This is a genomic window from Stenotrophomonas sp. TWI1151, assembly GCF_039673135.1.
Classification (GTDB): domain Bacteria; phylum Pseudomonadota; class Gammaproteobacteria; order Xanthomonadales; family Xanthomonadaceae; genus Stenotrophomonas.
Window position 1 is genome coordinate 1 of the sequence record NZ_JBDJLA010000006.1, and the last position, 57,671, is coordinate 57,671.

Below are 57,671 nucleotides of genomic sequence, written 5' to 3' on the forward strand. Positions count from 1 at the left end.
GACCGGCATCGCAGGCAGTACGGGGAGCCGGCCAGCGGCCGGCACTACCTGGGGCTCACGCCCATAAAAAAACGCCCCGGGAAACCGGGGCGTTTTTTTGTGTGAGATGTTCCGCTGCGATCAGATCTCGACCGGGCCGACGTCCATGCCGTCGTAGTCTTCCACGCCGTTCGCTTCGGCCAGGGCCTGCAGCTCATGGTTGCGGGCATCCAGCGAGGCTTCGGTGTGCACCTCGGCGCGCTCCACGTGCAGCACGTGGTACGGGTCTTCGCCTTCTTCAAGGTCCGGTTCGAACACTTCCACCAGGGTGTACCCCAGTTCGACCAGCTTCTCGCCCAGGCCGTGCAACGGCTCCGGGGTGGTGTTGACGAAGAAGTAGCCCCACAGCATCGGGCCGTTGAGGTCCCAATCGGTGTTTTCACGGATGTTGGCGAACATCTCGTTGATTGCGGTGATATCCATCTGGGTGTCCTGTATGCGTGTTGCGGTGAGCGCCGGCACGTGGCCGACGCTGCGATGGATGTGCTGGGCCGGGCGGCCACAGGCGTGATGCCGGCGAGCCTACCCGGTTATGGCTTACTTGTCGCAGCCCTGCAGCTTGATGCTCTGGCCCTGCCTGAGCGAATAGGCCGGCGCCTTGAGGCCATTGGCCCGTGCCAGGGTCGGCACATCGCACTGGAACTTGGCCGCGATCCTGCCCAGCGTCTCGCCCTTGCCCACCTTGTAGCTGCGGGCCGGCTTGGCCTTGGGCTTGGCGGCCGGGACGGCTACCGGCGCGGCCGGGGTCACCGCGGGCATGGCCTGCGCCTGGGCGACCGGGACCACGCTGCCCACCGCCACGTTGCCGGTGTAGCTGACCGCCGTAGGCCGCACGATCGCCGCATTGAGGTCGGCGGTGATGAGGGTGCGGGCCAGATCGGCGCGCGGGCCGCTGACGCAGAACCGGTTGTACAGGCCCGCGATGCGGGTGGTCGCGTTGATGATGGTGCCGGCCGGAATCCAGCCGTCGGCCTCATAGCGCGGGTTGAGGTTGCGCAGCGCGCGCATGTAGCCGTCACGGGTACCGGTGCTGCCCAGGCAGATGGTCAGCTCGTAGATCGTGGTCGACTTGGCCAGGCGGATGGTCGCCGGCTGCGCGCTGATCTTCGGGAATTCCACGCCGTACTGCTGCGGGTGCAGATAGATCCACGCCGCGGCGATCACCATCGGCACGTAGTCCTTTGTCTCGCCCGGGAACTGGTTGTAGACGCTGTCGGTCCAGAAGCCCTGCCCCGGGTACTGGCGGAACACGCGGATGGCACGGCCCTCACCGCCGTTGTAACCGGCCAGCGACAGCTCGACACTGTTGTTGAGCTCACGCATACGTTCGTTGAGGTAGGTCGCGCTGGCCTCGGCCGCGCTGCGGGCATCAAAGCGCGTATCAAAGCCGGTGCCGTCCGGGCCGAGACCAAAGCGACGCCCGGTGGCGGGCATGAACTGCATCAGCCCGGCGGCGCCGGCACGCGAAGAGGCGTGCACGCGGCCGTTGGATTCCTTGGCCATGATCCCGAACAGCAGCGCTTCGGGCAGGCCGCGCTTTTCCCACTCCGGCCACATCACCGCACGCAGGTTCTGGTAGTTCTCGTAACTGGTGAGCAGCGCCGGGCGCATGTCGGTCAACCAGCGGCGGATGCCGGCCTGCACGGCCGGGTTGTACTCGACCATGGTGTCGAAGGCGTGCCGCTTGTCGTTGAGCAGCGCTGCAGCGCGGGCGGCTTCCGGCACATCGGCGGCCAGCGGGCCGACATGGTCCGGGTCGGCCTCCAGCAAGGTGCCGTCGGCGATGGCCGTGCCGTCCTCGCTGTCCTGCTGGCTGTCGGCGTTGCTCTTGAGCAGGCGCTTGTAGGTCGGCAGCAGGTTGCTGACCTGGCAGCCCTTCTGGGCCACACAGGCGCTGATCACATCCTCCATGTCCTCCAGCGCGGCGTCGGCCTCGTTGGTGCCTTTCGGGTCGGCATTGTTCACCAGCACCAGCGCCGCGTTGTAGCGCTTTTCGGCGGCTGTCATGCGCTGGTCGAGCGCCTCCACCTTGGCCTTGTCGCGGGCGGAGACGCGCTGGGCATGGGCCTCGGGGACGATCGACAGCATCGCGGCAACGGCCAACAGCGGCCAACCACGGACAAGCAAGACAGGAACGGGCATTTTTGGCACTGTGTGCGAACGATGGGGCAGAGTAGCCGCGCCGCTTGCATCTGGGCAACCCGTCTGCCGGCCGGCCAACGCCGACGTTTAGAATCCCGCCTATTCACACTGCGAGTTGACCATGGATCCGATTCTGCTCGGCAAAGGCATCACCGACGATATCCCCGTGACCCTGTTGCCGCGGCTGGGCAACCGCCACGGCCTGGTGGCCGGCGCGACCGGCACCGGCAAGACCGTCACCCTGATGACGCTGGCCGAGGGCTTCTCGCGGATCGGCGTACCGGTGTTCCTGGCTGATGTGAAGGGTGACGTGTCGGGCTTGGCCGTGCCCGGTGCCGGGACCGAGGCGCTGCTGCAGCGCGCGACCGATCTCGGCGTGGCCGATTACGCGCCCGCCGCCAGCCCGACCATCTTCTGGGACCTGTACGGCAAGCTCGGCCACCCCGTGCGCACCACAGTGAGCGAGATGGGCCCGACCCTGCTCGCGCGCATCCTGGAACTCAACGACACCCAGGCCGGCGTGTTGGACATCGTGTTCAAGCTCGCCGACGACCGCGGCCTGCTGCTGCTCGACCTGGACGATCTGCGCGCCCTGCTCGGCCTGGTCGCCGAGGAGCGCAAGGACATCTCCACCGAATACGGCCTGGTCAGTGCGCAGACGGTGGCGGCGATCCAGCGCTCGCTGCTGCGCCTGTCACAGGACGGTGGCGAAGCGTTCTTCGGCGAGCCTGCACTGGAGCTGGCCGACCTGATGCGCGTCAACCACGATGGCCGCGGCGTGATCGGCATCCTCGCCGCCGACCAGCTTGTGCTCAAGCCGCGGCTGTATTCCACCTTCCTGCTGTGGCTGCTCTCGGAGCTGTTCGAAACGCTGCCGGAAGTGGGCGATCTGGAGAAGCCGAAGCTGGTCTTCATCTTCGATGAGGCGCACCTGCTGTTCGATGACGCACCGCCGGCGCTGGTGCAGCGCATCGAGCAGGTGGTCCGGCTGATCCGCTCCAAGGGCGTGGGCGTCTACTTCTGCTCACAGTTCCCGGATGACGTGCCGGCCAACATTCTCGGCCAGCTCGGCAACCGCGTGCAGCATGCGCTGCGTGCGTTCACGCCGCGCGACCAGAAAGCAGTGAAGGTCGCCGCCGAAACCTTCGTGCCCAACCCGAAGCTGGATGTGGCCGCCACGCTGGCCAAGCTGGGTACCGGTGAAGCGCTGGTGTCCACGCTGCAGGACAAGGGTATCCCCTCGCCTGTGCAGCAGACCCAGATCGCGCCACCGCGTTGCCGGATGGGCGCGATCACCGAGGCCGAACGTGCGCAGGTGCGCGCCGGCAGCCCGGTCGGCACCCGCTACGACACCGCGATCAATCGCGAATCGGCGGCGGAACGGCTGGCGCAGCGCGCGCAGAAGGCGGTCGAGCAGGCCGATGCGCCCAAAGCCCGCACCCGCCAGCAGGATGAAGCGCAGGAGGGCGGCTTTGGCCAGAGCATCAAGGACGCGATCTTCGGCACCAAGCGCCGCCAGGGCATGATCGAAACCATGGCCAAGCAGACCACCCGTACCGTCGGCACCAAGCTGGGCAACCAGATCGTGCGTGGCCTGCTGGGCGGTATTTTCGGCGGAAAGCGCTGATACTTCGTGTCGCGCCCTGTGGCGCGGCACCTTTTGACGAGCACAAGCAGACCTGATGTCGCGTTGGCGTCCCCCCGCGGAAAAAAGCACGGCCCTGATCACCGCACAGGGCCACCAGCGGTTGAAGACCGAACTGGATGAGCTGTGGCGGCACAAGCGCCCGGAAGTGGTGAAGGCACTGGCCGCCGCTGCTGCGGAAGGCGACCGGTCCGAGAATGCCGAGTACACCTACCGCAAGAAGCAGCTCGGTGAGATCGATCGGCGCGTACGCTACCTGACCAAGCGACTGGAGGCGCTGCGCATTGTCGATACCGCGCCGACCGATCCGAACGCGGTGTTCTTCGGCGCGACGATCGAGCTGGAGAACGTCGACTCGGGCGACATCCACGTGTATCGCATCGTCGGCCCGGACGAGACCGACGCCGGTGCGGGCTGGATCAGCATCGATTCGCCGTTGGCGCGCGCGCTGCTGAAAAAACGCGTGGACGATGAGTTCGAGGTGGAGCTGCCCAGCGGCCGCCATGGGTTCGCGATTCTGTCCGTGGCGTACCCCGGCTGACAGGGTGCATCCACGCATGGCGTGGATCTACACGTGACGCCGGCAACCCGCGGGGATGGCGCCACTGCCGGATCACCCCAGCGTTGCGGGATACACGCGCCCCGGGCGCAACGGTCGGAAGTAGTCGGCCCGCGCATAGAAGGCCGCCTCCTGCCGCGCGTGCCACCCGGGAATCCCCGCCAACGGCAATGGCCGCAACTCCAGGGGGTCATTGAGCAGCGCGCCGTCCGTGATGGCCTGCGCCACTGCCGCGACCGCAGTGGCATCATCATCACTCTGTACCACCACGCACTTGCCGACCAGCAGGCGCTCCGGCACCAAGGCCTGCTCCAGCAGCGCATGCCCGATCACCGCCGCGACGGCAATGTCGCCCCGTCGCCACCGCCCTGCCCCATCCCAGAGCAGCGCCTGCCAATCATGCTGGTCCCACGCGCGCAGCAGCGCCGGTTCGCGCACACGCACGATCACGCCGCTCTCGTCGAATTGGGTCAACGCGGCCTGCGCGCGGTTGCGCTGCCCTGGCGCCATCGCCGCGATGTGCCGGCATTGCTGCCGGTTGAGCGCGCGCTTGATGGTGGGGTAACGCGCCCAGACCAGGGCATTGAACAGGTCATGCCAGTTGTCCGCACGCGTGGCGATCTGGCCGCGCCCGGCGATGCGCGTTTCATAGTGCAGGCCGTCGGCCAGCAATGCCTCGTCCTGCTCGGCCAGATGCTTGTCTGGCAACGCGAGGCGTGCATCGAGCGCTGCGATGGTGGGCCAGCTCGGCGCCACCATCAGGTCCTGCATGTCGCTCAGCCCGGCGTAGATCGGCTGCGCGAAGCAGGCCGCATCCACCGCCTCACGCGGCGGCGCGATGAAACGGCGACGACCACCGATATCGGCAGCCGTCACCACTGCGATCACAGCACCTGCAGATCGAAGGGCTTGCGCGCTTCGGTGGCGAGGATCGCGTCACCGAACAGATCGTGGTCGTCGCTCTCGGTGATCTCCACATCGACGAACTGACCCACGCGCAGCTTGGCTTCTTCCGCGTTCTGGATATGCACCAGACCGTCGATCTCCGGCGCATCGGCCTTGGAACGGGCCACCGCGATGCCGTCTTCGATGGCATCGACCAGGCACTGCTGCACGGTGCCGATCTTGGCTTCCAGGCGCGCGGCGGAGATCTCCGCCTGGCGCTCCATGAAGCGTGCCAGACGTTCCTGCTTCACTTCTTCGGGCACCGCACCGGGCAGATCGTTGGCGGTCGCGCCGGTGACCGGCGAATAGGCGAACGCGCCCACGCGGTCCAGCTGCGCCTCGTCCAGGAAGCTCAGCAGCTCCTCGAACTCGGCATCGGTCTCGCCCGGGAAGCCGACGATGAAGGTCGAGCGCACGGTGATATCCGGGCACAGCTGACGCCAGCGCTGCACGCGCTCCAGGGTCTTGTCGACCGCCCCCGGGCGCTTCATCAGCTTCAGGATGCGCGGGCTGGCGTGCTGGAACGGAATATCCAGGTACGGCAGGATCCGGTTTTCGGCCATCAGCGGCACGATCTCGTCCACGTGCGGGTACGGGTACACGTAGTGCATGCGGGTCCACGCATCCAGCTCGGACAGGCCTTCGCACAGCGCCTTCAAGCGGGTCTGGTAGGCCTTGTCGCGCCACATGCGCTCGGCGTACTTCACATCCACGCCATAGGCCGAGGTGTCCTGGGAGACCACCAGCAGTTCCTTGACGCCCCCCCGCACCAGCCGCTCTGCTTCGCGCAGCACCTCATCGACCGGGCGCGAGACCAGCTTCCCGCGCATCGAGGGGATGATGCAGAAGCTGCACTTGTGGTTGCAGCCTTCGGAAATCTTCAGATACGCGTAATGGCGGGGGGTCAGCTTGATGCCGTAATCAGGCACCAGATCCACGAAGGGATCGTGCTTGGGCGGCAGCGCGGCGTGCACGGCCTCCATCACGCTCATGTAGTCCTGCGGGCCCGACACCGCCAGCACGTTCGGGTAGGCCTCGCGGATCTGCTCCGGGCGCTTGCCCAGACAGCCGGTGACGATCACCTTGCCGTTCGCGTTCATCGCCTCGCCGATCGCATCCAGCGACTCGGTCACGGCCGAATCGATGAAGCCGCAGGTGTTGACCACCACCACGTCGGCCGCGTCGTAGGAGGGAACGATGTCGTAGCCCTCGGACCGCAGCTGGGTGAGGATGCGCTCGGAATCGACAAGGGCCTTCGGGCAGCCAAGGCTGACGAAGCCGACTTTGGGGTTCAGCTGGGACATGGATCGCAAGGACTCTGGGGGCCTGGGCCCATGCCGGAATGGCGTGGGGGACCTGGGGCCGGAAACGGCGGCAAGTATACCGGCGTTCAGCCCACGCCCCTGAACCGGATCGGGTTGATCCCGCCAGATCCGGCATGCCCCCTGACATCGCGCTAACCGGCGCGGGGCCGATAATGAATGCCTGAACCAACGGGAGTCTCGCACCATGGGTGAGTGGATCACACTCGATACGCATTACGGACCGGTCCGCGCCTGGCAGGCGACGCCGGAAGGCAAGCCGCGCGGGGGCCTGGTAGTGATCCAGGAGATCTTCGGCGCCAACCCGCACATCCGCGCAGTGGCCGACGATTACGCCGCCAAGGGCTATGCCGTACTGGCCCCGTCGTTCTTCGATCTGGCCGAGTCGGCCCCGGACAGCACCGAACCGCCGGAGCTGCCTTACGACAGCGATGGCGTGGCCGCCGGCCTGGCCATGGTCGACGAGCTCGGGGTCGAAAAGGCGCTGGAGATCGTGCGGGCGGCCGCCTCGCGGCTGGCTCCGGCCGGCAAGGTCGGCACCGTCGGCTACTGCTGGGGCGGCAGCATCGCCCTGCTCTCCGCGCTGCGCCTGGGCCTGCCCTCGGTCAGCTATTACGGGGCCCGCAACGTGAAATACCTGGACGAGACGCCCAAGGCGCCGGTCATGTTCCACTTCGGCGCGCAGGACAAGAGCATCCCCCCGGAGGCGATCAAAGCCCACCGCGAGAAGCTGCCGCAGATGGCCACCTTCGTCTACCCGGCCGATCACGCCTTCAACCGCAGCGTCGGACATGCGTATGATCCAGACAGCGCCCACCTGGCGCTGGAACGCACCCTGGACTTCTTTGCGGAGCATCTTGGATGAGCGAGTTCGAACTGGATTCACGCCTGGCCACCGACAGCGTACTGGTAGCAGAAGGGCCGTTATCGCAAGTGCGATTGATGAACGATGAAAGGTATCCCTGGCTGATCCTGGTGCCACGCCTGAGTGGCGTGACCGAATGGATCGACCTGGATGGCGAGCAGCAGGACAAGCTGCGGACCGAGTTGAACCGGGCGTGCAAGGCGCTCAAAGGCACCGATGGGGTCGAGAAGATCAACATCGGCTCGCTGGGCAACATCGTGCGCCAGCTGCATTTCCATGTGATCGGGCGCCATGTCGGCGATCCGGCATGGCCGGGCCCGGTCTGGGGCCAGGGGCAGGCACACCATTTTGATCCACAGGTGCTGGCCGAGCGTGTCGCACTCTGGAAGGAACGGCTAGGATATTCGCCCCAGCCCTAGCGGACCCTGCCCCTGATGCGCTCCAACCTTGTCGCCGCCATTGTCCTGATCCTCGTCGGCCTGTTCCTGCTGGCCAGCAATCTCGGCTGGACCAACATGAACATGGGGAAGCTGATCCTCACCTGGTGGCCGGTCGTGCTGGTAGCGGTGGGCATCGGCCTGCTGTTCGGCCGCGGCAAGTAGAGCGGACCGTTGGTCCGCTGCTGTTCGGTCCGCTGCTTTTGGTCACCACGCCGCACGTCGGACCAAGCCACAAAAAAAGCGCGGAGTACTCCGCGCTTTTTCTGTGGTCGCCCCTTGATGGGTAACGGTAACCACAGAAGCAGCCGACCAACGGTCGGCTCTACCAGGCGCGGACGCGGCAGCACGCCCGGGGATCGATCAGGTGCGCCGCGCCACCCGCGTGATCATCAGGTACGCGGCAGGGTGACGCCGGTCTGGCCCTGGTACTTTCCGCCGCGATCCTTGTACGAGGTCTCGCAGATGTCGTCCTTGTCGGCCTGGAAGAACAGCATCTGCGCCACGCCTTCATTGGCGTAGATGCGCGCCGGCAGCGGCGTGGTATTGCTGAATTCCAGGGTCACGTGGCCTTCCCATTCCGGCTCCAGCGGGGTCACGTTGACGATGATGCCGCAGCGCGCGTAGGTGCTCTTGCCCAGGCAGACCACGAGCGTGTCGCGCGGGATGCGGAAGTACTCCACGGTGCGCGCCAGCGCGAAGCTGTTGGGCGGGATGATGCACTCATCACCCACGATGTCCACGAAGCTGCCCGGGTCGAAGTGCTTCGGGTCCACGATGGTGGAGTTGATGTTGGTGAACACCTTGAACTCGCGCGAGCAACGGACGTCGTAGCCGTAGCTGGAGGTGCCGTAGCTGACGATGCGCTGGCCGTTGGCCTGCTTGACCTGGCCAGCTTCGAACGGCTCGATCATGCCGTGCTGCTCGGCCATCTGACGGATCCAGCGGTCACTCTTGATGCTCATGGGGGGTCCTGGGTGCGGAAGGAACAACGGCACCGCCAATGGGCGCCCGGGTGTCGATTCTAAACAGCGGCCCCGGCCGCGACCAGCGTCGACGCCGTCGCGGCAACTGCCTGGCCATTGGGGCCTGGAAACGAACAGGCCCGGCGGGGCCGGGCCTGGAGGATACGGGGGAGGTTTTCGCGCTCAGATCAGCGACGACAGGATCGGAATGCTGGCCCGCGGCCGCTTGGCCACTTCCTCGATCAGCCGCTCGGCCGCGCGCAGATAGGCCTGGGCCGCAGAAGACGCCGGCGCGGCGGCGGTGATCGGCGTACCGGCATCGCCCTGCTCGCGGATGCCGATCTCCAGCGGCAGCGACCCCAGCAGCGGCACCCCGTACTGGGCGGCCATGCGCTCGCCGCCGCCCTCGCCGAACAGATGCTCGACCTGGCCGCAGTTGCTGCAGGTATGCACGGCCATGTTCTCGACGATACCCAGCACCGGCACTTCCACCTTCTCGAACATCTTCAGCGCCTTCTTCGCATCCAGCGTGGCGATGTCCTGCGGGGTGGTGACGATCACCGCCCCGGCCAGCGGGATCTTCTGGGTCAACGTCAGCTGGATGTCGCCCGTGCCCGGCGGCAGATCGATCAGCAGGTAGTCCAGGTCGTCCCACAACGTATCGTTGAAGAACTGCGTCATCGCCGAGGTCGCCATCGGGCCGCGCCAGATCATCGGCGTCTCGTCCTCGATCAGGTACCCGATCGACATGGTCTCAACCCCGAACGCGCGCATCGGTTCGATCGACTTGTTGTCCGGGCTCTCCGGGCGACCGCTCAGGCCGAGCATTGCCGGTACGCTGGGGCCGTAGATATCGGCATCCAGCAGGCCCACGCGCGCGCCGAGCGCGGCAAGTGCGACAGCCAGGTTGACCGCGGTGGTGGACTTGCCGACCCCGCCTTTGCCTGACCCCACCGCGATCACGTTGCGCACGCGCGGATGCGGTGACAACCCCTTCTGCACTTGGCTGGCGTGGGGACGACGCGTCTGGCTGGCACTCACTGCGGGCACTCCGGAAACACAACAAGGGGACGCAACACTATACAACCTTGACTGCACCTGACTGAGAATCCCAGTTGCTACGAAACCATGCAATTTTCGTTAAGTTCATGTTACGGTCGAAACGCACTACGTTGAGCGTTTTCCGCGCGTTTCGGGAGGGAATCATTGGCGTCAGTGCTTTTCTGTTTTGTTCTATGGACTATCAATGAATTACAGCACCACCGCACGTCGCAACACGCTCGCCGCTGCATTGTTCTCCGCCCTGATCGCCACTGCAGCCGCTCCGGCCATGGCACAGGATAAAGCCACGACGTTGGACAAAGTCACCGTCACCGGCTCGCTGATTCCGCAGACCGATATCGAAACCCAGACCCCGGTGATGTCCATCACCGCGCAGGACATCCAGACCCGCGGCTTCACCAGCGTGGCCGAAGTCCTGCAGCAGTCCTCGCTGACCACCGGCGGCCTCCAGGGCGGCCAGACCTCGGCGTCCTTCACCCAGGGCGCGGAAGCCTCGGGCATGTTCGGCCTGAATCCGGGCTACACCAAGTACCTGATCAACGGCCGTCCGATGATGTCGTACCCGGCGCTGTACAACGGCGGCGATACGTTCAACAACATCAGCGGCATTCCGATCGACATCGTCGAGCGCATTGAAGTCCTGCCGGGAGGCCAGTCGTCGCTGTACGGTTCGGACGCCATCGCCGGCGTGGTCAACATCATCCTCAAGGAACGCATGGACGGCGGCAGCATCTCCGTCCGTGGTGGCACCTACACCGAAGGCGGCGGCAACAGCGTGCGCTTCAGCGGCGCGCATGGTTTCAGCGCGTTCGATGACCGCTTCAACGCACTGGTCAACGTGCAGATCGAGTCGAGCAACCCGATCTGGGGCTACCAGCGCGACCTGACCCGCACCACCAATGCCAACGGCTACACCGCGCAGCTGCCGAGCAATGATTTCGCCGTCATCGACGCCGATACCAACCGCCTGTACATGATGGACCCGAACAACTGCGCCAACGTGGCCGGCCAGTTCGGTGGCACCACGGTGCTGGGCAATCGCCCGACCGGCCAGTCGTGCGGCACCTACTTCGGCGCCGGCTACAAGACGCTGAAGAACGGCAAGGACAGCGGCCAGTTCTATTCGGCGATGACCTTCGACGTCAACGACAACCTGCAGCTGTTCGCCGACGTGCTCTACAGCAAGGAAAAGACCGAGTACACCTCCGGCTCGAGCTACCTGTGGTGGGGCACCAAGAGCGGGATGGGCGGCTTCTACGACCAGTCCTCGGGCAAGGTGGTGAACCTGCAGCGCGCGTTCGCCCCGGAAGACATCGGTGGCCAGGGCTACAACGACGTTCTCAACAGTGACGAGAGCCGCTCCTACCAGGTGACCCTGGGCGCGAAGGGCATGGCCGGCAACTGGGACTACAGCGCCAGCTTCACGCGCGGTGAGTACAAGCTCACCGAGAACAAGTTCATGCGTTGGAAGGACCCGATCAACAACTACTTCGCCGAACACGTGCTGGGCCCGCAGCTGGGCACCACGGCCGACGGCTGGGGCATCTACAACCCGAACTACGACGCGTTCTACTCGCCGATCTCGCCGGAAGATTTCGCCAGCTTCACCGGCTACGCGACCAACCGCAGCCGTACCTGGCAGAACCTGGGCCGCGTGCAGATCACCAATGGCTCGCTGTTCTCGCTGCCGGGCGGTGACGCCGGCTTCGCGGTCGTGGTCGAAGGTGGCAGCGAAGGCTGGGATTACTCGCCCGACCAGCGCCTGCTGGACGGCCAGGTGTGGGGCTCCTCGGCCGTGGCCGGCAATGGCCACCGCAGCAATTATGCGGTGACCTCCGAACTGCGCATGCCGGTGCTGGAGCAGGTCACGGTGACCGCTTCGGGTCGCTATGACGCGTTCAAGATCGCCGACAACACCGTCGACAAGGCCACCTACAGCCTGGGTCTGGAATACCGCCCGATCGACAGCCTGCTGTTCCGCGGCAAGTACGGCACGGCGTTCCGCGCACCGACCCTGTCCGATGCCTTCCAGGGCAAGAGCGGGTACTACGCGGCCAACTCGACCGACTACTACCGTTGCGGCACCCTGGGCTATGCACCGGGCAACACCGCCGACTGCCGTTACCACGACAACGTCTCGGTGTACTCCGAGCGCGCGGGCAACCCGGACCTGGAGCCGATCACGGCCGACGTCTGGAATGCAGGCGTGGTCTGGGCACCGATGCCGAACCTCTCCATCTCGGCCGACTACTACAACTGGAAGATCGAGAACGAAGTCGATACGGCCAGCACCGACCAGCTGCTGCTGGCCGAGTACTACTGCCGCAACGGCCTGCCCAACGGCTCTTCGGCCAGCTGCCAGAACGTGGCCGACTGGGTCGTGCGCGACGCCGCCGGCAACCTGAGCAGCCTGTACACCCCGAAGATGAACGTGGCTCGCCAGAACCTGCAGGCCGTGACGGTCGGCTTCAAGTATCTGCAGGACATCGGCCGCTTCGGCTCGCTGCAGTTCTCGGCCAACTACACCAACATGCTCAAGCGTGAAGTGCAGTCGCAGCCGGGCGAGGAGTTCCAGGATCTGCTGGGCAACCCGATCGCGATGTGGAACTACGACAACTTCGCCAAGGTCCGCAGCGATGCGTCCGTGGGCTGGTCGGTCGACAAGTTCACCACCACGCTGTACGCGAACTACATCGGCAAGACCCCGAACTACCTGGCCGGCATCAATGGCTATGACTACGTCCACCCGGCATCGGGCAAGGCCGCAGGCAAGTGGGGCTCGTACACCACGTACAACCTGAGCGTGAACTATCGCGCACAGGACGACCTGACGCTTTCGCTGATGGTCAACAACGTGTTCAACAAGATGCCCGACGGCCAGGCCTACAGCTACCTGGGCACCTCGGGTGCGCCGTACAACACCGGCCTGTACAACGCGTACGGCCGTGCCGTGTACGTCCAGGCCAAGTACGACTTCGGCAAGTAATCGCCGCAGGCAGCACCGGCGACCGTGCAGGGCCCTGCCCTGCCGGTTCGCCAACCGGAACGCCCCGAAAGGGGCGTTTCGCGTTTGTGCACCTGCAACCGGCGTGATGCCCGTCCGCCGCCCTGAATGCAACGACACGCGTCGCCGCGAGAGAGGCATGCATGTCCGACGTTTTGATGGTGCGATGCGTCTATGGGACAGGCATACGCACACCGATCTCAGTTGTTAATTCCGCGCCATAGTCAGCATTCACTCATTGACGAAACATAAATAAAATTTCATTTACGCCCAGGCAATTGTTTTTCAACGCCTTTCAGTTTGCGTCAATGCACCGCCCTTATCGGCGATGACCATTCAGCGTATTTCACGTTAAGCGTGTGTTACGTTCGCCGCACGCCGGTTTCAACTGAACGCAGAATGAAACTACCAAGGATGGCCGCCCAGGCCTGATACCGGCTCGCTGTTGAACGCAGTCAAGAAGTCCCACGGAAGGGAAAGCCACGACATCACCACTACATGGGGTTGCACATGTCTCGCCAAGGTAATTCGATCTCGCGTCATCCGCTTGCCGCCGCCGTCCTCACCGGCCTGCTGCTCACCAGCGCCACCGTCTTCGCACAGGACAACGCCGCCACCAATCTCGATCGTGTCACTGTCACCGGGTCCTTGATCCCGCAGACCGAGATCGAGAACCACACGCCGGTCCTGACTGTCACCGCCGAAGACATCCAGACGCGCGGCTTCACCAGCATCTCCGAAGTCCTGCAGCAGTCTTCGCTGACCACCGGTGGCCTGCAGGGCGGCCAGACCGCCGCCTCGTTCACCCAGGGCGCCGAAGCGGCCGGCATGTTCGGCCTGGACCCGGGCTACACCAAATACCTGATCAACGGCCGACCGATGCTGCAGTACCCGGCGCTGTACAACGGCAGCGACGCGTTCAACAACCTCAGCGGCATTCCGATCGACATCGTCGAGCGCATCGAGATCCTGCCCGGCGGCCAGTCCTCGCTGTACGGCTCGGATGCGATCGCCGGCGTGGTCAACATCATCCTGAAAGAACGCATGGACGGCGGCGTGCTCAACGTCCGCGGGGGCGCCACCACCGAAGGCGGCGGCAACAACATCCGCGTCAGCGGCGCCAGGGGCTTCAACAGCGCCGATGACCGCTTCAACGCACTGGTCAATGTGCAGTACGAAAAGAGCAACCCGATCTGGGGCTACCAGCGCGACCTGACCCGCACCAACAACCGCGTCGGTTACAGCGCGCAGGTGCCGGCCAATGATTTCCTGGTCTACCTGCCGGCGGACAACAACGCGTTCGTGATGATGGATCCGACCCGCTGCGCCAGCGTCGCCGGCCAGTTCGGCGGCACCACCGTGCTGGGCACCCGCGCGGCCGGCGAGTCCTGCGGTTCGGCCTACGGCGCCGGCTACCGCACTCTGAAGAACGACAAGGAGAGCAGCCAGTTCTACAGCTCGATGACGTTCGATGTGAACGACAACTTCACCCTGTTCGCCGATGCGCTGTACAGCCTGGAAGAGGTCAAGTACACCCCGGGTTCGGGCTATACGTTCTGGGGCAGCGACCTGAGTTTCGGCGCGTTCTATGACCAGGACACCGATCAGTACATGAACCTGCAGCGCGCGTTCGCGCCTGAAGACATCGGGCCGAACGGCTACAAGGACATCCTCAACACCGACCGCAACAAGGCCTACCAGGTCACCCTCGGCGGGCGTGGCACGTTCGGCAACTGGGACTATAGCGCCAGCTTCAGCCGCGGCGAGTACAAGCTCACCGAGCGCGGCTTCGTGCGCTGGGCCGATGACATCGACAGCTACTTCGAAGACCGCGTGCTCGGCCCGGTGCTGGGCACCACCGATGACGGCTACAACATCTACAGCCCGAACTGGGGCGCGTTCTATTCGCAGCTGCCGGCCGGTGATTTCCAGAGCTTCACCGGATACACCTACAACCAGAGCAAGACCTGGCAGAACCTGGGCCGCTTCCAGATCACCAACGGCTCGTTGTTCACCCTGCCCGGTGGCGATGCAGGTTTCGCCGTGGTCGCCGAAGCCGGCAGCGAAGGCTGGGATTACCGCCCGGACGAGCGCTTGATGGATGGCAGCGTGTGGGGCACCACCTCGGTAGCCGGCAATGGCCATCGCAGCAACTACGCCGTCACCTCCGAGCTGCGCCTGCCGCTGATCGACTCGTTGACCGTCACCGGTTCGGGTCGCTATGACGCCTACAAAATCGCCGACAACACCGTCGACAAGGCCACCTACAGCGTCGGCGTGGAGTTCCGTCCGATCGAAAGCCTGCTGTTCCGCGGCAAGTACGGCACTGCGTTCCGTGCACCGACCCTGCCCGATGCCTTCCAGGGCGAGAGCGGCTACTACGCCAACGGCGCAGTCGATTATTACCGTTGCGGCCAGCTCGGCTATGCTCCGGCCGATACCCTCGCCTGCCCCTACGGCAACGAATCGGTGTTCGGCGTGCAGGCCGGCAACACCGAGCTGGAACCGATCACCGCCGATGTCTGGAATGCCGGCGTGGTCTGGGCACCGATGAACAATCTGTCGATCTCGGTGGACTACTACAACTGGAAGATCGACAACGAAGTCGACACCCTGAGCTCGGACCAGCTGCTGCGCGCGGAATACTACTGCCGCAATGGCCAGGGCAACCCGACCTCGGCCAGCTGCGAGAACGTTGCGGACTGGATCACCCGCGATGCCGCCGGCAACATCGAGCAGATCTTCACGCCCAAGCTCAACGTCGCGCGCCAGAACCTGCAGGCACTGACGGCCAGCTTCAAGTACGTGCAGGACATCGGCCGCTTCGGCTCGCTGCAGTTCGCCAGCAACTACACCAACATCCTCAAGCGCGAGCTGCAGCCGCAACCGGGCGATGACTACCTGGATCTGCTGCGCGACCCGTATGCGATGTGGTACTACGATGCCTACGCCAAGGTCCGTACCGATGGTTCGGTGGGCTGGGCCAAGGACCGCTGGACCACCACGCTGTACTTCAACTACATCGGCAAGACGCCGAACTACATGTCCTACCTGGGCGAGAGCTTCGACTACGTCCACCCGTCCGGTTACAAGGCCGGCAAGTGGGGCTCGTACACCACCTACAACCTGAGCGTGAACTACCGGGCGTTGGACAACCTCACCCTCTCGGTGATGGTCAACAACGTGTTCAACAAGATGCCCGACGGCCAGGCCCACAGCTACGCCGGCAACATCGCCTCGCCGTACAACAGCAGCATCTACAACCCGTACGGCCGCGCGGTGTACGTGCAGGCCAAGTACGATTTCGGCACCAAGACCAACTAAGCCGCACCCGGGATGACACCCCCCAAGCCCCGCCGCAAGGCGGGGCTTTTCCTTGGCCGCCCCGGGCCAGGGCCACGTCCGGAGTTGACCGGATCGGGCCTCTTGCCATCGGCCATGACCTTCGACACCCTTGCAGGCCGGGCCGGCGGCGTATCGTCTGGCCCACAGGCTCTTCGGGGCCATTCCTGCATGACTTTCCGGCCTGGAGGCCAATCACGTGATCGCTCGTACACCCAAACTGGTACTGCTGACCCTGGCCGTTTCGGCCGCGCTGGTCGGCTGCGGCAAGAACGAAACCCCGGCGACGGACAGCGCAGCCTCCGCCGCCGCGCCGGCCGCCACGGCCGCCACCGAGTACAAGCTCGACGAGAGCAAGCTGCCGGCCTACAACGCCTTCCACCCGTCCGATCTGGACACCAGCATGGACGCCTGCGGTGCGTTCGGTGACTACGTCAACAGCAAGTGGCTGGCCGCCAACGAGATCCCGGCCGACCGTACCAGCTGGGGCGCCTTCACCATCCTGGACGAGCGCTCGGTCGCCGTGCAGCACCAGCTCGCCGAGCAGGTCGCGGCGGTCAAGAATCCGGCCGGCATCGAAAAGATCGTCGGCGACTTCTGGGCCACCGGCATGGACGAGGCCAAGATCAATGCCCAGGGCATCGAGCCGATCAAGGCCGACCTGACCGCCATCGACGGCCTGCAGGACAAGGACGCGATCGCCAACTACCTGCGCACCAGCGCGGCCAAGGGCGAAAACGTGCTGTTCGGCTTCGGTCCGGAAGCGGACTTCAAGAATTCCAGCATGAACCTGGCCTATGCCAGCCAGGGCGGCCTGGGCCTGCCGGACACCACCTATTACACCGACGCCAAGAACGCCGACAAGCTCAAGGCCTACCAGGCCCACGTGGCCAAGGTGCTGGAACTGGCAGGCGTGGCCACGGCCGATGCCGAGAAGCAGGCCGCCGACGTGGTCAAGTTCGAAACGCGCCTGGCCAAGGCCTCCAAGTCCAGCGTCGAGCTCTCGCGCGATGTCTCGCTGTTCTACAACCCGGTCACCGTGGCCGATGCGGACAAGCTGACCCCGAACTTCAGCTGGACCGAGTTCTTCAAGGCCCAGGGCATCGCCGCCCCGGAGAAGTTCTCGCTGGCCATGCCGAGCTTCCACCAGGAAGTGAGCAAGGCACTGGGCGACACCGATCCGTCGGTGTGGCGTGCCTACCTGCGCTTCCACACCGTGGACGGCGCCTCGCCGTACCTGGCTGATGCGTTCGTCAATGAGAACTACAACTTCTACGGCAAGACCCTGAACGGTCAGAAGGAGCAGAAGCCGCGTTGGAAGCGCGTGCTGGGCACCATCGAAAACGATGCCGGTGATGCGTTCGGCCAGCTGTACGTCAAGGTCGCTTTCTCGCCGGAAGCCAAGGCCAAGATGGAAGAACTGGTCAAGAACCTGGCCGCCTCGCTCAAGGAGCGCATCCAGGGCCTGACCTGGATGAGCGACGAGACCAAGGCCAAGGCGATCGCCAAGTGGGAAACCTTCACCCCGAAGATCGGCTACCCGGACAAGTGGCGTGACTGGAGCGGCCTGACCACCGGCCGCGACAGCTACCTGGGCAACGTGCGCGCGGCGAACGCGTTCAATTACATGTTCGCGCTGTCCAAGATCGGCCAGCCGGTGGACAAGACCGAATGGGGCATGACCCCGCAGACCGTCAATGCCTACTACAACCCGCTGCAGAACGAGATCGTGTTCCCGGCCGCCATCCTGCAGCCGCCGTTCTTCGACCCGAAGGCCGATGACGCGCTGAACTACGGCGGCATCGGTGCGGTGATCGGCCACGAAATGACCCACGGTTACGACGACCAGGGCAGCCGCTTCGGGCCGACCGGCAACTTCGAGAACTGGTGGACCGAGGCCGACACCAAGAACTTCAGCGGCCTGACCGGCAAGCTGATCAAGCAGTTCGATGGCTACAAGGTGGATGGCCAGCCGGTCAACGGCAAGCTGACCCTGGGCGAGAACATCGCCGACCTGGGTGGCCTGGCCACCGCCTACGATGCCCTGCAGAAGGCCTCGGCCGGCAAGGAAGACCCGAAGGTCGACGGCTTCACCCGTGACCAGCGCTTCTTCTTCAACTGGGCCACCGTGTGGCGCACCAAGTACACCCCGGAGAACATGAAGGTCCGTCTGGCGACCGACCCGCATGCCCCGGCGCAGTTCCGCGCGATGGGTGCCCCGTCGAACCTGCCGACCTTCGCCGCGGCGTTCCAGTGCAAGGCCGGTTCGCCGATGGTGCGCGCAGGAGACCAGCAGGTGGTGATCTGGTAACGACTGCCCTTCATTGAGCGTCTGACCATTCGAAGGCCCGGGGAAACCCGGGCCTTCGTCGTTCAGTGCCCTCACTTTTCAGGAAAGCAACAACTGGATCTGTGTGTCTCTGATGTAAAAACGAAATGACGGAATTATTGCAACGCGACCATTTATTTGATATTCAGCTATCGGGGCTTCATTAAGCACCCGTTAATTCTTTCAATCAAATGGGGGAAGTTGATGATCAAGCAAGCCATGCCGCTTCGTCGGGCCACACTGACCATCGCGCTGGGCCTGTGCCTGGCCGGGGCAGCGCACGCGCAGTCCGTTACCGGCAACATCTACGGTACCGGCGAACCTGGCAGCACCATCAGTGTGCAGAACCTGGATACCGGTACCAGCCGTACCGTGACCGTCGACCGCAATGGTCGCTACCGTGCCAGCGATCTGCCGAACGGCAATTACAAGGTGACCGTGGAGAAAGAGGGCCAGGTGATCGCCGTCCGCGAACGGGTGCAGGTCGTGATCGCCAGCGGCACCGAGGTTTCCTTCTCCAGCACCGGGGTCCAGGAGCTGGACCGCATCGAGGTCAGGGCGACGGCCGTGCCCAAGATCGACGTCAGCCAGACCGACACCCGCACGGTGTTCACCTCCGAACAGTTGAAGCAGATCGCGGTCGGCCGTGATATCGCCAGCGTGGCACTGCTGGCGCCGAGCGTGATTTCCAACGCGAGCTACACCTCCGGTGGCGTCACGGTCCCCAGTTTCGGCGGTGCCGCATCGTCCGAAAACGCGTTCTACATCAATGGCTACGCGGTGACCAACCCGTTGTCGTCGATCGGCTCCACCACCCTGCCTTTCGATGCGATCTCGCAGCAGCAGATCCTGACCGGCGGCTACGGTGCCGAGTTTGGTCGCGCCACCGGTGGCGTGGTCAACATCGTCACCAAGCGCGGCACGAATGAATGGAGTGGCGGCGGCTACGCCTACTGGAGCCCGGAGGCACTGCGTGCAAACCCGCGCAACAGCTACTTTGCCGATACCGGCTTCTACGGTGCGGACAATCCTGATCCGACCAAGCGCACGGATGGCCAGCTGTACCAGCTGCGGAACAAGAACCAGAGCTGGACGCAGACCACCGGCGCGTATGTCGGCGGCCCCATCGTCAAGGACAAGCTGTTCATCTACGCCAACGTCGAGGTGACCAAGCGTGAGGGTGCCGGCGTGTCATCGACGAGCCAAGCCGCGGCAACGACCACCAACGCATGGCAGGAATACTCCTACGAGTATCCGCGTTGGGCAGCGAAGATCGATTGGAACATCACTGACAACCACCTGCTTGAGTTCACCGGCATCTCCGACGTCACCAAGTACGACAGCGCCGGCTATACCTTCAACTACGCCGATTTCACCCACGGCAACGAGCAGAACGCGGGCACGAACAACGAGGACAAGGCCAAACTGTACATCGGCAAGTACACCGGCTATCTGACCGATGACCTCACGGTGTCGGCGCTGTACGGCACCCAGAAGATCGATCACAGCCAGAATCCGTGGGGCTACGATCCGGCCTGCCCGCGCACGTCCGCCGCGGCCACCGCACGTGCACCCGGCATTCCCGCCGCCAACTATGCCGGCTGCTGGACGGCTGCCACGGTCAACGTCCCCGGCGCCTACGATGAAACCAAGGGCTGGCGCCTGGATGTCGGCTATCGCCTGGGCAACCATGACCTGCGCGCCGGCCTGGACGTCATGGAAGCGGAGTCGTTCACCGGCAGCGAGTACGGCGGCGGCTTCATCTGGGTCTACAGCCGTTCCAACAACGCCAATGCCGCCATCGATGCCTCACACGGCGTCGGTTCGCCGGCCTCGGCCGGTGGCCTGGGCAGCCAGGGCTACTACGTTCGCCAGCAGTACTACACCCAGATCGCCAAGGTGAAAACCGAGCAGTCCGCGCAGTTCCTCGAGGACCGTTGGCAGGTCAGCGACAACGTCCTGCTGACGCTGGGCCTGCGCAACGAGACCTTCAAGAACTTCACCAGCGCCGATGAGGTGTACGTCAAGCAGGACAACCAGTGGGCACCGCGCCTGGGTGGCGTATGGGATGTCCATGGCGATGCCTCGTTGAAGCTGTTCGCCAACGCGGGACGTTATCACCTGGCCCTGCCCAACAACGTGGCCGTCCGCGCCGCGTCCGGCTCGCTGTATACGATGGAGTACTTCACGTATACCGGCGTTGCTGCGGACGGCACGCCGACCGGGCTGGTCAACGTTTCGGTCGACCCGAGCCTGGGATACACCTGCCCGGGCAACCCGAATGCCATCTCCTCCAACCTGGAGTGCGGCGATGCACCCGATCCGCGCACGGTTGCCGCGGTCGACCTGAAATCGCATTACCAGGATGAGTTCATCGTCGGTATGGAACAGGCCTGGGGCGAGAACGCCATCTGGGGGGCCAAGGTGACCTACCGCGACCTCAAGAGTGCGATCGATGACACCTGCACGCCGGCACTGGGGGGCGGCTGCTTCATCTTCAATCCGGGTGAAAGCAACACGTTCTGGGAGGAGCAGGCCGACGGTACGCTGGCCAAGCACACCTACTCCGCCGCTGAACTCGATCTGCCCAAGCTCAAGCGCCGGTACTACGCGCTTGACCTGTTCCTGGAAGGCTCGATAGGTGACAGGTTCTACGGCAAGGTGAACTACACCTTCGCACGCAACTACGGCAATACCGAAGGCCAGCTGGCATCGGATCTTGATACCGGCACGGGCGGTCAGACCGACGTTTCGGTGACCCAGGACTGGGATCTGCCGCAGCTGATGGTCGGCGCCAACGGTCCGCTGCCGAACCACCGTGCGCACCAGATCAAGGCCTACGGTTCTTACAGCATCACGCCCGAGTGGCGCGTCGGTGGTTCCCTGCTGATCGACTCCGGCCGCCCGCGCTCTTGCACCAGCTATTACCCGACTGCGGACCAGGGCCTGTACAACGGCGCGTACTACCACTTCTGCGGCCTGGCCGGCAGCGGCACCGCCCCGGGGAGCGCCGGTTACATCCCGCCTTCGGCTGACTACCGGTTCTCGCCACGCGGCGACAACGGCACCACGCCGTGGGGCTTCAACCTCAACCTGTCACTGGCCTATACGCCGAACTGGGCGGACAACAAGTTGAACCTGCAGGCGGACGTGCTGAACGTGCTCAATCGCCAGATTGCCGGGTCCTACTACAGCAATTACGCGACCGACCGGGTGACCCCGGATGCACGTTACAACCAGCCGCTGAACTACAGCTCGCCGCGCCAGGTTCGCCTGAGCGCTCGATACGACTTCTGATCCACCCTGCAGGGCCCGGCCATCTGGCCGGGCCCTGGTTGGCCTGCCCGTGCTCTCTCCTGCCCCGCTCCGGCGGGGCTTTTTTGTACCGGCGCCGCCCCGTGGCCCGCAGCGCCCTCCGCCCCCCCTTCCTGCATGCCGCCATGCGTCGCGGCTTGATACACTCGCGCGATCTTCAATCCTCGATGGATTTGCTTTACATGCCCAATTTCCGTCCGCTTGCCATCGCCCTGGGCATCAGCCTGGTCACCCTGGTCACTGCTCCCGATGCGCACGCCGCGCCGAAGAAGAAGGCCGCCGCCCGCGCGCCGGCCGTCAGCGCCCAGTGCAGCGACTTCTACGAGGCCACCAACGCGACCTGGCTGAAAGCCAATCCGGTGCCGCAGACCGGTGCCACCACCGCACTGGGCCAGCTGGCCGACCGCGCGCGCCAGCAGCAGCGTGAACTGCTGGATGGGGCGATGACCGCACCGCAGGGCAACGTGCAGAAGCTGCTCGGCGACTTCTGGGCCAGCGGCCTGGACGAGGCCGCGGTGGAAGCCGACGGTTCCAACCCGATCGCCCCGTTGCTGACCCGCATCAACGCGATCAAGAAGGCCAAGGACGTGCCGGCCTCGATCGCCGCGCTGCACCAGGTCGGCATTCCGGTGGCCTTCAACTTCGCCCCGGACGTCGACCTCAAGGCGCTGGACCGCCACATCGGCTACTTCATGCAGGGCGGCATGGGCCTGCCGGACCCGGCGTTCTATACCCGTACCGATGCCGACACCGTCGCGCTGATGGCGCGCTACCGCACTTACGTCAAGCAGGTGCTGGCGCTGACCGGTACCCCGGCTGACAAGCTCGATGCCGAATCGCAGTCGGTGATCGCGCTGGAGACCGAGCTGGCGCGCAATGCGCAGTCGCTGGCCGGCATCAACAATCCGTTCAACAACTACGCGCCGATCTCCACCAAGGAGCTCAACAGCCGTTACCGCAACCTGCAGCTGGAGGCCTTCCTGAAGGCGCAGGGCGTCAATGACGACCTGGTCTCGCTGTCCGATCCGGCGCTGTTCAAGCAACTCGACGGCATGGTCACCCGGCTCAAGCCGGAACAGTGGAAGGTCTACCTGCGCTGGCGCGTGGGTGATGCAATGGCCCCGTACCTGTCCAAGGCCTACCGCGATGCCGAATTCGAATTCCGTGGCCGTGTGATGCGTGGCCAGACCCTGCCGCCGGCGCGCTGGGAGCAGGTGCTGGATGCGATCAACGTGGCTGCCGGCCCGATGGTCGGCCGCGAATATGCGGCCAAGCACCTCTCGGCCGACGACCGTCGCAAGGCAGCGCTGGTCGTGGACAAGATCCGCGAAGTGCAGATCGATGCGGTCAAGCGCAGCACCTGGATGAGCGATGAGGCCAAGACCGAAGCACAGGCCAAGCTGGCTGCGCTGAAGATCGAGATCGGCACCCCGCTGCGCGATCTGGACTACACGGTGCAGCCGATGGGCCGCGGCAGCTTCGGCGGCAACATGCTGATCGCCTCCACCTGGCGCCACCGCGAGGAAATGAAGCGCATCGGCAAGGGCAACGCCGACCGCCGCTGGGACGTGCTGCCGCAGCAGCCGGCACTGGCGTATGACATCGCGCAGAACCGCCTGATCGTCACTGCCGCCGTGCTGCAGGGCCCGGTGTTCAATGCCAAGGGCGACACCGCCGACCTGTTCGGCAGCTACGGCGCGCTTGTCGCGCACGAGCTGACCCGTGCGATCGACGCCAAGGGCGCGCTGGTGGATGCCAAGGGCGAACTGCGCAGTTGGTGGACCCCGGCCGACAAGACCGCCTGGACCCTGTTCGGCAACCGCGTGGCCGCCCAGTACAGCGGCTACGACTACCCGGGCGTGAAGGGGGCCAAGGTCAACGGTGAACTCACCCGCGAAGAGAATCTGGCCGACCTGGCCGGTCTGGAACTGGCGTGGGAGGCTTACAAGGCTGTCGAACCGGCGGCCAAGCCGGCCGCCCAGCAGGGCTTCTTCCGTGCGTGGGCGAGCCTGTGGCCGCAGCAGCTGTCGCCGAACGTGGCCGCCCAGCGCGTGACCTCGGACATCCTGGCCCCGGGCCGCTGGCGCACCAACGGCCCGCTGTCCAACCTGCCGGCGTTCGGTGCCACGTTCACCTGCAAGCCCGGCCAGCCGATGCAGCGCGTGGATAACGACCAGATCAAGGTCTGGCGCTGAGCCCCCTGCCGGACCTGCACTGAGCCGCAGCGGCTGACGAAGAAGGCGCCCCCAAGGGCGCCTTTTTTTTGTGTCCATAACCCGCCAACCAGGCAAAAAAGACCCCGGCAGGCGCCGGGGTCGAAGACCCGTCCACGGAGAGTGAGGGAGTACGTCAGAAGTCGTAGGACGCCGACAGCCGAACCGTGCGCGGCGCAGTAAAGTAGGTCCCGATACCATAGAGATTGGACACGGTGTCGGGCCCTGCCTGGTACGTCGCATCCGACTGCAGCGCGCGGCGCTGGTTGAACACGTTGAACACATCCAGCCCGAAGCCAAGACGTTGCTGGGCGAACGTGGGGCGATACATCACGCCCAGGTCCACGCGCGTGGTCCACGGCTGGCGGCCGGCATCGCCCGGACGCGAGGGGCTGCCATTGCAATAGTGGTAGGCCGAGCCGTAGGCGATCGGATCACTCTGGTCGGCGCCGTAATAGCCCAGGCAGCTCTTCGGCGCACCGGACATCACGCGCAGCGTGGCCGACGCCGTCCACTCCGGCGTGAACTGATAGGCCCCGTAGCCCTTCAACTGATGACGGCGATCGTTGGCGAGATAGCCACCGGCGTACTCCATCAGGTAGGAAGAATCCCAGTCCTGGGTCTTGGAGACATCATCCTGGCCGATGTCCGATTTGACCTGTCCTTCGGTGTTTCCGAAACTGCGCGACCAGGTGTAGTCGAGACGGCCATACCAGTTGTTGCTCATCGGATGTTCGACAAACAGATCGACCGCCATGTAATCACGCTTGGCCTTGTTGCTGCCCAGCCCCCAGTCCGCCCCGCTCATGCTCACTGGCACGTAGCCGGAGCCGTCGGTCTTCTTGACCAGGAAGGTATTGGTCTTGCCCGGGTTGAAGATCACGCAGCCCGGCACCTCCAGGTTGCTGGAATCCACACCCATGGCATCGAGCTTGTCGTAGATGCGGTCCGAATCGCAGGTATCGTCGATCGCGGTCTGCAGGCGACGGTAGGTGACTTTCGCGCCGCTGTTCCACGCCGTGCCGAGGGTCTTCTCGAAGCCGAGGATCAGCTCGTCCTGGTACTGCGACTTCAGATCGCTCGGCGCCACGCTGCGCGGATCCGGCGTCTGTCCATACTCATTGTTGGCCGACACCGGGCCCGGCCCCAGTTCGCCCAGTCCGGTCGGATTGCCATTCGCGTCGATTCCCGTGTACGTGAAGTACTCGCGGGTGTAGGTCGACGCCGACGCACCGCGGATGGCCACACTGTTGGGCAGCGCCAGGTAATAGCGGCCCAGGTTGGCGAACACCTTCAGCGAAGAATCACCGAATACGTCCCACGCCGCGCCCAGCCGGGGCGCCCACTGGTCGCCGGTTTCGACATACGCCACGGCGGCGCTGTTGTAATTGGTGAACGTGTCGTTGCGTACGCCCAGGGTCAGCAGCCAGTTCGGCGTCACCTGCCAGCGGTCTTCAAGGTAGTACGCCTTCTGCTTCAGCGACATGCTGGTGGTGGTGGAGTAGATGTACTTCTGCACGAAGTAACCCTCGCCACCGGGCGGGGTGATATCGAAGCCAGGCGACGGCGACGAACCCGGGGCGATGCGCGAGTAGATCCAGGCGTAGCCGGGGCCGGTCATCGCCTCGCCTTCGTTGCTGCCCTGGAAGGTCATGTTGTCGATACCACCGGTGATCTCGTGATCGCCGATGCGGTACTGCAGGTCCACGCGCAGGCCACGCGACGTGCTGCCCGCGTTGTAGGCCTTGTCGTTGGCCGCCGGCTGATCGTTGCGGATCGGGGTGCCACCGGTGATCAACGGATCCTGGTTGTTGGCGCCACTGATGAGAGGATTGCCCGAACTCAAGGGATTGGAGTCCAGGTTGTCCTGCTTGCTTCGCCCCCACAGTGCGCTGAGCGTGAGGTCGTCGGTGAGGTAGCTGGTGAACTTGAAGACGTCGTAGGTGTCCTTCACCTTCGTCGTGTTGGCAAACGTCCCCGTGCGCTCGCCCTCGCTGCGGGTCTCGTAATCGAAGTCCCGGTAATAGGCGTCGTAACGGTCCGTGTTCTGGAGACGCGTGTATTCCAGCGTGTTGCTGTCATTGATGTTCCAGTCGATCTTGCCGTAGAACTTCGGGGCATCAATGGTGTAGTGGCTGCGCGACTGCTGCGCCGACTCGATGGAGGCCGTGGACACGCCGTCGGACTTATCCTGCTCGGCCGCCAGATGGACGAACAGCCGGTCTTCGATGAGCGGGCCGCTGACGTAGCCGCTGTAGGTGGTACGGGTCGCCTTGTCGCCGCGACGCGAGCGGTACAGCGTGCCGGGCAGTGTCGGATCCTCGAATTCATACCCCTCCTGCAGCCCGCGGTCCGGATACAGAATGTCGCGGGGCGATTCGGCCAGTGAATCGGGCTGCCAGGTGGTCTGGAATCCAAAATGCCATTCGTTTGTACCGCGCTTGCCGAGCTGGTTGATCACGCCGCCCGTGGAACGGCCATAGCTTGCGCCATAGCCACCGGTGAACGTTTCCTGCTGATCGATCGAGCCGTAGGGCAGGCTGACGCCACCGAGGCTGTTCAGCGGGTTGGTCGCGTTGAAGCCATTGATGTAATACGCGTTCTCGCTGACGCTGGACCCCCCGAAGGAAAGCACCGAGCGCGAGCCGTTGCTGAAGGCGCCGCTGCCGCCGACCACACCCGGGGCGAGCAGCGCGATGGCTTCCGCACTGCGGCCCAGGGGCAGTACATCCAACTGTTCGGAGGTGATCACCGAGCGCGACACCGTGTTGCTCACATCGATCTTGGGCACATTGGTCGCTGTCACATTGACGGTGCCGAGGGTGGTCGCATCGCCACCGGCGCTGCCACCGCGGCTGAAGGAGACTTCGGTACCGGCACCGACGATCAGCTGCACGTCGGTGCGCGTCTCGACAACCTGCCCGTCGCGCTGCAGGGTCACGGTGTAGCGCCCCACCGGCAGCGAACCCAGGGTGTAACGGCCGTTGGCATCGACGGTGGCCGAGCGGCGCAGGCCAGTGTCACTTTGCACGACAACCGTAGTGCCCGCGGCGGACGGCACAGAGCCGTAGACGGAGCCCGTGGTGCTCTGTGCTGCGGCGGCGCCGATGAAGGAGGTCAGGATGACGGCCAAGGCCGTGCGCTTCAGCCGATTGGCCGGGATGCTGGGTGTCATGGAGTGTCCTTGAGTCGGGAGTTGCATACCGAAATGTCAGCAGCGTTGCGGCGAAATGACGTTCATCCGCAACTGAACCCGATCTTAATTTCACTGTTTTGCAAGCCGCAATTCAAACTGAACTGACATCTAACTCACTGAATGAGAAGACTTTTATTCTAATTCCCGACGAAAAAAAGCTGATCACGACAATTATCCGAGGCATATCGAGATAATCCATCTCAGTTTTTTATCTGGATACGGGACGTTACCCACACTTTCTGTATGCTGATTGCGAAGGCACCCGGGCAAAGACGACGCACCACGAATAAAAAGGAGGCGAACACGACAACGCAGCCTCACGCCCGTCAGGGCGCAAGGTGCATTTCACGACATTCAACGCCTTACTTGATGCTGCGCAGGTGATTGGGTCGCTTCGGCGGGCCCGGCGGACGACGGTTGTTGAACGGTGGTTGGCCCCGCCAGTAGCGGATCAGCAGCCAGCCGAACAACATGCCGCCCAGATGCGCGAAGTGGGCCACGCCCGGCTGCCAGCCGGTGGCGCCCAGCATCAGCTCCATCGCACCGAACACGATCACGAACGTGCGTGCCTTCATGGGGATCGGCGGGAACAGCAGCATCACCCGCTGGTTCGGGAACAGCATGCCGTAGGCCAGCAGCAGACCGAACACGCCACCGGACGCACCCAGCACCGTGGCCGGATCGGCCAGCATCATGCCGACCAGCAGCTGGCACAGGCCGGCACCGGCGACGCACACCAGGTAATAGATCAGGAAGCGCTTCTCACCCCAGGTCTGTTCCAGCGGCGCGCCGAACATGAAGAGCGCGAGCATGTTGAAGAACAGATGGCCGAAGCTGCCATGCAGGAAGCCATAGGTCAGCAGCTGCCAGGGCTGGAAGTTGCCGCCCGGCGAGAACGGATCGAAGCCGCCGCCCAATGGCTGTAGCATGAAAGGCTCGAAGGTGCCGTTGCCGAGCAGGAATGGCTGCTGCAGCAGGAACAGCACGGCGTTGGCGATCAACAACGCTTTGGTGACAGTAGGCAGTCGCGGAAACATGGGGGCATCCTTTGGAACTGCGCCCATCATAGCCGCAGCGCCCGGCCGCCATCTGCGTGGCGGCGCCCGCGTTCAACCGACAGGCAGCGTCAGCCCGGTCCCCACAGGGCGGCATCCAGATCGTTGGCGCCGGCTACCGGCATGTCCCTCACCCGCCCCCGTTCGATCACCACGCCTTCGGCGCGCAGCCGCTGGCTCTGTTCCTTCCACCCTGCCGAGCCTTCGGGCATTGCAATGCGCCCGTCCGAACGCAGCACGCGGTGCCACGGCAGGTCCGGGTCGTCATTCATGCCAAGCACGCGCGCGGTCAGCCGCGCCCTGCCCGGCAGCCCCGCCTTGGCGGCGACCTGGCCGTAGCCCATCACCTGCCCGCGCGGGATCGCGCGGATCACCGCCAGAATCCGTGCACGCGCCTGCGCCGCCGGGTCATCGCCCACGGCGGCCGCGTTCACGCGCGGACCCGGCTGACCAGTAGCACGCCGAGCAGGACCAGGGCCGTGCCGAGGATCTGCCACGGCCCCATGGGTTCGTCGAGCAGCCATAGACTCATCACGATGGTGGAGACCGGACCGAGCATACCCACCTGGGCGGCCAGCGACGAGCCGATCCGCTTCACCGCCAGCATGATCGCCATCACCGGCAGCACCGTGCAGACCGTCGCATTGATCAGCGACAGCCAGTACACCGGCGTGGGCGCCTGGCCCAGCGCGGACATCGGGTGCAGCACAGCGAAGTGCAGCACGCACAGCACGCAGGCCACGCAGCTGGCATAGGCGGTCAGGCGGATCGCACCGATCCGCGCCACCACCTGGCCACTGCCGAACAGATACAGCGCATAGCTCAGCGCACTGGCGAACACCAGTGCACTGCCCAGCACGATGCGCCCGCCTTCCAGCTGCAGGTCATGGCCAAAGGCCAGCAGCACGCCGAGATAGCTGAGCACCAGTGCCGCCACCTGCCAGCGACCCGGGCGCTTCTTCAGCAGGACCAGGCTGATCAGCAGCACCAGCGTGGGGTTCAAATACAGGATCAGCCGCTCCAGGGTGACACTGATGTACTGCAGGCCCTGGAAGTCCAGCAGGCTGGACAGGTAGTAGCCGGTGAAGCCCAGCCACACCACGCGACCCCGGTCGCCCCATGACAATGCCGGCGCGCGCCGCGCCGACCATACCGCCAGCAACGCGAACAGCGGGAACGCCATCAGCATCCGCAGCGCCAACAGCGTGGTGGCATCCACACCATGCCGATACGCGAGTTTGACGATGACCGCTTTGCCCGAGGCCGCGATCGCGCCAATCGCGGCCAAGGCGATGCCGCCGGCGGCGATGCGGCTGGAGGACGTGGGGAGCGGGGAAGCGGGTGACGGCATCAGGACGGCGGACAGCCGCTCGGGGGCGGCTGGTCAGGTGGGGGGCGGCCATTGTCGCATGCGTGGCGGCGGGTGTTCTGCGCCGGCAGACGCTGCGGGAACGGCGCTCCGATCCTGTTTCAACTGCGGAAAGGACACGGCAAGCCACCGAGCTGTGCGCCTGCGGAAGGTTGTGCCGCGCGGTGCGCGGTTGCCACGCATGGCGTGGCACTACCGGATTCCTGCCGAGGCTTCGGCGGCTGCACGCCGCTGATGCGCTTTCAGCGCATCAATACGACTTCTTCTGCGGAGGTCGGATGGATTGCCACGGTGTCGTCGAACTGGGCCTTGGTCACGCCCATCTTCACCGCCAGTGCAAACCCCTGCAGGATTTCATCGGCAGACTCGCCCAGCAGGTGGACACCGACCACACGCTCCTCCTCGCCCACGCAGACCAGCTTGAACAGGCTGCGCTGGGTGCCATCGGCCAAGGCCTGCAGCATCGGGCGGAAGTTGCTGCGGTACACGCGGACGTCGCCGTACTTCGCGCAGGCCTCTTCTTCGCTCAAGCCCACCGCACCAAGCGCCGGGTGTGAAAACACCACGCTGGCCACGTTCTCATAGTCCATCTTCGCCTGCGGCTGGCCACCGAACAGGCGGTCCATCAACTTGCGCGCCGCGGCGATCGCCACCGGGGTCAGGCCAACCTTGCCGGCGATGTCGCCCACTGCGTGCACGCTGGGTACCGCGGTGGTCTGCCACGCGTCAACCTCGACCTCGCCCTTGTCACCGATCACCACGCCGAGCGCTTCCAACCCCAGATCGGCACTGTTGCCGCGTCGCCCGGTGGCAAAGAACACCGCATCGAAATGACCGTCGGCCGGGCCATCATGGCCGAGCGCGACCACGGCATCGCCGTCACGCTGCAGCTCGCGCAGGCGGTAGCCGAAATGGATCTGTACGCCTTGGTGGCGCAGGTTCTCGGCAAGCTGTGCGGTCAGTTCTGCATCGAAGCGCTCCAGCAGCCGCTCGCCACGTACCAGCAGCGTCACGCGGCTACCGAGCGCCTGCAGCAGCCCGGCCAGCTCCACCGCGATATAGCCACCGCCGACGATGGCCACGCGCTCCGGTGCGCCGCACAGGTTGAAGAAATCATCGGAGACCAGGCCCAGTTCGGCCCCGGGAATCTCCGGCCGTTGCGGATACGCACCGGTCGCGATCAGGATGTGAGCGGCACTGATGCGCACGCCATCGCTGCACTCCACGGTGTGCGCATCCACCAGCCGGCCACGGCGCGGTACACGCACCACCTTGTTCTCATTGAGTCGCTTGAGATAACTGGAATGGATGTTGGCGATGTAGGCCTGCCGATGCACCACCAGTTCTTTCCAGTCCAGCGAGGGGCGCACCGGCACATCGAAGCCCATTGCGGCGGCCAGGCCGATACGGCCGGAAAGATCGGCCGCCAGCCACATCGCCTTCTTCGGCACGCAGCCGACATTGACGCAGGTGCCGCCCAGTTCGCCCGGCTCCAGCATCGCCACGCGCTGGCCGTGCTGCGCCGCGCGGAAGGCCGCGGCGAGGCCGCCGGAACCACCGCCCAGCACGATCAGGTCATAGTCGTATTGCGTCGTCATTGGCATCGCTCAACTCGGTAAGGGGCAGGATCGATCGCCGGCGCGCGGCCGTTGATCAGGTCTGCCATCAACTGGCCGGAGCCGACGCTCATGCTCGTGCCCAGCATGCCACGACCGGCTGCGATCCAGACGTGAGGGTGCGTGGCACCGCCGTGTCAGGCCCGGCGCAGCGGCGGCCACTGCAGATAGGTCATCGCGCGCCAGATCCACTCCAGCGGCCCGAACCGGAAGTACCGCAGCCACGCATGGCTGATCGCCACCTGCAGCGCGAACAGGGCCAGCGCGAACGGAATCTGCCACAGGCGCGGCATCGTTTCGAACGCGCCCAGTCCATAGCCATAGAACACCCAGGTACAGACCAGCGACTGGCCGATGTAATGGGTCAGCGCCATCCGCCCCATTGGCGCCAGCACCTGCAGGCGTGCGCGCCAGTGCACGATCCAGGCCAGATAGCCCAGGCACATCAGCAGCCCGGCCAGCGCGCTGACCGCATACGCCACGCCGCCGCGCAGGTCCAGCGTGCCGGGCGCCTGATAGGGGTGCCAGATCGCGCTGCCCAGCATCAGCACCAGCCCGACCGGCAACGCGACCCAGCGCAGCCGTGCATACAGCCGCGCGAACCGCTCGGGCTCGGCCAGCGCGCCACTGCGCGCGAACCAGCTGCCGATCAGGAACATGCCCAGCACTTCCGGACCGATCACGAAGATGCCCGACAACATCGCGCCGAGATCACGCAGCCGCTGTCCCACCGCCTGCCCCCAGCTGCCATGCGCGTACGCCTGGCGCTGCAGCTCGATCGTGCGTTGGGCCTGGGCGATGGCCTCGCGCAGCGGTTCCTGCGTGTGCTCCATGCTGGCCATCCAGCTCATCAACGCCCCCAGCACCAGCACCAGGGCGGCAGCGCCCAGATAGCTGGTCGCGCCCATCGCGGGCAACCAACTGCGCGGCGCCTCGCGGCAGGCAAGCAACAGCATCGAGATCAACGCATAGATCACCAGGATGTCGCCGGACCACACCAGCAGCGCGTGGCACAGGCCGATCAGCAGCAGCGCCACGCTGCGGCGCAGATAGAACGGTGCGAATGCGCGTCCGGCCGCTTCGGCGCGCTGCGCCATGACCGAGAACCCCGCGCCGAACAGCAGCGAGAACAGGGTGAAGAACTTGCCCTGGACCAGCACGTAGATGGCCGCATCGGCCCAGTAGTCCGCGCCCTGCCAATGCGGATCGATGCCGGTGAAGGACAGGTCCAGCGGACCGCTGAACGCCTCCATGTTCATCAGCAGGATGCCCAGCAGCGCGAACCCGCGCAGGATGTCGATGACGGCGATGCGCTCGTGGGCACTCACCGGCTGCAAAGGAGAAGAAGCTGCGTTCACAGGCAATCCGCTGACCAGGGCCGCCATTATGCCGTGCGCACGAGGGCCTGCCGCACAAACGAAAACGGCCCGCCGAAGCGGGCCGTTGGATCAACCAGGGGTTGCAGCACTCAGTGCTGGTGGCCGCCGTCGCCGTGCACGTGGCCGTGCTCGATTTCTTCCTTGCTGGCTTCGCGCACGTCGACGATCTCGACGTTGAAGTGCAGGTCCTTGCCGGCCATCGGGTGGTTCAGGTCGACATCGACCACGCTCATGCCGACCTTCTCAACGGTGACCGCGCGCGGGCCGAAGTTGGTCTGCAGCACGACCTGCTGGCCCGGGACCAGCTTGCTGGTGCCGAAGTGCTTCTTGGGCACGCGCTGGGTCAGGCCTTCGCGGCGCTCGCCGTAGGCATCGGTCGCCTTGACGTCCACTTCGAAAGTGGCGCCGGCTTCCTTGTCCATCATGGCGTTTTCCAGGCCCGGGATGATGTTGCCGTGGCCGATCAGGATCGCCAGCGGATCACGGTCCTTGGAGCTCTCGATCGGCTCCTGGCCCTGCTCGGCGACGGTGTAATGGAAACGGACGACGCGGTCTTTTTCGATCTTCATGCGCAACTCTGGTCTGGAGACTGCCGAGGGCAGACGGGTGAGGCGGGTTGTGGCCTGCCGGATACGCCGCCATCATGACGGCCTTCTAAGGTCGCGCATTATCCGGACAACATGCACATGACGCCAGTTTCGCGCCTGACCCGCCTGCCCGGCCGCCTGGCCCTGCTGGCGATCATCGCCCTGCTGAGCGCCTGTGGCGGCGGCAAGACCACCCGCCCGGCCCCGCCGCCCGCCTCCCCCCAGGTATGGCCGAGCGTGACCCCGAACGACCCCCAGGCCGCCAACGCGGTGCTGATGCGCGCCATCGGACTCGTCGGCACCCCCTATCGCTATGGCGGCAACACCCCGGAATCCGGCTTCGACTGCAGCGGCCTGGTCGCCTATGTCTATCGCGAGATGCTCGATCTGCGGCTGCCGCGCACCTCGCGCGATCTGGCCGCCGTGCAGGGGCCGAAGATCGATCCCAAGCGCCTGGCGCCGGGCGATCTGGTGTTTTTCGGCAACAAGGGCAACGTCTTCCATGTCGGCATCTATGTCGGTGAAGGCCGCTTCGTGCACGCCCCCAGCACCGGCGGCACGGTCCGTCTGGACTCGCTCGGCGGTCCCTATTGGAAGGACCACTACACCGGGGCGAAACGCGTCCTTGACTAAGCTGAACAGGGGTAAGGTCCAAATTTGTGACGTACATCACATAGTTGTAAACGAAAAATTAACGGAATTTGTACCTAATCACTGCGCTTACACGGCATCATCACCCATCGTTTTTATTCAGTGACCGCCGCGTGACGACAGACGACCTGACGTGCAAAGGCCAGACCGCCGCCACCCGGCGACGCGCCCGCCCCGCTTTCCTCGCTGCAGCACTCTGCCTGGCCAGCCTTCCGGCCTGGGCGCAGTCCGCACCGACGACCGCTCCCGAGGTTGCTGCACCCCCCGTCACTGTCACCCCCGATTCTTCCGCGCCGGCCAAGCCCAAGGCTGATGCGCCGGCCCGCAGCAAGGCTGATGCCGCTGCCAGCGCCACCCTCGCCGCCCTGCTTCCGCACCTGGCGGCCAACGACACCATCCCGCTCATGGATCGCTCGGCGATGTTCGCCGGTGACCTGAGCCGCCTGCTCGCCAACTACGACGCCAGCACCGGCGCCATTACCGTGGCCGGCGACGCCGCCGAAAACGGCAAGGTCCAGTCCCTGCTGCGCCGTGCGATGACCCTGCTCGGCACCCCGTACCGCTGGGGTGGCACCTCGCCGGACAGTGGTTTCGACTGCAGCGGCCTGGTCGGCTATGTGTTCCGTACCGCGCTGGGCGTGGAGCTGCCGCGCGTGTCGCGCGAGATGGCCCATGACGGCGCTGCCGAACTGATCAATGACCGCAACGCCCTGGCGGCTGGCGACCTGGTGTTCTTCGGCCGCAAGGGCCGGGTCGACCACGTCGGCATCTATGTCGGCGAAGGTCGCTTCCTGCATGCCCCGAGCACCGGCAAGGACGTCCGCGTCGACAGCCTGGTCAGCGGCTACTGGGGCGGCAAGTTCATGCAGGCCCGCCGCGTCGACCTCTGACGGGCCCTGCTGAACGCATGGATCGAAGGCCGCTGCCCTGCAGCGGCCTTTTTTGTTGGGCCCGGCGATGGCCGCTGACCGGCCCAACCCGCGTTCCTTTCTCTGTCACCGCCTGTTTTCCAGCGGGCGACACGCCCGGCGCACGCGCGCCGCGGCGGGGGACGGACCCGGACGTGGGGCGGCACGTCCTGGGCAACCGATCAGGCAGCAGACACCGCCCGTGATCCTCGTCGACAAGGTGACGCATGGCGGCTGTCCCCGATTTTCCTGCCCGGTGTGTGATCTGGTTTGGGCAACCCCTCGCGCTTGAACGCGCGACGCTGGCTGCGGCCGGCTGGCAGGTGCGCGGCGTCGCCCCCGAGCAGTGCGCCGGCATCGGCATGCGCGGCAGCGACCAGGTCGTCGGCCTGCTGGACCTGCGTACCGTGGTCCCGGCCAATCTGGCCCACCTGCAGCAGCTGCTGGTCGACCACCGCCACATGAGCCTGCTGGCGTTGTTGCCGGCGGCTCCGCTGCGCGCCTCGCCGGTGCTGGATGCGCTGCTTGCCGCCTGTGTGGATACCTATACCGCCCCGATCGATCTGCCGCGCGTCGTACAGCGACTGCAGCAGCTGGCGGGCGCCGCCCCCCTGCCCGCGCCCCATGGCCCGCAGTCCCTGATCGGCGACAGCGCGGTCCTGCAGGTCACCCGCGCGGCCATCCGCAAGTACGCACCGGTAGACCTGCCGGTACTGATCACCGGCGAAACCGGCACCGGCAAGGAACTCGCGGCGCAGGCGCTGCACGCACTGTCTGCGCGCCACGCGCGTCCCTTCCTGGCGGTGAACTGCGGCGCCATCCCGGCCGCGCTGGTCCAGTCCGAGCTGTTCGGCCACGAGCGGGGCGCCTTCACCGGTGCGGCAACGCGGCGCCTGGGCCTGTTCGAATCGGCCAGTGGCGGCACCGTATTCCTGGACGAGATCGGCGACCTGCCGCTGGATGCGCAGACCAATCTGCTGCGTGTACTGCAGGAAGGCACCGTCGAACGCGTCGGCAGCAACCGGCCGCTGGCGGTGGATGTGCGCGTGTTGGCAGCCACTCACGTCGATCTTGAAGCCGCGGTCGAACAGGGCCACTTCCGGCGCGATCTGTTCTATCGGCTCAACGTGCTGCGCCTGCCCCTGCCACCGCTGCGCGAGCGCGGCACGGATATCGCGATGCTGGCCCACCATTTTCTCGCCAGCTTCCGGCATCGCCACGTCACCCGGGCGCGCGGCTTCACCGCCGATGCCGTCCAGGCGCTGGAGCGCTTTGCATGGCCGGGCAATGTGCGCGAGCTGCTCAACCGGGTGCAGCGTGCAGCGATCGTCAGCGATGCCGAACTGATCACCGCCGCGGACCTGGAGTTGAGCCAGCCGCTGCTGCCCATCACCGCGCACGGCCTGCACGGCGCAAAGCAGGTCGCCGAACGCGAAACCCTGCTGCATGCCCTGCGCCAGAACGACTTCAACATCACCGCCTGCGCCCGCCACATGCAGGTCTCGCGGGTGACCGTTTACCGGCTGTGCCGCAAGCACCAGCTGGCGCTTCCCGAACTGCGCTGACCTTCAGCGGTGGCGTCGCAGCCTCCGCAGCGCGCCTACAAACTGTACGGCACCTTGAACGCCAGAGTGAAGTCCGGTGCATCCGGGGTCAGGCCGATACCCAGCAGGCTCACCAAGGTGGTCTTCTGGTTGAGGGCGTAGGTGATGCCCAGGTTCAGCGTGCCCGCGTTGGCGTCACTGCCGATCACCTTCAGCCACTGGCCGTTCTTGTAGCGCGTGGACGCGCGCGCGCTCAGCTTGTCGCTGAAGGAGATGCTCAGGCTGGTGCGCTCGTTGAAGGCGAACGCCACGCCGGCACCGAAGTAGTACGAGCCGCCCAGCTTCACATCCCCCGGGTTGGTGGTATCCGGGTTCGCGTCGATGTCATCGAAGCTGCGCGGGAAGGAATGGATGTAACCGATGTTGGCGAACAGGATCGCCGGATCGGCGGTCTTCACTGCGGAAAGCCCGACGTTGGCCTGCCACACCCCGTTGCCGGTGGGCTGCTGCTCGGGCACGGCGAAGCGGATGAAGTCATCGTCATCGCGCTCGAGCACCTTCCAGTCCAGCCCATACGGCGCACGCCCGGTCGGCGCGGTCGCGCCCACGGTCAACACGGTTTCCGGCAGCCGCCCCCGCTCGGCGAACAACCGATAGTTGGCGCTCACGCCAACATCGCCGATGCCGTTGCCGGTCGTCTCTTCCTGCGCGATGGCCGCGGCAGATCCGCCGGCACCGCCCTTCTGGAACACGGTCTTGCGAGCCAGGTAGGGCACATCCAGGTTCAAGGTAAGGCGCGGACTGACACCCCAGCGCGCGGCCAGGTTGTAGGTCAGCGTGTCCGACTCGACGTTCTCGATGGCGATGTTGCCCAGGAAGATCGCGTCCAGCGCCAGGAAGCCGTTGAGGCTGAGCTGCTTGCGGTCATAGCGCGCGTAGGACAGGCTGTTTTCGATCGTGAAGCGGCGACTGAACAGCGCGGCCTGCTGTTGTTTGACGTCATCCACGCTGCGCCGCGATTCCTGTTTGGCCTGCTGCGCTTCGGCCGCCGAGCTGGCGTAACCGTCGGCGCTGGCCGGCGCTGCAGGCGTGCCAGCCGGCAAGGCCTGTTGAGGTGGAGGTGCGGCACCGGCGACGGGCGCGGTCTTGCCGGTCAGCCGCGCCTGCATGGCCTGCACCTGCATGTCCAGCTCGCGCAGGCGCCGTACTTCCTGCGCGTAATTGGCTTTCAGGCTTTCCAGCTGCGCCATCAAGGCCTTGACGTCGGCTGCGTCATCGGGCGCCGGCTGTTGTGCCTGTGCCTGGGCGGACGCAGCCGCCATGAGTGCCAGCGCCGCCAGCGCCAGCGGTGTTACGCGGATCATCGTGTGCATTGCCTTGGCCCACTGTTGTGTTGTCGCTCCCCCTGCCGGGCCGATGGATCACTGGCCCGGCCCCATGCCTACGCCGCGTACCAGCGTCATCGCCTGCGCCACGTTCTGGTTGAGCGGAACGTTGTTGGCCAGCGATTGCCTCACGAGGTCGATCTGCAGCCGGTTGGTGACCGACTGTCCATCACTGCCCAGCGCGATGCTCTGGCCGACGCTGCCATTGCGGATCCATTGCTGGACCGCACCGACACCCTCGATCTGCAACTGCACCTTGGCCGTGTTGCCTTCCAGCTGGGCCAGCGCACTGACACCGCCCTGCTGCACGCTGGCCAGGTTCACGCCCTCGCCGGTGGGCGTGGGTGCCACGCCATCGCGCACGGTCAGCTGGGTGGCGTTGCTGGCGAGGTTGCCGTCGCCGGCCACCTGGATGCTCTGGCTGAGGCCGGCCACGTTCTGCAGGCCACTGGAGTCCACACTGCGCCCCGGTGTCACCGGCAGCGGTGCATCGGCAGCGGTCACGCTCACGCTCGGTGCGAAGCTGATCTTCGGTGTGCTGCCGCCGTGGCTGAAGTCCATGCCCAGCTTCAGCGCGCTCTGTGCCGACTGCCCGCCGGCGGTCTGCCATTGCGAGACCATGGTGACGCCGAACCACGCCACGGTGTTGCCACCGACGGTGTAGCGGCCCCGCATGAGGTTCAATTCCGGATCGGGGATTTCGCTCAATCCCTTGCCGGGCCGGCTCTCGTCGGCATGCGCCGGCGCAATGCCCAGCAGGGCGAGCAACACGATGCCGGGCGTCCAGGTTGCGATGTTCATGGTGCCTCCTTAAAACAGATCGGCATGGGTGAATCCGAAATCGACCAGTTCCGCATCGGTGATCGGCCCCTGCCTGGCGTACAGCGAACGGGCACTCGGCCGTTCACCGGGCTGCAGCAACGCCGTGTTGCGATCGAAGTCACTGCCGATCACGACAAACACGGCGCGCGACGGCCACGCCTGGAGAAATTCGCTGACGGGAATGCTGCGGTTGCCCAGAATCGGGTCGGCCACATCCACCAGATCGCCACGGACCTGTTTGAGGACCACGAAGTGGCGGAAGCCCCGCACATCCATCAGCACCAGCCCGGGCACGCGCAGTGAGCGCAGGCGCTCTTCATTGACGCGGTAGCCGCGCCCACGCATGCCCATCGATTCGACGTAACGCTTGATGTCCAGCAGCGAGAAACCGCGCTGGTGGACCAGTTGTGGATCCGAGACCCCCATCATCCCTTCGATCACCGTGCTCTCATCGGCCTCCAGGTGGTAGGCGTAGCGCAGGATCGTGGCCAGGGCAGCTGCGCCACAGCTGTAATCTGTGTGTTGCCGTACGACATTGCGGAAGCGCCGTTCCTGCATGCTTTCCACGCGCTGGGTGAGGACCGCCCCGTTGGGCAGCACACCACTGAAGCCGACGTCGCCGGCACGCACGATGCCCATCGGCATCATCAGCACCGACAAGGCCCACACCAGCATCCACGTGCGCATACGACTGGACATGTAGTACTCCGGCTCAGGAAGGAGCCCCTGCCCCAAGGGGGAGAAGGGACAGGGGCTCCCGGGGAGCCCGGTCATTGGCGGATGACCGGGTTTGTTGCGCTCAACGCGTACTGCTTGCGAAAACGGACAACCTTACTGTTCCGGACCGCCGCCACCGCCACCGCCGCCGGTGGAGGGCTGCGCAACCGCCAGGGCCAGACTGTTGGCCTGCAGGTTGCCGGTACCGGAGGCCACGTTCACCCCGATGTTGCCGGAGGCGCCGGAGAACGCACTGCCGGACAGCGCCGCGGTGTTGGTCGCATCCACGTTCACCCAACGGGTGGTGGAGACGGTGCCGCTCAGGCTCGCGTAGAGATCGGCCACGCCCAGTTCAACGAACTGGCTGGTGCCGCGCTCATCGGTATCGAACGCGATGCCGCCCACGCCCGGACGATTCGGGTTGGCGGTGGCATTCTGGATATCGCTATCCATGTCGATATGACCGGTTTCGCTGCCGCTCGGGTGATCCAGCGCGCCGCTCCAGGTATCCAGGTAGTAGTTGTCTTTCTGGTAGGCACTACCCGTGCCGCTGTAACGGCCCGCACCCACGGCCAATGTGGCACCGGCAACGCGACCACTCAGGTTCACGTCCACGGTGTCGGTCATCGACTGCAGGTAGCCGGCGTTGCTGACGGTGTTGCCGGAGGACACCTGGTTGGAGCTGATGCTCGAGGTCGCATAGGCGCTGGTGGCGACCGAGGCGGCGAGTGCGTTCTTCTGCTCGTTGTTGTTGCCGGAAGCGACGTTGGCACCGATGTTGCCGGACGCGCCGCTGAAGGCATTGCCACCCAGGCCCGCGGCGTTGGTCACGCCGGAGTTGAGGGTGGTGTTGCCACCGCCGAACTGGTTGACGAAGACTTCCGCATCGGCCATGCCGAAGCTGAAGGACGCATCGGCCGCGGACAGCGACGCCGCATTGTCCTGGGCGTTGTTGTCACCGGCGGCGACGTTGAAGCCCAGGTTGCCCGAGGCATCGGCACCGACGTCGTCGGCGATCGAGGCGCTGTTGGTCACCAGGGTGTTGCCGGCCAGATTGTTGGTGACCGACTGGCGGTTGTCGATGACGGCGATGGCGGCCGAATCGATGTCGATCGAACCGGTGATTTCCGGATCACCCGAGAAGCTGATGTCCGAGCTCAGGCGCAGGTCCTTTTCGATGTTCACGTCAACGCCGTGATTGTTCTTTTCCTGGCGTTCGTCGGCCTGGATGTTGCTGGTCTTGCTGACGTTCTCGGTGACGTTGCGGTTGCTGGTCACGTCGCGGTTGCTGGTGACGTTGGTGTTGCTCGTCACGTTGTCGTTGATGGTGGTGTTGGTGGTGCTGTTGTTGTTGCGGGTGTTGTTCCAGGTCCGGTTCCAGGTGCGCGAATCGGTATCGGTGTTGGTGGTGGTATTGGTTTCGGTGTTGGTATCGGTATTGGTGTTGGTGCGCGTTTCAGCCACGTTGTGCAGGTGGTTGATGTTGGCGCTCTGGTTCTGGTTGTCGCGGTCATTGCCCCAGCCATTGGCGCCGGCGGAGGCGGATGCAGCGGCGACGGCGATGGCCAGTACGGTCCGTTTCATGTTGGTGTTCATGGTGCCCTCTCTCTCATCACAGACAATCGGGTGGATGTGACTACTCACGGGGTGGACTGCACCGAAATGCTCAGTTGGTTTGCGGTGGCGTTGCCGGATCCCGCGATCTGATTGAGTTGCAGGACGCCGTCGAATCCCTGCAGCGCGGAGGCTTCGACCGCCACCCTGCGAGTTCCGGCCGACCGACCGCTGTTGACGGCCCCCTGCCCCCCTGCTGACGCGAGTGCGCCCGACGCGGCCAAAGCCTCGTCGTTCGTTTCGCGTATGCCCTGTTGCGCCAGCGTGGCGGTGACGACGTTGAGCGTCGCGTTGCCATTGCCGCTGGCCTGGTTGATCGATGCGACGCCACTGGCGCCGTTCAGTGCCTGGCCACCGAGCGTGGCGCTGGCGTCCATGGCGGTGTCGCCGAGGCTGACGTTGTTGGACTGCTGCTGGCGTGCATCCACCTGGATATGGGCGTTGCGGCCGTTGGCGATGCCCATCAGGTTGGCCTGCTGGTTCAGGTCACCGGCAGCCATGTTGACGGTGATGGCGCCATCGGCGCCGGCCAGGGTGCGGCCGTCGATGCGGCTCTGGTTGAGATAGGAGAGCATCGCGGCGTAGTCGTTGCCCTGCTGGGCGTGTGCAGCCCAGGGAGCCAGCACCAGGCTGGTCAACAGTGCCATGCGCAGGACGGTGTTCATTTGCCGGGCCCGCCCGCAGGCTGGCCGAGCGGGAACTGGGCGAGTGCGCCACGCACCTGGTCGCCAATGCCGCGGGTGGCGTTGCCGACGGCGCCCATGGGGCCGCCGATGGTGTTGCTGAACTGGCCGCTGGAGAGCATGCCGCTGTCGGTCACTTTGCCGAGCGTGCCGTTGACCGTATGGCCGGTGACGCGTTCGATGGTGGTGGCGTTGCGGGGAATGCCGGCGCCGGTGTTGGAGCCCAGCGAGGCGTAATCGTCATCGCTGAGTTCATCCATGCCGGTGGAGGTGCCGAGGGCATGGCCGATTTCGCGGCGCGGTGAGGGGTCTGCGATAAGCGCCATGCCGGGGGGCGCAGGACGGTACGCAGGCCGTGCGGAGACGTCACGCAGGAGGACGATTTCGCCGGGTTGTGCTTTGACGCCCTGGCGTGCGCCGGAGGCGTTGGCGGCGGCCGGCAGGATGAGTGCGGCGGCGAGCAGCCAGAGTGTGGTGTGTCGTGTGCGGTGTGCGGCAACGCTGTCCATGGCGACCTCCCGATTACATGCGGAGGGTTGGAGCAGCATTCGTGCCAAGTTCCCAATGGCCGTGTTTCCGGGGTTTTCCTGCGGCGCGGGTTAATCGCACGCAACATTGCTGTTACAGCGGCGTTAGCGTTTGTGCGTATGAATAGGTTTGGCGATGGACGGCGTTGCGCTGAGAGGCAAGCGTGGTGCGGGTGTATCACGGGTGTTACACCGGGTGATACAGGGGGTTACGGTGCGGATTCAGGCTCGCCCCGGGTTTGCTTGTAAAGCCTCAGCCAGTCGCTTTGTCGTGAGGGCCGGCGATGCCAAGCCTCGCCAGCCCGCCAGACATCTGCCTGTTTGGCAGGAAGAAGCGACGATGCGAAAGCAGTTGCACACAAGCAAAAAAAGACCGGCTCTCGCCGGTCTTTGGGTGCTGCGTCCGTGCCTGCATCAGGACGTTCGTTCTTCGCCTTCATCCACGCCGAGGTTGGTGGATGGGTTGTCGTAGATCTCGCGGTCGAGCAGGCCGGTTTCCTTGGCGACGATGACCGGGACCAGCATCTGGCCGGTGACGTTGGTCATGGTGCGCATCATGTCGAGGATGCGGTCGATGGCGTAGAGGTAGCCGATGGTTTCCAGCGGGAGATTGGCGGCGCTGAGGACGACGGTGGCCATCACGACGGCGGTGCCGGGGACGCCGGCGGTGCCGAAGCTGCCCAGGACCGAGGCGATCAGGACCACGATGTACTGCTCGGGGGTGAGCGGCACGCCGGTGTACTGGGCGATGAAGACGGCGCACAGGGCCGGATAGATCGCCCCGCAGCCGTCCATCTTGATGCTGGCGCCGAGGGGGACGGCGAAGGAGGCGTAGTCCTTGTTGACGCCGAGGTTGTGGGTGATCGAGCGCATCGCGGCGGGCATGGCGGCGAAGCTGGAAGAGCTGACGAAGGCGACCTGCATGCCTGGGGCGGCGCCGCGGAAGAACTTGAGCGGGTTCAGGCCGTGCATGAGCAGCAGGCTGCCGTAGACCACGACGATGTGCAGGGCGCAGGCGATGTACAGGGCGAGCACGAAGTTGCCGAGCGGCAGCAGTTTCTCAAAGCCGTAGCTGCCGACCAGGCCGGCGATCAGGCCGAAGGTGCCCAGCGGGGTGATCTCCAGCACGAAGCGGGTCACCTGGATCATGATCTCGCTCATCTGCCCGGTCAGCTTGCGTGCCTCGCTGACCTTGTCGCCGAGCTTGACCATGGCAAAGCCGAGCAGGCCGGCGAAGAAGATCACCGGGAGGATCGAGCCGCGGCCCGCGGCCAGCACGGTTTCGCCGGCGCCATTGATGCGGGTGCCGATGCCGGTCAACGCGTAGAAGACGTTGGAGGGCACGACATCCATCAGCACCTTGATCACGCTGGGTACTTCGCGCGGGGTGTAGCCGTGGTCCATGCTCAGGCTGAGCGCGCCGCTGCCCGGCTGCATGAGGGTGCCGACACCCAGGCCCACGCACACGGCCAGGGCAGCGGTGATGATGAACCACAGGAAGGTGCGCCCGCCCAGGGCCGCCACGGACTTCTGCCCGTGCAGCGAGGAAATGGCGTTGATCACGGCGAAGAACACCAGCGGCACCGCGATCATCTTGATCAGGGTGACGTAGAGATCGCCGAGCGGGCCGAACCAGGTTTCGGCCGCCGGGCCGAGCAGCCAGCCGGCCAGTGCGCCCAGCACGAAGCCGCCGAGGACCCGTTGCCAGAAGGGGATCCGCAGCCAGGCAGAGACCAGCTTCATGTGCGTTCCAGAGATGATTTGACAGCTAGGCACCTTACCCCAAGCGGGGCCGTGGCACGAGGCGTACACGGAAAATCAGCGTGTCATCGGCGTGCCTTGCGGCGTTCTGCATAATGAACGCCCGTTTCACATGTGAGATGCATTCATCCATGTCCCGTTTCACGCCTCTGGTGGCTGCCGTCACCACCCTGCTGCTTGGCGCCTGCGCCACTACCGCTCCCTCCTCCAGCGCCTCTGCCGGCGCGGTCCAGGTCGATGTGCCGGCCATTGCCCACCCCGCCGGGGAGACCCCGCAGTGGTGGTACCGCAGCGGTGCGGCGCGCGCGGCCAGCACAGGTGCGATGGACGGCAAGGCCAAGAACGTCATCCTGTTCCTGGGTGACGGCATGAGCCTGACCACGGTGGCCGCGGCGCGCATCTTCGAGGGGCAGCGCAACGGGCATCCGGGCGAGGAGAACCTGTTGACCTGGGAGCGCTTCCCGGCCACCGCGTTCAGCAAGACCTACAACATCGATTCGCAGACGCCGGATTCGGCCGGCACCATGACCGCGATCACCACCGGCGTGAAGACCCACATGGGCGCGATCGGCGTCAGTGCGGGCACCCGCAACGACTGCGCCGACAGCCTGAACAAGGGGCTGCTGACCTGGCTGCAGCTGGCTGACAGCGCCGGCATGGCGACCGGGGTGGTCTCCACCGCGCGCCTGACCCATGCCACCCCGGCGGCGACCTATGCACACTCGCCGGAGCGCAACTGGGAAAACGACACCGACGTGCCGGACGAGGCCAAGGCCGCCGGCTGCCGCGATATCGCCCAGCAGCTGTTGTCGACCTCGCGCTTCGGGCGCGGCCCGCTGGTCGCCCTCGGCGGCGGCCGCGGTGAATTCACCACGGTCGAAGAACGCGATCCGGAGTATGACGACAAGGTCGGCCAGCGCCTGGACGGGCGCAGCCTGGTGACCGAGTGGCAGCAGGCGCACCCGCAGGGTGCCTATGTGTGGAACGCCAGACAGCTGCAGGCCGCCGCGAACGCCCCGGCGATCCTCGGCCTGTTCGAGCCGGACCACATGCGTTACGAGGCCGAGCGCAAGGACGACCCGGCCGGTGAGCCGAGCCTGGCCGAGCTGACCCAGGCGGCGATCGCCAACCTGTCGCGCCACCAGGAAGGCTACGTGCTGATGGTGGAAGGCGCGCGCATCGATCACGCCAACCACAGCGGCAACGCCTACCGCGCACTGACCGATACGGTGGCGATGTCCGATGCGGTGCGCGCGGCCGTCGAGGCGACCTCCGACCAGGACACGCTGATCATCGTCACCGCCGACCATTCGCACACGCTGAACTTCGTCGGTTACCCGGCACGTGGCAACCCGATCCTGGGCAAGGTGAAGGACAAGGGCGGCGAAGACGGTGCCGGCAAGCTGGACCTGGCCCGCGATGGCCTGGGCCTGCCCTACACCACCCTGACCTACGCCAACGGCCCGGGCTACACCGGTGCCACCAACCAGCAGCCGGTCGGCCCGAAGCGGTACCCGCACAACCCGAGCAGCTTCGATCCGAGCACCGGCCGGCCGGACCTGACCGCGGTGGATACCGAGCATCCTGATTACATGCAGGAAGCGCTGGTACCCGCCAAGAGCGAATCGCATGGCGGCGAAGACGTCGGCATCTGGGCACGTGGCCCGGGCAGCAAGGCAGTGCGCGGCACGATGGAGCAGAACGCGATCTACCACATGATCGTGCAGGCCACCCCGCGCCTGCGCCAGCGCCTGTGCGAGGCCGGCACCTGCGACGCCAAGGGCGTGCCGGTCGAGCTGCCCAAGCCGACCGCGTTCGAGCGCCAGGCCGGCGACAGCAAGTAATGCGTCTGCCGACCTGCAACACGACGAAGAGGGGCCGCTACGTGCGGCTCCTGCTGCTGGCAGCCGGCCTGCTGGCCTCCGCCATGGCGTGGGGGGGCACCGGCAGCGCGTGCACCGTGCTTACCGAGGAAGATGGCCTGCAACCGCTGGCCGGTTGCCAGTGGCGCGATGGGCGTCTGGCGCTGGATGCCACGGCGCTGGCGGCGTTGCCCTACGACCAGGACGGGTTGGCAGCGGTCTACGCCGGCGGTGGCTTCCACTATGTCCGTGCCGATGGCCGCCAGTTGCCGGTGATCACCTTCGACAACGGCCCGGACTACGTGGTGGAAGGGCTGGTGCGCGGCCGCGTGGGCGCGCGCATCGGCTACTTCGATACCCAGCTGCGCCAGGTGTTCCCGGCGACCTTCGATTTCGGCTGGGCGTTCGATGACGGGGTGGCCCGGGTCTGCCAAGGCTGCCGACCAGGCACACCGGACGATCATGGCCACATTGCGATGGTCGGTGGCACCTGGTACCGCATCGATCGGCAGGGGCGTCCGGCGATGGATGCCGACGCGCCGTGATCCCCGCGCGTGGCATCGTTGCTACGCAGCACCGATACTGCCGGTCTGCCTGAGATCGCACTGCCCATGACGTCCCTGCTGCCGCCACCGCCCTCTGTCGTCCGCCCCGTGCTGGTGGGCTTCAGCGGCGGGCTCGATTCGACCGTCCTGCTTCACTGGCTGGCCACCTCGGCGGCCCAGCGCACCGCGGGGCTGCGCGCCATCCATGTCCATCATGGCCTGCAGGAGCAGGCCGATGCCTGGACCGTGCACTGCACGCAGGTGTGTGCGCGCTGGAACATTCCGCTGCGGGTGCTCCGTGTCCAGGTGCAACGCAATCAGGGACAGGGGCCGGAAGCTGCCGCGCGGCATGCACGCCGTGAGGCGTTCGCCTCGCAGCTGCTTCCGGGCGAACAGTTGGCGCTGGCCCACCATCGCGACGACCAGGCCGAGACCTTCCTGCTGCGGGCGCTGCGTGGCTCCGGGGTGGATGGATTGGCGTCCATGCAGGTCACCAGCGCATTTGGTGCCGGCACCGTATGGCGGCCGTTGCTGGAGGTTCCGCGCAGCACCCTGCGTGCGCATGCCCAGGCCGAAGGCCTGGAGTGGATCGAAGACCCCAGCAACGCCAGTGACGATGCCGACCGCAATTTCCTGCGCCTGCAGGTACTGCCGCAGCTTCGCCAGCGCTGGGCGCAGGCCGATGCCGCCTTCGCGCGCAGCGCGGCGTTGTGCGCGCAGTCCCAACATCTGCTCGACAGTGCCGACCGCGACGCGCTGGAACGCTGCAGCGTCGGCCCCGGCGTGATCGACTGCGCGCGGCTGATGCGCCAGCCGGTGGAACGACGTGCGCGCCTGCTGCGCCATTGGGTGCGCGGCAGTGGCCTGCCACCGCTGCCAGCCGCCGGGGTCGAGGCGGTCGAGCGCGAACTGTTTCCGGCTGCGCACCATGCCGATGCCCAGTTCGCCTGGCAGGGTGCGCGTATCCGCCGTTGGCGCGGGCAGCTGCACCTGCTCTCTGCCAGCCTGGCCCTGCCAGCCGACTGGAGCGTGCATTGGGATGGCCGCGCGCCGCTGGCATTGCCCGATGGGGGCGAGCTGCGCCTGCTCGGCACGGACGCCGGTTTCGATAGCCCCGTGCAGATCCGCGCGCGCCGCGGCGGCGAACGCATCCAGCTGCCCGGGCGCACACATTCCCATGCGCTCAAGGACCTGCTGCAACAGCAGGGCCTGCCGCCGTGGCAGCGCCGTCAGCTGCCGCTCCTGTTCGACGAAGACACCCTGCTGGCCGCAGGCGACCGGGTCATCGGGGCGGCATTGCAACCGTGGTTGCAGGCCCATCATGCGCAGTTGCAGTGGACCCCGGGCGCGGCGTGAATTGACCCCGCCGGGCCAGCAGCCCACACTTGGCGCATGGCAAAGAAGTCCCCCAATGAAACCTCCCCCGTCGCCCATTTCGAGCAGTCGCTGGAAGAGCTTGAGCAGCTGGTGGAGAAGATGGAAACCGGCGAACTGAGCCTGGAACAATCGCTCAGCGCCTACGAACGTGGCGTCGGCCTGTACCGCCAGTGCCAGCAGGCGCTGGAACAGGCCGAACTGCGCGTGCGCCTGCTCAGCGATCCGGCCCAGCCCGACACCGCCGTACCGTTCGACCCGCCCAGCCATGACGGTTGAGGCCACGTTCGCGCGTTGGCGCGACCGTATCGAAAGCGAACTCGACGCCAGCCTGCCTTCCCCGTCCGATGCCCCGCGCGGGCTGCATCAGGCGATGCGTTATGCGGTGCTCGGGGGTGGCAAGCGCATGCGGCCGTTGCTGGTGTATGCCGGCGGCCGGATCTTCGGCGCCGACGAAAACGCACTGGATGCACCGGCAATGGCGGTGGAGCTGATCCATGCGTATTCGCTGGTGCACGATGATCTGCCGGCGATGGACGACGACGCCTTGCGGCGCGGCCGGCCGACCACGCATATCGCCTTCGATGAAGCCACCGCGATCCTCGCCGGCGATGCCCTGCAGACGCGCGCGTTCAGCCTGATCGCCGACGCGGCGTTGCCAGCGCAGCTGCGCGTGGATTGCCTGCAGACCCTGGCGCACGCCTCCGGCGCGGCCGGCATGTGCGGCGGCCAGGCCTTGGATATCGACGCCACTGGCCATCAGCAGCCGTTGCAGGCGCTGGAACGCATGCATGCGCTCAAGACCGGCGCGCTGATCCGCGCCGCGGTTCGCATGGGCGCGCTTTGTGGCCAGGCACCTGCCGCGGATCTGGCGACGCTGGATACGGTGGCCTCGGCGCTGGGCCTGGCCTTCCAGGTGCGCGATGACATCCTCGATGTCGAAGCCAGTTCCGAACAGCTCGGCAAGACCGCCGGCAAGGACGAAGCACAGGCCAAATCGACCTTCCCGGCGCTGCTGGGCATGGACGGTGCCAAGGCGCATCTGCGCACGCTGAGCGAGCAGATGTTCGACGGGCTGGCCGGCTATGGCGAGGCGGCCGATGCACTGCGTGCGCTGGCCAGGCTGGCGGTTGAGCGGGATCACTGAGCGATAGTGCAGTCAGCCACGCATTGCGTGGCTCTACAGCGCCAGCACACAAAAAAGCGCCCGGGAATCCCGGGCGTTTTTTCGTTCCAGCGCTACGGATCGATTACTTGATCAGGCGCAGTGCGAACGGGTAGCGGTAGGCTTCGCCGTTGTTGGCCTTGACCGCTGCGATGATGCAGAAGATCACGTTGAGCAGGCCGACGATCGGTGCCAGCAGGCCACCGATGATGACGATGGTCAGCACGATGCAGATCAGCATCGCGATGGTGATCGTGATCTGGAAGTTCAGCGCTTCCTTGGCCTGATCGGTGACGAAGCGCTTGCTGCTGTCGTCTTTGTTGATCAGCCAGATGATCAGCGGGCCGAGGAACCAGGTGAAGATACCCAGCAGGTGGGCCACCAGGGCCATGGTGCGCTGTTCGGCCGGGGCCGGTGCGCTCACCGGCGGCGGCGGGGTGGTGACGTTATCGAAATCGCTCACGTGAAACTCCTTGTTCGAGGTAATGGGTATTGCACGCGGCAGGCTCCCCGCCTGCCAGGGCAGCCTCCATAGAATACGTCAATCGTTACCGGCAACGGTCATTCGTCCTACAAGGATCGAACCGGTGTGCACGTGCGAGCGCGTGTCGATGTCGGTGCCCACCGCTTCGATGCTGGCGAACATGTCCTTGAGGTTGCCGGCAATGGTGATGCCGTCCACCGGGTAGCTGATCTCGCCGTTCTCCACGCGGAAGCCGCCGGCACCACGCGAGTAATCACCGGTGACGCTGTTGACGCCCTGCCCCATCAGTTCGGTGACCAGCAGTCCATTGCCCATCTGCCGGGCAATGGAGACCAGATCACCCGCGTTGGCGGTGACCTTGAGGTTGTGCACGCCACCGGCGTTGGCGGTGGTCGGCAGGCCGAGCTTGCGTGCCGAGTAGCTGCCCAGGATGTAGCGCTCCAGCACGCCATCGCGGATCAGCGCAGAATTGCGGGTGGCCACGCCATCGCCATCGAAGGCTGCCGAGCGCAGCCCACGGCGCAGCAGCGGCAGCTCTTCGATGCCGAACCAGTCCGGGAACAGGCGCGTGCCGACGCTGTCGAGCAGGAAGCTGGCGCGGCGGTACAACGCGCCGCCGGACACGGCACCGAGCAGATGGCCGATCAGCGAGCGGGCCACCTCCGGCGAATACAGCACCGGCATCTGCGCCGTGGTCATCGAGCGCGGGTCCAGGCGGGCCACGGTACGCTCGGCGGCGCGGCGGCCGATCGAGGCGGCATCGTCCAGATCTTCGCGGGCCAGTGCGCTGCTGTACCAACCGTCGCGCTGCATGCCATCGCCCTGCCCGGCGATCAGCGCGCAGCCGATCGAGTGGTGGCTGCTGCGCTCGCGGCCGATGAAGCCGTGCGAGTTGGCATACACCGACAGGCTCTGCGCGGTCGCCGCCGAGGCACCGTCGGAATTGCTGATGCGGGTGTCGGCCTCACGGCCGGCCGCTTCGCAGGCCAGGGCCAGATCCAGCGCCGCATCGGCGCTGAGTTCCCAAGGGTGCCAGCCGTCCAGATCCGGGAATTCACGGGCCATCAGGGCCGCCTCGGCCAGGCCGGCCGCCTCATCATCCTCGGTGTGGCGGGCGATCGCGCAGGCCTGGGCCACGGTCGACTCCAGGCTGCTCTCGCGCAGGTCGGCGGTGCTGGCGCTGCCCTTGCGCTGGCCGAAGTAGACGGTCACGGCGATGCCGCGGTCGCGGGTGGACTCGACCGTTTCGACCTCGCCCAGGCGCACATTCACATCCAGGCCGCGCTCATCGCTGCAGCTGACCTCGGCCTGGCTGGCGCCCAGGGCCTTGGCCCGCTCCAGCAGGCGCTGGGAGATGTCGGCCAGCTGCTCCAGGCGCTGCAGGCTGTCGTCGGCCGGGGAGACTTCAGGGGAGATCACGTTCAATGCTTTATCCTGTACAGGTGAGTGCCCGGCGCGACGCCGGCACAGTTTACGGATGTGGAAATAAGACGATGCGCGGACGCGACGAAGAAACCGGTGAATTCCTTGATATCAGCCGCAGCCAGAACCGCCGGGCGGCGCTGGACGTGCTGGCCTTGGGCGAGAAGCTGGTCTCGCTGACCCCGGCCCAGCTGGCGCGCCTGCCGGTGCCCGAGGATCTGCTGCCGCACATCGCCGAGGCCAAGCGCATCACCGCGCATATCGCCCACAAGCGCCAGCTGGCGTTCCTGGCCAAGCACATGCGTCGCGAAGACGACGCCGTGCTGGATGCGATCCGCGATGCGCTGGATGCCAACAGCGAGACCTCGCGCCGTGAAGTGGCGACCATGCACCGCGTGGAAGACTGGCGCGAACGCCTGCTCAAGGACGGCGACAAGGCGCTGGGCGCGCTGCTGGACGAATACCCGCATGCCGACCGCCAGGAGCTGCGCACGCTGGTCCGCAACGCCCAGGCCGAAAAGGCCAAGAACAAGCCGCCGCGCGCCTACCGCGAGATCTTCCAGGTCCTGCGTACGCTGCTGCTGCCGGCCGCGCTCGGTCTGGAAGGCGTGAATGCCGCCTCCGAAGACGCGCTGGACGACGCGGTCGACACGGACACCGACAGCGACGAGAACGCCGAGGACTGAGTCCCGGCGCTCGCGCGGCGGCGCCAGCACCCCGCTGGCGGCCGCGTGATCAGGCAGCGCAGGCGAATGCATCCCGGCTCAGGCCTGGGTGCCGCCCACGGTGATGCCATCGATCAGCAGGGACGGCTGGCCCACGCCGACCGGCACGCTCTGGCCATCCTTGCCGCAGATGCCCACGCCCTCGTCCAGGGCCAGATCGTTGCCGATCATGCGCACTTTCTGCATGGTTTCCGGCCCATTGCCGATCAGGGTGGCGCCCTTCACCGGCGCGGTGATTTTTCCGTCTTCGATCAGGTAGGCCTCGGTGGCCGAGAACACGTATTTGCCGCTGGTGATGTCGACCTGGCCACCACCGAAGTTGACGGCGTACAGGCCACGCCTGACCGAGCGGATCATTTCTTCCGGATCGTGCTGGCCGGCGCGCATGTAGGTGTTGGTCATACGCGGCATGGTCATGTGCGCGAACGATTCACGGCGGCCGTTGCCGGTCGGGGCCACGCCCATCAGGCGCGCATTGAGCGAATCCTGCATGTAGCCAACCAGGATGCCGTCTTCGATTAGCGTGGTGCACTGGGTCGGGTGGCCCTCATCATCGATGTTCAGCGAGCCGCGGCGTCCGTCCAGGGTGCCGTCGTCAACGATGGTCACGCCCGGCGCGGCCACGCGCTCGCCGATCCGGCCGGCGTAGACGCTGGTGCCCTTGCGGTTGAAGTCGCCTTCCAGGCCATGGCCGACCGCTTCATGCAGCAGCACGCCCGGCCAGCCCGGGCCGAGCACCACGGTCATCACCCCGGCCGGGGCCGGGATCGCCTCCAGGTTCACCAGCGCCTGGCGCAGGGCCTCGCGCGCGAAGCCTTCCGGGCGCCCCTCGGCAAACAGTTCTTCATAGCTGTAGCGGCCGCCGCCACCGGAGTAACCGGACTCGCGCCGGCCATGCTGCTCGACGATCACCTGCACGTTCAAGCGCACCAGCGGGCGGATGTCGGCCGCAAGCACGCCATCGCTGCGCGCGATCAAGACCGTATCCACGCCGCCGGACAGGCTGACCATCACCTGCTGCACGCGCGGGTCGGCGGCGCGCAGGTAGCGGTCCAGCCGCTTGAGCATCTCGACCTTGGCCTCGTTGCCCATGCCATCGATGGGGTCCAGTGCCGGGTACAGCGCGCGGCCACTGCCCCGCACCAGCGAGCGGGCCGACTGCGCCCCACCCTCGCGGGAGATGGCGCGGGCCGAGTTGGCCGCGGCCAGCAGCGCGTCGCTGTGGATGTCGTCGGAGTAGGCGAAGCCGGTCTTCTCACCGGCGATGGCGCGTACGCCCACGCCCTGCTCGATCGAATGCGCCCCGTCCTTGACGATGCCGTCCTCCACGCTCCAGCTCTCGCGGCGCGCGTGCTGGAAATAGAGATCCCCGAAATCGATGCCCGGGCCCAACAGGGTGCCGAACGTGCGTTCCAGACCGTTCGCATCCAGCCCGGCGGGCAGCAGCAGACGGTCGGTGGCCAGCGAAAGTGCGTTGTTGTTCATGCTCTTTGATCTGTGGGCGCCGGGCGCAATCGCAACCCGGGCGCGGGAAAGGGATCAGCGCGCCGGCGGTGCGGCCGGGGCCGGCTTGGGCGCTGCGTCGCGGTCGATCACATCGACCTTGGGTTCGGCCCAGGGGCCGGTCACGCGGTAGGTCTTGGCGCCGATCTCGCCCAGCGGCTTGGACAGCACCGCATTGGCGGCCGCGCCGACCGCCGCCCCCACCGGGCCGCCGGCGACCGCGCCGACCACCGTCAGCAGGTTGCCCGCACGCGGGTTGACGTCGATGGTCTGATCGAAGCGTTGTTGGCGCAGGTCGGTCTTGCCGCGGATGGTGATGTTCGCCGCCGGGCCTTCGATCAGCACCTTGTCGGTGGTGGCCATGCCATCGGCGAACGCCACGCTGCCCTCGACCTGGTTGAAGGCGAAGCCCTTGGAGAAGAAATCGCGGAAATCGAACATCAACCGGCGCGGCAGCTGGGTCACGCTGAGCAGGCCGAGCACGCGCCCGGCACCGGGTTCGAGTTCCAGCAACTGGCCGTTGCGGGCCTGCACGTCGAGCTGGCCCTGCAGCGCACCGAGCTGGAAGTCGGATGGGCCGCCCTGCCAGCCGGCGCTCATGGTCAGCTGGCCCTGGCCGCCACGCAGCTGGCCGCCATAGTCCAGATTCTGCATCAGCCCGCCCAGGTCCTCGCTCTTGACCTGCACGTTGAACTGGCTGCGCGCGGCCTCGCCCATGCCCATCCAGCGGCCATTGACGTCGATCGCCTGCTTGGGCGCGCGGAACTGCAGCTGATCCACGCTCAGGCCGTTGGCCATGGGCCGCGTGCGCAATACCGCCTGGCCGAGCTTGGCCTTGCCGAACTGGAGGTCATCGATATCCAGCGACAGCGGCGGGATCTTGGCCGGATTGGTGTCATTGGCACTGGCCTGGACCCGCGCCGGCAGGGCCACGTCCGGTGGCAGCAGGATCGGAGCGCCATCGCTGGGCGCCTTGACGGGCGTCGGCAGCGACTGCCAGTGCACCCGGCTGAGCTTGCCGACGATGGTGCCGCCTTCGGCATTGGGCACGGTCAGGCCGCCCACCAGCGAGGGGCCGTCCAGGCGCACGTCCACGCTGCTGCTGGTCGGCCGCAGTTGCAGCCGGGTCTGCGGGAACACGCCACCGGCGAGCAGCAGCTGGCCGACCTGCACGTCCACATGCCGCAGCGGCATCGGGTCCTTGCCGTCGCCGCCGTCCGGCGAGCGGGCCAGCGCGATCCACTCCAGCGCATCCAGCGAGCCGCTGCGCCCGTTCACGACCAGCCCACTGGCCGGCGGATCACGATCCACGCGGTCGCTGCCGAGGGTGACCTGCACCCCGGTCTGGTTGTCATGCGTGCGCGCGGCCAGGGCCAGGCGCTGGCCGAAGGCGACATCAACGCGTCCGCTGCCCATCGGCAGCTGTGCGGTGACGTCCGTCGCCAACGGCGTAGCGGCGGGCTTGTCCAGCGGCGCCGGCAGTTCCAGGGTGGTGCCGACCAGATCCGAATGCAGCTTGAGCACGGTGGGCGGCTCGACCTTGCTGCCGGCCGCGACCTTGGGCAGGGTCACCCCGATGGTCCAACGCGAGGTGCCCTGGATGTAAGGCTTGAGCCAGTTCAATTCCGGGGCGCGGTCCAGCAGCGCCCCCGCCTCCAGCGAGGCGGTCAGTTCGGATTCGAAGGCCTGCTGCGGATCGCGCACGAACTCACCGGCGCGCAGGCTGAGCAGCCCGTCCTGGCCCTGGTGACGTACCGCCAGGTGCTCCGCATCGAAGCCGCCATGGCCATAACGGGCCGTGCCGCGCATGTTGTCGAAGACCAGGTCGAAGCGCTTCTCGGTGAGGGTCGCGCCATTGAGATCGACCGTGCCCTGCAGGTGACCGCGGCCTTCGTCGTGGTGCAGCGGCTGCAGCAGGTCGAAGGTGACCGCGGCCGGTCCCTTCGCGGTGAGATTGACCAGCGTCTCGCCATAGGTGGCCTGCAACGGGCTCTGCTTGAGCATGGCCAGCAGTGCACCGGCATCGCTGCGGCTGCTGGCCTTGACGTACAGATCGGTCTCGCCGAAATCAGGAATGCCGGCATCGAAGTGGTCCACCGCCACCCCGGCCAGGTCGCCCTTGCCATGCAGTTCGAAGCCCGGGCCGATGAAGGCGATATCGGCATCGACCTTGTTCATCGCCGGCCAGTCGTGCTGGAAGCGGATACTGCCGGCGTCGATGTGGCCGGTCGCCTCGAAGCGGCCGTTGTTCTTGTCGAACGGCCAGTCTTCCAGATCCCCGGTCACCAGGCCCACCCCGCCACGCACCTGCCCGGAGACCAGGGCAGCATCCAGCCAATCGGTCGCGGCCTTGCTCATCTTGGAGTGGATCCAGAAACGCTTGGCGGCGGTCATTGGCACATCGTCGATCTTGGCCGCCAGTTCCAGCCAGGGGCGCGTGCCGTTGTTCTGGAACCAGATGCCGCCGCGCACATCGGCGGCGTAATCGGTGCCCTGCACGCGCAGCGCCGGGGTCCCGATCCGCCAGCCGCCGGCCTCGTCGCGCCAGCCCACCAGTCGGCCGGCCAGGCGCACGTCGTGGCGCTCGCCAAAGCCGCTCGGCCAATCGAACTGCATCACCTGCTGCGGTTGCAGATCCAGGGTGAAGCCATCGGCATCGCCGTTGAAGCGCCCGCCCACACCGCTGAGCCCGGGCGAATGCCCGACCGCCGCGAAGCGGATGTCTTCCAGATCCCCCTCGACCGACAGCGGGCCGCCCTGCTCGCCTGCCACCCGCACGCGGGTCATGCGCACCTGCGGTGCGGCCTCATGCAGCCACTCGCGCAGGCCGGGATCGATCCGGTCGGTCAGCGCCAGCCCCCGCAGCAGCGCGGTGGCATCGATGTTGTCGCCAGCCAGCGCGAAGTGCTGCCCGCCGGCCAGCAGCAGCCCGTCCAATTGCTGGGTGCTGCCTTCCATGCCAATCCGCAACCGTGGCGCATCGGCGCGCCAGCCCCCCTGCACCCAGCGCCAGCGTGCACGCAGTTCCAGCGTGTCCAACGCCAGCTGCGGGTGGGTGCCGTCGGCCAGCGTCACGCCGCGCACCTGTACGTTCTGAAGGTCCGCATCGGTGGTGACCATCACCACCCGGTGATCGCGCAGGTCCACCCAGGCATTGAACTCACCGGTGCCCTGCTGCAGGCCGATGCCGCCGAACTGCAGCAGCGAGGCCCACGCCCGGAAGTCGGCCGGGGCGGCCGAGAACCAGGCCTGACCATCGCCGCGCTTGCGCTCGAATTCCAGCACCGCCGTCAGCGGCTGTGCGGACGGGTCGGCCCACGCACGCGCCCCAACCCGCAGGCGCTGGCCGTTGACGCGCAGGCGCAGGTCGATCCGCGGCAGCACGGCGTTCACGCCCAACGAGGGCGCATCCACCTTCAAGCGGCCACCGATCACCTGCAGCTCGCCCAGGCGGCGCAGTGTTTCCAGCGGGTCACCTGCACTGGACTGCGGCAGGCCCTGCACGGACCAGCGGCCATCGTCGGCGCGCTGCAGTACCAGCGCCACGCCACGCAGGCGCAGCTCGGTCAGCGAGTGGCCCGGCAGCAGGCCGGCATACATGGACACCAGCACTTCGGCCTCGCCGATGCGCAGGCCCTGCCCTTCACCGATGCGCAGCCCTTTGAGCTGCAGCAGCGGGCCGCGCCGTGTCCAGGCAGTATCCAATGCATCGAAACGCACCGGCTGGCCCGCGCGCGCGCTCAACCACGCCGCCACCTTGTCCGGGTGACGCTCGGCCAGCGGCAGCAGCTGGCTGGCAGTGCCGACCAGCAGGGCCACGCCCACGAGCAGGATCGCCACCGCATACACAGCATGGCGGCGGATCCGGCGCAGGCGCAGGCGGAGCGGTGTGCTCATCGGAACGTGGGGATGCCGGACCGGCCGCGATCAGAGCAGCACGACATCGAACTGCTCCTGCAGGTATTGCTCATCCGCCTGGAAGCGGATGCTCTTGCCCAGGAACTCCTCCAGTTCGGCCACCGCCGAGGATTCCTCGTCGGTGATGCGCGCGACCACCTTCGAGGAGGCGATCACCAGCAGGCGCGCCGCATCGAACTGACGCACCGCCCGGGTGATTTCGCGGAAGATCTCGTACGTCACCGTTTCGGCGGTCTTGATCGAACCCCGCCCGCTGCACTCCGGGCACGGCTCGGACAGCTGGCGCTCCAGGCTTTCCACGGTGCGCTTGCGGGTCATCTCGACCAGGCCCAGCGGCGAGAAGTCGTAGACGGTGGTCTTGGCGTGGTCGCGGGCCAGCGCCTTCTCCAACGTGCGAAGGACCTGACGGCGGTGCTCGGCATCGTCCATATCGATGAAGTCGATGATGATGATGCCGCCCAGGTTGCGCAGCCGCAGCTGGCGTGCCACGGCCTGCGCGGCCTCCAGATTGGTGCGGAACACGGTCTCTTCGAGGTTGCGCTGGCCCAGGAACGAACCGGTGTTCACATCGATCGTGGTCATCGCCTCGGTCTGGTCGATCACCAGATAGCCGCCCGACTTCAGCGGGACCTGCTTGTCCAGCGCGCGGCCGATTTCATCCTCGACCCCGAACAT

At 66.1% G+C, this 57,671-nt stretch carries 44 protein-coding genes and 1 pseudogene (1 of these 45 running past the window's edge); 19 read left to right on the plus strand and 26 right to left on the minus strand.

The features are described from left to right. Positions 1 to 120: 120 nt before the first annotated feature. Together ABE422_RS09105 and ABE422_RS09110 are read right to left on the minus strand one after the other, a co-directional pair. Complete coding sequence (locus ABE422_RS09105) at positions 121 to 462, minus strand: ribonuclease E inhibitor RraB (RefSeq protein WP_121038480.1); 342 nt, start codon at positions 460 to 462, stop codon at positions 121 to 123. Between the two features lie 114 nt (positions 463 to 576). After that, positions 577 to 2,181, minus strand: coding sequence for a transglycosylase SLT domain-containing protein (locus ABE422_RS09110; protein WP_313208947.1), 1,605 nt, complete (start codon positions 2,179 to 2,181; stop codon positions 577 to 579). Between the two features lie 121 nt (positions 2,182 to 2,302). Between ABE422_RS09110 and ABE422_RS09115 the strand changes: the two genes are divergently transcribed. Together ABE422_RS09115 and greB are read left to right on the plus strand one after the other, a co-directional pair. Beyond that, positions 2,303 to 3,808, plus strand: a complete 1,506-nt coding sequence (locus ABE422_RS09115; RefSeq protein ID WP_313208946.1) for a helicase HerA-like domain-containing protein — start codon at positions 2,303 to 2,305, stop codon at positions 3,806 to 3,808. A gap of 55 nt (positions 3,809 to 3,863) precedes the next feature. Beyond that, on the plus strand, positions 3,864 to 4,367 hold the full coding sequence (gene greB, locus ABE422_RS09120) for a transcription elongation factor GreB (protein ID WP_121038490.1): 504 nt from the start codon (positions 3,864 to 3,866) through the stop codon (positions 4,365 to 4,367). A gap of 72 nt (positions 4,368 to 4,439) precedes the next feature. Here the strand turns inward: greB and ABE422_RS09125 are convergent, their stop codons facing one another. Together ABE422_RS09125 and rimO are read right to left on the minus strand one after the other, a co-directional pair. Continuing rightward, positions 4,440 to 5,273: a DUF3025 domain-containing protein gene (locus tag ABE422_RS09125; RefSeq protein WP_346482852.1), complete on the minus strand. Its 834-nt coding sequence runs from the start codon at positions 5,271 to 5,273 to the stop codon at positions 4,440 to 4,442. Continuing rightward, positions 5,270 to 6,634 (minus strand): 30S ribosomal protein S12 methylthiotransferase RimO, encoded by a 1,365-nt coding sequence (rimO, locus tag ABE422_RS09130; RefSeq protein ID WP_313208944.1) that lies wholly within the window; start codon positions 6,632 to 6,634, stop codon positions 5,270 to 5,272. The genes ABE422_RS09125 and rimO overlap by 4 nt, the downstream gene beginning before the upstream one ends. Before the next feature lie 205 nt (positions 6,635 to 6,839). Between rimO and ABE422_RS09135 the strand changes: the two genes are divergently transcribed. From ABE422_RS09135 to ABE422_RS09145, 3 genes are read left to right on the plus strand one after another with little or no spacing between them, the layout of a single operon-like run. Next, positions 6,840 to 7,517 (plus strand): dienelactone hydrolase family protein, encoded by a 678-nt coding sequence (locus ABE422_RS09135; RefSeq protein WP_346481488.1) that lies wholly within the window; start codon positions 6,840 to 6,842, stop codon positions 7,515 to 7,517. After that, positions 7,514 to 7,936: an HIT family protein gene (locus ABE422_RS09140; RefSeq protein WP_313208942.1), complete on the plus strand. Its 423-nt coding sequence runs from the start codon at positions 7,514 to 7,516 to the stop codon at positions 7,934 to 7,936. Before ABE422_RS09135 ends, ABE422_RS09140 begins: the two co-directional genes overlap by 4 nt. A gap of 15 nt (positions 7,937 to 7,951) precedes the next feature. Further along, positions 7,952 to 8,119, plus strand: a complete 168-nt coding sequence (locus ABE422_RS09145) for a DUF5668 domain-containing protein (protein WP_019182647.1) — start codon at positions 7,952 to 7,954, stop codon at positions 8,117 to 8,119. Positions 8,120 to 8,346: 227 nt separating this feature from the next. On the opposite strand, the gene dcd is transcribed toward ABE422_RS09145, so the two are convergent. Beyond that, positions 8,347 to 8,919: a dCTP deaminase gene (gene dcd / locus ABE422_RS09150; RefSeq protein WP_019182646.1), complete on the minus strand. Its 573-nt coding sequence runs from the start codon at positions 8,917 to 8,919 to the stop codon at positions 8,347 to 8,349. Between the two features lie 183 nt (positions 8,920 to 9,102). After that, positions 9,103 to 9,960, minus strand: a complete 858-nt coding sequence (gene apbC / locus ABE422_RS09155; protein WP_313219000.1) for an iron-sulfur cluster carrier protein ApbC — start codon at positions 9,958 to 9,960, stop codon at positions 9,103 to 9,105. 205 nt (positions 9,961 to 10,165) lie between these two features. Here apbC and ABE422_RS09160 point away from each other — a divergent pair, with 205 nt between their 5' ends. The 5 genes from ABE422_RS09160 to ABE422_RS09180 all read left to right on the plus strand — a co-directional run bounded on the left by ABE422_RS09160 (position 10,166) and on the right by ABE422_RS09180 (position 24,166). Continuing rightward, entirely contained in the window at positions 10,166 to 12,967 is a 2,802-nt protein-coding gene (locus ABE422_RS09160) for a TonB-dependent receptor (RefSeq protein ID WP_121038505.1), read from the plus strand. 528 nt (positions 12,968 to 13,495) lie between these two features. Beyond that, complete coding sequence (locus ABE422_RS09165; protein ID WP_346482853.1) at positions 13,496 to 16,309, plus strand: TonB-dependent receptor; 2,814 nt, start codon at positions 13,496 to 13,498, stop codon at positions 16,307 to 16,309. Positions 16,310 to 16,529: 220 nt separating this feature from the next. Then, the gene (locus ABE422_RS09170) at positions 16,530 to 18,638 is read left to right on the plus strand and encodes a M13-type metalloendopeptidase (RefSeq protein WP_346482903.1); all 2,109 of its coding nucleotides are present in this window, start codon (positions 16,530 to 16,532) and stop codon (positions 18,636 to 18,638) included. Positions 18,639 to 18,875: 237 nt separating this feature from the next. Beyond that, positions 18,876 to 21,953 carry a TonB-dependent receptor gene (locus tag ABE422_RS09175; protein WP_346463000.1) on the plus strand — a complete coding sequence of 1,026 codons (3,078 nt, stop codon included), beginning with the start codon at positions 18,876 to 18,878 and terminating at the stop codon, positions 21,951 to 21,953. A 200-nt stretch (positions 21,954 to 22,153) separates the two neighbouring features. Then, positions 22,154 to 24,166 carry a M13 family metallopeptidase gene (locus ABE422_RS09180; protein ID WP_346463001.1) on the plus strand — a complete coding sequence of 671 codons (2,013 nt, stop codon included), beginning with the start codon at positions 22,154 to 22,156 and terminating at the stop codon, positions 24,164 to 24,166. 154 nt (positions 24,167 to 24,320) lie between these two features. Here the strand turns inward: ABE422_RS09180 and ABE422_RS09185 are convergent, their stop codons facing one another. The 8 genes and pseudogenes from ABE422_RS09185 to ABE422_RS09220 form a co-directional block, all read right to left on the minus strand. Continuing rightward, positions 24,321 to 27,359 (minus strand): TonB-dependent receptor, encoded by a 3,039-nt coding sequence (locus ABE422_RS09185; protein WP_346482854.1) that lies wholly within the window; start codon positions 27,357 to 27,359, stop codon positions 24,321 to 24,323. A 383-nt stretch (positions 27,360 to 27,742) separates the two neighbouring features. Further along, positions 27,743 to 28,417, minus strand: coding sequence for a rhomboid family intramembrane serine protease (locus ABE422_RS09190; protein ID WP_070470961.1), 675 nt, complete (start codon positions 28,415 to 28,417; stop codon positions 27,743 to 27,745). A gap of 89 nt (positions 28,418 to 28,506) precedes the next feature. Beyond that, positions 28,507 to 28,869, minus strand: a complete 363-nt coding sequence (locus ABE422_RS09195) for an MGMT family protein (RefSeq protein WP_313208937.1) — start codon at positions 28,867 to 28,869, stop codon at positions 28,507 to 28,509. Further along, entirely contained in the window at positions 28,866 to 29,786 is a 921-nt protein-coding gene (locus tag ABE422_RS09200) for a DMT family transporter (RefSeq protein ID WP_346482855.1), read from the minus strand. The genes ABE422_RS09195 and ABE422_RS09200 overlap by 4 nt, the downstream gene beginning before the upstream one ends. 260 nt (positions 29,787 to 30,046) lie before the next feature. Further along, complete coding sequence (gorA, locus tag ABE422_RS09205; RefSeq protein WP_313219011.1) at positions 30,047 to 31,402, minus strand: glutathione-disulfide reductase; 1,356 nt, start codon at positions 31,400 to 31,402, stop codon at positions 30,047 to 30,049. After that, a pseudogene (locus ABE422_RS09210) lies at positions 31,399 to 31,542 on the minus strand (amino acid dehydrogenase); the annotation flags it as partial. The pseudogene ABE422_RS09210 and the gene gorA, both read right to left, overlap by 4 nt. Positions 31,543 to 31,557: 15 nt before the next feature. Beyond that, the gene (locus ABE422_RS09215; RefSeq protein ID WP_313219012.1) at positions 31,558 to 32,805 is read right to left on the minus strand and encodes a DUF418 domain-containing protein; all 1,248 of its coding nucleotides are present in this window, start codon (positions 32,803 to 32,805) and stop codon (positions 31,558 to 31,560) included. Positions 32,806 to 32,888: 83 nt separating this feature from the next. After that, a complete protein-coding gene (locus ABE422_RS09220; protein WP_088433264.1) occupies positions 32,889 to 33,368 on the minus strand; it encodes a peptidylprolyl isomerase in 480 nt (159 codons plus the stop codon). A gap of 111 nt (positions 33,369 to 33,479) precedes the next feature. Here ABE422_RS09220 and ABE422_RS09225 point away from each other — a divergent pair, with 111 nt between their 5' ends. The 3 genes from ABE422_RS09225 (at position 33,480) to ABE422_RS09235 (ending at position 36,510) form a co-directional block, all read left to right on the plus strand. Next, positions 33,480 to 34,019 carry a C40 family peptidase gene (locus ABE422_RS09225; RefSeq protein ID WP_346463003.1) on the plus strand — a complete coding sequence of 180 codons (540 nt, stop codon included), beginning with the start codon at positions 33,480 to 33,482 and terminating at the stop codon, positions 34,017 to 34,019. A gap of 146 nt (positions 34,020 to 34,165) precedes the next feature. Beyond that, positions 34,166 to 34,927, plus strand: a complete 762-nt coding sequence (locus ABE422_RS09230; protein ID WP_313209012.1) for a C40 family peptidase — start codon at positions 34,166 to 34,168, stop codon at positions 34,925 to 34,927. Between the two features lie 245 nt (positions 34,928 to 35,172). Next, positions 35,173 to 36,510 carry a sigma-54 dependent transcriptional regulator gene (locus ABE422_RS09235; RefSeq protein WP_346481480.1) on the plus strand — a complete coding sequence of 446 codons (1,338 nt, stop codon included), beginning with the start codon at positions 35,173 to 35,175 and terminating at the stop codon, positions 36,508 to 36,510. 35 nt (positions 36,511 to 36,545) lie between these two features. On the opposite strand, the gene ABE422_RS09240 is transcribed toward ABE422_RS09235, so the two are convergent. From ABE422_RS09240 to ABE422_RS09270, 7 genes are all read right to left on the minus strand, one after another. After that, entirely contained in the window at positions 36,546 to 37,862 is a 1,317-nt protein-coding gene (locus tag ABE422_RS09240; RefSeq protein WP_313208932.1) for a hypothetical protein, read from the minus strand. A 48-nt stretch (positions 37,863 to 37,910) separates the two neighbouring features. After that, complete coding sequence (locus ABE422_RS09245; protein WP_313208931.1) at positions 37,911 to 38,675, minus strand: hypothetical protein; 765 nt, start codon at positions 38,673 to 38,675, stop codon at positions 37,911 to 37,913. A 9-nt stretch (positions 38,676 to 38,684) separates the two neighbouring features. After that, the gene (locus ABE422_RS09250) at positions 38,685 to 39,371 is read right to left on the minus strand and encodes a C39 family peptidase (protein WP_313209011.1); all 687 of its coding nucleotides are present in this window, start codon (positions 39,369 to 39,371) and stop codon (positions 38,685 to 38,687) included. Positions 39,372 to 39,527: 156 nt separating this feature from the next. Then, complete coding sequence (locus ABE422_RS09255) at positions 39,528 to 40,997, minus strand: adhesin (protein ID WP_313208930.1); 1,470 nt, start codon at positions 40,995 to 40,997, stop codon at positions 39,528 to 39,530. 56 nt (positions 40,998 to 41,053) lie between these two features. After that, positions 41,054 to 41,692: a hypothetical protein gene (locus tag ABE422_RS09260; RefSeq protein WP_313219018.1), complete on the minus strand. Its 639-nt coding sequence runs from the start codon at positions 41,690 to 41,692 to the stop codon at positions 41,054 to 41,056. Then, on the minus strand, positions 41,689 to 42,219 hold the full coding sequence (locus ABE422_RS09265; RefSeq protein WP_313208928.1) for a hypothetical protein: 531 nt from the start codon (positions 42,217 to 42,219) through the stop codon (positions 41,689 to 41,691). Before ABE422_RS09265 ends, ABE422_RS09260 begins: the two co-directional genes overlap by 4 nt. 432 nt (positions 42,220 to 42,651) lie before the next feature. Next, positions 42,652 to 43,980 carry a dicarboxylate/amino acid:cation symporter gene (locus ABE422_RS09270; protein ID WP_070470968.1) on the minus strand — a complete coding sequence of 443 codons (1,329 nt, stop codon included), beginning with the start codon at positions 43,978 to 43,980 and terminating at the stop codon, positions 42,652 to 42,654. A 149-nt stretch (positions 43,981 to 44,129) separates the two neighbouring features. On the opposite strand from ABE422_RS09270, the gene ABE422_RS09275 reads away from it, so the two are divergent. The 5 genes from ABE422_RS09275 (at position 44,130) to ABE422_RS09295 (ending at position 48,926) form a co-directional block, all read left to right on the plus strand. Next, positions 44,130 to 45,842, plus strand: a complete 1,713-nt coding sequence (locus ABE422_RS09275) for an alkaline phosphatase (protein ID WP_346482856.1) — start codon at positions 44,130 to 44,132, stop codon at positions 45,840 to 45,842. Beyond that, positions 45,842 to 46,405, plus strand: coding sequence for a WG repeat-containing protein (locus ABE422_RS09280; protein ID WP_313219021.1), 564 nt, complete (start codon positions 45,842 to 45,844; stop codon positions 46,403 to 46,405). The genes ABE422_RS09275 and ABE422_RS09280 overlap by 1 nt, the downstream gene beginning before the upstream one ends. 66 nt (positions 46,406 to 46,471) lie before the next feature. After that, entirely contained in the window at positions 46,472 to 47,761 is a 1,290-nt protein-coding gene (tilS, locus tag ABE422_RS09285) for a tRNA lysidine(34) synthetase TilS (RefSeq protein WP_346482857.1), read from the plus strand. 36 nt (positions 47,762 to 47,797) lie between these two features. Then, the gene (locus tag ABE422_RS09290) at positions 47,798 to 48,058 is read left to right on the plus strand and encodes an exodeoxyribonuclease VII small subunit (protein ID WP_313219023.1); all 261 of its coding nucleotides are present in this window, start codon (positions 47,798 to 47,800) and stop codon (positions 48,056 to 48,058) included. Next, on the plus strand, positions 48,048 to 48,926 hold the full coding sequence (locus ABE422_RS09295; RefSeq protein WP_346463009.1) for a farnesyl diphosphate synthase: 879 nt from the start codon (positions 48,048 to 48,050) through the stop codon (positions 48,924 to 48,926). The genes ABE422_RS09290 and ABE422_RS09295 overlap by 11 nt, the downstream gene beginning before the upstream one ends. A 103-nt stretch (positions 48,927 to 49,029) precedes the next feature. Here ABE422_RS09295 and ABE422_RS09300 read toward each other — a convergent pair whose 3' ends face one another. After that, positions 49,030 to 49,407 (minus strand): DUF4870 domain-containing protein, encoded by a 378-nt coding sequence (locus ABE422_RS09300; RefSeq protein WP_313208923.1) that lies wholly within the window; start codon positions 49,405 to 49,407, stop codon positions 49,030 to 49,032. Between the two features lie 78 nt (positions 49,408 to 49,485). Beyond that, positions 49,486 to 50,853, minus strand: coding sequence for a metalloprotease PmbA (pmbA, locus tag ABE422_RS09305; RefSeq protein ID WP_313208922.1), 1,368 nt, complete (start codon positions 50,851 to 50,853; stop codon positions 49,486 to 49,488). Positions 50,854 to 50,921: 68 nt separating this feature from the next. Between pmbA and yjgA the strand changes: the two genes are divergently transcribed. Further along, positions 50,922 to 51,536, plus strand: a complete 615-nt coding sequence (yjgA, locus tag ABE422_RS09310) for a ribosome biogenesis factor YjgA (RefSeq protein WP_313208921.1) — start codon at positions 50,922 to 50,924, stop codon at positions 51,534 to 51,536. Between the two features lie 78 nt (positions 51,537 to 51,614). Here yjgA and tldD read toward each other — a convergent pair whose 3' ends face one another. The 3 genes in view from tldD to rng are tightly spaced (at most 54 nt apart) and all read right to left on the minus strand, a layout consistent with a single transcriptional unit that may run on beyond the window. After that, positions 51,615 to 53,060, minus strand: coding sequence for a metalloprotease TldD (gene tldD / locus ABE422_RS09315; RefSeq protein ID WP_346482858.1), 1,446 nt, complete (start codon positions 53,058 to 53,060; stop codon positions 51,615 to 51,617). Between the two features lie 54 nt (positions 53,061 to 53,114). Then, a complete protein-coding gene (locus ABE422_RS09320; protein WP_346482859.1) occupies positions 53,115 to 56,975 on the minus strand; it encodes a YhdP family protein in 3,861 nt (1,286 codons plus the stop codon). Positions 56,976 to 57,005: 30 nt separating this feature from the next. Further along, positions 57,006 to 57,671: the final stretch of a ribonuclease G gene (gene rng / locus ABE422_RS09325; protein WP_123730583.1), read on the minus strand. 822 nt of this gene lie beyond the right edge of the window; 666 of the gene's 1,488 nt are visible here — the last part of the coding sequence; its start codon lies off the right edge, out of view — the gene reads right to left on this strand; its stop codon occupies positions 57,006 to 57,008.

Excerpts from the sequence above, each read along its gene's own strand:
- ABE422_RS09105 (WP_121038480.1), bottom strand. The coding sequence starts at position 462 with ATGGATATCACCGCAATCAACGAGATGTTCGCCAACATCCGTGAAAAC.
- ABE422_RS09110 (WP_313208947.1), bottom strand. The coding sequence starts at position 2,181 with ATGCCCGTTCCTGTCTTGCTTGTCCGTGGTTGGCCGCTGTTGGCCGTT.
- ABE422_RS09115 (WP_313208946.1), top strand. The coding sequence starts at position 2,303 with ATGGATCCGATTCTGCTCGGCAAAGGCATCACCGACGATATCCCCGTG.
- greB (WP_121038490.1), top strand. The coding sequence starts at position 3,864 with ATGTCGCGTTGGCGTCCCCCCGCGGAAAAAAGCACGGCCCTGATCACC.
- rimO (WP_313208944.1), bottom strand. The coding sequence starts at position 6,634 with ATGTCCCAGCTGAACCCCAAAGTCGGCTTCGTCAGCCTTGGCTGCCCG.
- ABE422_RS09135 (WP_346481488.1), top strand. The coding sequence starts at position 6,840 with ATGGGTGAGTGGATCACACTCGATACGCATTACGGACCGGTCCGCGCC.
- ABE422_RS09140 (WP_313208942.1), top strand. The coding sequence starts at position 7,514 with ATGAGCGAGTTCGAACTGGATTCACGCCTGGCCACCGACAGCGTACTG.
- ABE422_RS09145 (WP_019182647.1), top strand. The coding sequence starts at position 7,952 with ATGCGCTCCAACCTTGTCGCCGCCATTGTCCTGATCCTCGTCGGCCTG.
- dcd (WP_019182646.1), bottom strand. The coding sequence starts at position 8,919 with ATGAGCATCAAGAGTGACCGCTGGATCCGTCAGATGGCCGAGCAGCAC.
- ABE422_RS09160 (WP_121038505.1), top strand. The coding sequence starts at position 10,166 with ATGAATTACAGCACCACCGCACGTCGCAACACGCTCGCCGCTGCATTG.
- ABE422_RS09165 (WP_346482853.1), top strand. The coding sequence starts at position 13,496 with ATGTCTCGCCAAGGTAATTCGATCTCGCGTCATCCGCTTGCCGCCGCC.
- ABE422_RS09175 (WP_346463000.1), top strand. The coding sequence starts at position 18,876 with ATGCCGCTTCGTCGGGCCACACTGACCATCGCGCTGGGCCTGTGCCTG.
- ABE422_RS09180 (WP_346463001.1), top strand. The coding sequence starts at position 22,154 with ATGCCCAATTTCCGTCCGCTTGCCATCGCCCTGGGCATCAGCCTGGTC.
- ABE422_RS09185 (WP_346482854.1), bottom strand. The coding sequence starts at position 27,359 with ATGACACCCAGCATCCCGGCCAATCGGCTGAAGCGCACGGCCTTGGCC.
- ABE422_RS09190 (WP_070470961.1), bottom strand. The coding sequence starts at position 28,417 with ATGTTTCCGCGACTGCCTACTGTCACCAAAGCGTTGTTGATCGCCAAC.
- ABE422_RS09200 (WP_346482855.1), bottom strand. The coding sequence starts at position 29,786 with ATGCCGTCACCCGCTTCCCCGCTCCCCACGTCCTCCAGCCGCATCGCC.
- gorA (WP_313219011.1), bottom strand. The coding sequence starts at position 31,402 with ATGACGACGCAATACGACTATGACCTGATCGTGCTGGGCGGTGGTTCC.
- ABE422_RS09215 (WP_313219012.1), bottom strand. The coding sequence starts at position 32,805 with ATGGCGGCCCTGGTCAGCGGATTGCCTGTGAACGCAGCTTCTTCTCCT.
- ABE422_RS09220 (WP_088433264.1), bottom strand. The coding sequence starts at position 33,368 with ATGAAGATCGAAAAAGACCGCGTCGTCCGTTTCCATTACACCGTCGCC.
- ABE422_RS09225 (WP_346463003.1), top strand. The coding sequence starts at position 33,480 with ATGCACATGACGCCAGTTTCGCGCCTGACCCGCCTGCCCGGCCGCCTG.
- ABE422_RS09235 (WP_346481480.1), top strand. The coding sequence starts at position 35,173 with ATGGCGGCTGTCCCCGATTTTCCTGCCCGGTGTGTGATCTGGTTTGGG.
- ABE422_RS09240 (WP_313208932.1), bottom strand. The coding sequence starts at position 37,862 with ATGCACACGATGATCCGCGTAACACCGCTGGCGCTGGCGGCGCTGGCA.
- ABE422_RS09245 (WP_313208931.1), bottom strand. The coding sequence starts at position 38,675 with ATGAACATCGCAACCTGGACGCCCGGCATCGTGTTGCTCGCCCTGCTG.
- ABE422_RS09250 (WP_313209011.1), bottom strand. The coding sequence starts at position 39,371 with ATGCTGGTGTGGGCCTTGTCGGTGCTGATGATGCCGATGGGCATCGTG.
- ABE422_RS09255 (WP_313208930.1), bottom strand. The coding sequence starts at position 40,997 with ATGAAACGGACCGTACTGGCCATCGCCGTCGCCGCTGCATCCGCCTCC.
- ABE422_RS09260 (WP_313219018.1), bottom strand. The coding sequence starts at position 41,692 with ATGAACACCGTCCTGCGCATGGCACTGTTGACCAGCCTGGTGCTGGCT.
- ABE422_RS09265 (WP_313208928.1), bottom strand. The coding sequence starts at position 42,219 with ATGGACAGCGTTGCCGCACACCGCACACGACACACCACACTCTGGCTG.
- ABE422_RS09270 (WP_070470968.1), bottom strand. The coding sequence starts at position 43,980 with ATGAAGCTGGTCTCTGCCTGGCTGCGGATCCCCTTCTGGCAACGGGTC.
- ABE422_RS09275 (WP_346482856.1), top strand. The coding sequence starts at position 44,130 with ATGTCCCGTTTCACGCCTCTGGTGGCTGCCGTCACCACCCTGCTGCTT.
- ABE422_RS09280 (WP_313219021.1), top strand. The coding sequence starts at position 45,842 with ATGCGTCTGCCGACCTGCAACACGACGAAGAGGGGCCGCTACGTGCGG.
- tilS (WP_346482857.1), top strand. The coding sequence starts at position 46,472 with ATGACGTCCCTGCTGCCGCCACCGCCCTCTGTCGTCCGCCCCGTGCTG.
- ABE422_RS09290 (WP_313219023.1), top strand. The coding sequence starts at position 47,798 with ATGGCAAAGAAGTCCCCCAATGAAACCTCCCCCGTCGCCCATTTCGAG.
- ABE422_RS09295 (WP_346463009.1), top strand. The coding sequence starts at position 48,048 with ATGACGGTTGAGGCCACGTTCGCGCGTTGGCGCGACCGTATCGAAAGC.
- yjgA (WP_313208921.1), top strand. The coding sequence starts at position 50,922 with ATGCGCGGACGCGACGAAGAAACCGGTGAATTCCTTGATATCAGCCGC.
- tldD (WP_346482858.1), bottom strand. The coding sequence starts at position 53,060 with ATGAACAACAACGCACTTTCGCTGGCCACCGACCGTCTGCTGCTGCCC.
- ABE422_RS09320 (WP_346482859.1), bottom strand. The coding sequence starts at position 56,975 with ATGAGCACACCGCTCCGCCTGCGCCTGCGCCGGATCCGCCGCCATGCT.